Genomic DNA, 57671 nt, shown 5'->3' on the forward strand with positions numbered 1-57671 from the left:
AATCGGAATGGCCCACAGCACCACAAAAGCCAGCGGATTCGCATACCCTGGATTAGCAACAATCTGCGTGACCAGGCCAATCAGGAGTAACGTCGTAAAGACAACCCCTGCGGCGCCCGCGGCCCCGAGCAACACTCGGGATCCAATCCGACGCCGAAGCTCTCGGTCCCCGAGGTGCACCCCCAGAAATAATCCGAATGCGGCCAGCGCCGCTATAAAGGCAGAAAACCACCCGAGCGACAACACAAACTCACCCCAGGCGACCAGGTCTCCCCCGGTGAGCATCATCCCCCACACCACACCGATCACGAACCCGGCCGGCACGGCCAGGATCATCGACCAGCGATAACGACGCAACACCATACCCATGACAATAGCGGCTCGACCGCCCGCAACCGCGGATTGTCATAACAGGTCATGTTTAGTCATACTGATCGAATCCAACCGTTCGTGTTACACACCCTCTTGGCAGTCACTGCCAGCCCTGTTAGGTTCGGGGCACAGACCATCAACCCTGGAGCGAACGATGACCCCCAACAGCATCCTCCCCAGCCCCGCTACGCCGGCTCACTGGCGAGCCGTAGCCACCCGTGTGGCCGCGCAGGCACGCGGCGTGGAGCCGAGCGCCGCGCTGGATCTGCTGCGCGAGAGCGGCCTGGCCTCCCTCACCATTCCCCGTGAACACGGCGGTACCGGCGCACCCCTGCGCCTGGGCACCGAGGTTGTTCAGGTCCTGGCCGAGCACAATGACGTTCTCGCCCGCATCCTGGCCGACCACTACCGCACGCTGACCCTGCTGGTCACCACCGCGGCCTCGGGAGAGCGCTGCCCGTGGCTAACCCGAAGCGCCGCCGAGGAGTGGATCTGGGCCCTCGCCGAGCCAGCTCCCGACGCACCCATTCTGACGGTCACCGGCCCCGACACGTTCAGCCTCGAGGGCCGCGCGATGCTCGGCCCGGGGGCCGCGGCGGGCGATGTCATGCTGATTAGCGCGCGCACGGCCTCCGGGTTCCACACCATCATCCTCGAGCACGGACGCCCCGGCACCCACTACCTGGGCGACTGGGATGCCTGCGCCAGCCGCCTCACCTCGACCGGTCCGGTGCGCTTCTCCGAGGTCACCGTGGATCGCGGCGACCTGATCGGCACCACCCACTCCGACAACACCCTGGATGCGGCCGCCGAGGCCAACCCGCGCATCGACCTGCGCTGCACCCCGGCCACCTCCCCGGTGACCATTCGGCGTCAGGTGCGTGCGGCGACCCTGCACGATGTGGCCGACTACCGCAGGGTCGAGCCCGGTGCCGCGGCACCCGGAACCTCGTTCCTGCTCCCCCTCTCCACCTACATCACGAAGGACTAGCAATGACCAACGAGGTTCGCTTCAGCGCCGACGATCCCGACATCCACCAGCCCTACCGCGCCGCCGCGGACCGCTACACCCACCTCGGCTACCGACGGGTGGGTAACAGCGGGCTGCTGCTGCCTCCGATCTCCCTGGGCCTCTGGTACAACTTTGGTGACAACCGCCCGTTTGATACTCAGCGGGAGATCCTCACTCACGCGTTTGACCGCGGCATCACCCACTTCGACCTGGCGAACAACTACGGGCCTCCCGGCGGATCGGCCGAGTACAACTTCGGCCGCCTGCTGCACTCGGATTTCAAGCCGTACCGCAGCGAGCTGATCGTCTCGACCAAGGCCGGCTGGCCGCACTGGGCGGGTCCCTATGGCAACTTCGGTGGCCGCAAGTACCTGCTCAACAGCCTCGAGGAGTCCCTCGAACGCCTGCGCACCGACTACGTGGACATCTTCTACTCGCACCGTGTGGACCCCGATACCCCGGTTGAGGAGACCATCGGTGCCCTCGACACCGCCGTGCGTCAGGGCAAGGCCCTGTACGTGGGCATCTCGTCCTACTCGGCCGAGCGCACCGAGCGGGCAATCGCCGCGGCCCGCGAGCTGGGCACCCCACTGGTCATCCACCAGCCTGCCTACTCGCTGGTCAACCGCTGGGTAGAGGACGGCCTGCTGGACACCCTGAAGACCAACGGGCTCGGCTCGATCGCCTTCACCCCGCTGGCCCAGGGCCTGCTGACCGACAAGTACCTGCAGGACCCGAGTGCCGTCCCCTCGGCCGCACGCACCTCGTTCCTGGACGGCTTCCTCAGCGAGGACAACATCACCCGCCTGCGCGCCCTGAACACCATCGCCCAGCGTCGTGGACAGAGCCTGGCTCAGCTGGCGATCGCCTGGGTGCTGCGCGAGGGTGGGGCCACCAGCGCGCTGATCGGGGTTTCCTCGGTCAAGCAGCTGGACGAGAACCTCGGTGCCCTCGACAACCTGGAGTTCACCGCTCAGGAGCTCGCCGACATCGACGAGGCCGTGGGTACCGGAGACACCGGGGTGAACCTCTGGGCAACCTCCTCGAACCTCTAGCCGGTTCCCCGTGGCACTCTAACCAAGCCCTCGGCTCCTCGCCGACACTAGAACAGCCGACAACATAACAAAGGTCGCACCCAACCGGGTGCGACCTTTGTTATGTAAGGGGTCTATTTGGGGCAGTGCAGCTGGGTGCGCTCACCACTGCGGTCCACGATGTGCTGCGACATCGGATGACCACACAGGGGGCAGGCAGCCTCGGCCGTATCCGGCAGCGGCTCCTCGTTGTACGGACCCAGGGGCGGCGGCCCAATGTAGGGACGCAGCTTTCCGTTGAGCCAGTTGGTAAAGCCACCCGCGGCCCGAATCGGCCCGGGCTCACCTTTAGTTCGTGCCATAACTATTAGCGTACACCTGTTTTGTTACACTGGGAACATGTCAGAGAACATCACCACCCCAGACGACCTCCTCGCACTCGAGAACCAGGTCTGCTTCGCCCTGGCGGTGGCCTCTCGAAACGTCCTGGCGCTCTACCGCCCGATCCTCGAACCACTAGGCCTCACCCACCCCCAATACCTGGTGATGCTCGCCCTCTGGGAGTCCAGTCCCCGCTCGGTCAAGGATCTCGGGGTCGCTCTTGCCCTCGAGCCACCGACGCTCTCACCGCTGCTCAAGCGCCTGGAAAACGCCGGCCTGATCACCCGCACTCGCAGCACTCGGGACGAACGAGTGCTCGATATCGAGCTCACCGAAACCGGTCGCGACCTGCGCCAGCAGGCGACCAAGATTCCCCCGCGCATCATCGAGGCGCTGGGGATGAGTCTGCCCGAGCTCACCAACCTGCGCGAGACCCTGCACGATGTGATCCGGGCGGCAGAAATCGCCCAGACCGCGTAGGGAAAACACAAGTTCGGTGCACCGAATCCCTGGTCAGAGCCATTTACGCTACACTGGCTTGAACGAAGGGGAGTAGTTCCCACTGGCGATTTTCACAATCGCAAAGCGGTCTGTCGACATACTGGCGCAAGCCCGGCAGCCCACCCCGCACGCGGGGCGAGCGAGACCTTCGGCTACTTATTGACCGTAGCCGAAGCCGCCATCCGAGCGCTTCGGCCCAAAGCCAGGAGCCGTATCGTGACCACAACCCCCACCCCCACCGAGATCCGCCGCTGGCGCAGATACCTCGCCGACGAGCGCGCCGAGCGCGCCGTATACCAGGACCTCGCCGACGCCCGTAGTGGCGAGGAACGCGAGATCCTCACCTCACTCGCCGAGGCCGAACGCCGCCACGAACAGCACTGGCTCGACCTGCTGGGCGAGAACGCGGGCAAGCCCCGCCCGGTGGCCCTCCGCACCCGCTTCCGCTGCTTCCTTGCCCGCCACTTCGGCCCGGTCTTTGTGCTGGCCCTCATGCAGCGCACCGAGGCTCGCTCACCGTATGGTGCCGACGTTCACGCGACTGACGCGATGGCCGCCGACGAGCGCATCCACGAGGAGGTTGTCCGGGGCCTGGCGGCGCGCAGTCGCATCCAGCTCTCCGGGTCCTTCCGGGCGGCCGTCTTCGGCGCTAACGACGGCCTGGTGTCCAACCTGGCCCTGGTGCTGGGTATGGCCGCAACCGGGGTGGAGACCTCGGTGGTGCTCGCCGCGGGTGTGGCCGGGCTGCTCGCCGGCGCGCTCTCGATGGGTGCGGGCGAGTACGTATCGGTCCGCTCACAGCGCGAGCTCCTGGATGCCTCGACCCCGAACCCCGAGGCGCAGAGCGCGGTCCCCCATCTCGACATCAACGCCAACGAACTGGCCCTGGTGTACCGCGCCCGCGGCATGGAGACGGATGAATCTATCGATCACGCTCAGGAGATTCTCGCCGGGCTTCCCTGCACCCACGACGGCGCCCCGGAGGCTCCGGTAGCCGAGGAAACCGAGGCCGACCACGAATCACTGGGTACCGCCTGGGGTGCGGCAACCTCCAGCTTCCTCTTCTTCGCCTCGGGAGCCATCATCCCCGTGCTGCCCTACCTGTTCGGCCTCGGTGGATTCGCCGCCGTCCTGGTCGCCGCGGTCCTGGTGGGTGCCGCGCTCCTGGGCACCGGTGCCATCGTCGGTGTGCTGAGTGGGGCGTCGCCACTCAAGCGCGCACTGCGCCAGCTGGCCATCGGATTCGGTGCCGCCGGCGTGACCTATCTGCTCGGATTACTGTTCGGATCCGGCCCCGCATAGCAAGTGGACTCATAACATACGTCCGTGATTTTGGCCTGAAAAGTCAGGTTTCTCCTAGCGTTTTTGGGCACAAATCACAGGTAGCGTGGTTACTTTTGTGCGGCGGCGCGAACCCCTCGCGCGGTATGTCGGCACCGCACCGTTCCCGGTGTGTGCCCTCAGCGTGCTGAGGGTGTCGCATGCTCCGCCCGACTCGGGCGGCGCTTAGACGAACGGAGACTCCGTGCCTCTCCACAGCTCCCCGCAACACACCATCACCCTCACCCCCGAGCTTGCCCGCCTCGTGGCTGTGATTGCCAGCCACGTACCCGGGCAAGCCGATGAGCCCCGCACGGTTCTGCACCGAGTGGGGCTCATCCAGTTGGACTCACTGACCCGCGTCGATCGGGCGCACCGGCTCACCTGCCTCGCGCGACTGCCGCGTGCCGCCCGATCACGCGAGATTGATGGTCAACTCTGGTCCCGCGGCGAGGCAATCTCCTTCGAAACATACACACACGCGTCCGCACTGATCCCGATCGAGGACTGGCCACTCTTCCGGCTCAATCGACTGTCCGCGGCGCTGCGCCGCGACTCCCCCGGCAACACCGAGCTCTCCGGGGTCACCGCGCTCATCCGCGCGAGTGATCACGGCCTCACCCTCGCCCGCATCGAGGAGACGGCCCCGCGGGCGGGAGGCGGCTGGGACTGGTCCGAGAGCAAACGCATTACCGAGCACCTGGTCTGGCGCGGCGAGGTGGTCAGCACCGACCGCCGGCTCAACCGCCGCGTCTACGATGTGCCCGAACGCCGCATTCCCACAGAGCTGCGCGATAGCGTTCCCTCCCGCGCACAGATCCTGGTGGGGCTCGCCAACCGCGCCATCCGCTCGCTGGGGGTGGCCACCACCGCGGATGTGGCGCGGCACTACAACCTGGTCCCCGCCGACGCGGGCTTTGGGCTGGAGCACGGCGATGCGCTGCCCGCCCGGGTCGAGGGATGGGGCACTCCGGCCTGGCTGAGTCCCGATCCCGCCACCACCGCGGCCGTCGATTCCCCCGGCACCGTTCCCGAGGATCCCCGCTTCATCGGTCCGTTCGATCCGCTGATCCGCGACCGTGACCGCAGCCGCCGCGTCTTCAACTTCGACTACACGTTCGAGGCGTATAAGCCGGCGTCCAAGCGGGTCTATGGCCACTATGTCCTCGGCGTCCTGGTGGGGACCAGGTTCATGGGGCGCGTCGATGTGCGCCGAGACGGCAAAGTGCTCGCCGTGGACGGGATCTTTCCCGAACCCGGGGGCAACCTCGCCCAGTTCCGCGATGCGGTGGGTACCGCCGCCGAAACGCTCGCGGAGCAGATGGGTCTCATCCTGGAGATCAGAAATCCCACGAACACGCTCTCCACAGATTGTGGATAACTCTGTTGAAACCTGTGGAAACCGGTGTGCAAAACGCCGGAGGGGGTGTGGACAGCATGTGGAGAGAAACCGACTCGCCCTCATGCCGAAACGACAAAAACCCCGGCACTCGCTCTCACTGAGCGGATGCCGGGGCTTTTATTTGTGGCGGAGACGGCGGGATTTGAACCCGCGGTCCCCTTAGGGGGACTCCACCTTAGCAGGGTGGTGCACTAGGCCACTATGCGACGTCTCCTTACCTCGCGAGCGAGGTACGTTGCAAGCATATCGGAACCTTGCCGCCGCGCCGAATCCACGCGCGAAAAAGGCCGGGAAATTTTCCGAATGCCCCGCCGGAAGCCGCTAGCGGCGCTTATTTCCGGCCGAACAGGTCTGCTCACCGGCGCTCTGCCCGGTCACCGACGAGGGCAGCTCCACCACGGCGGGGGGTGCCGATGGGTCGGTCGGGGTTGTGGAGGACCCACCCGCGGGCGGCGCCACGGGAGTCTGGGTGCCACCGGTCGGAGGCGTGGCCGGAGTTTGGGTTCCACCGGCAGGCGGGGTCGCGGGAGTCTCCGTTTCCCCAGCGGGAGGCTCCACCACCGAACCGAGGCCGGTGCCGCCGGTGAGACTGATGTGCTGGTCGGCCTTGATCGCGTCAAACAGCGTCTTGGCCGGCCCCGGCAGCGGTTCCACACCGTTATGCCCGGGCTTATCAACGATTGCGTTGGGGTACTGCACAAACACAATCTGGTCCAGCGGGATGTTCTTCAACGCCAGGGCAATCTGGACCATCGTATTGACGTCGTTCAGGCTCGTGGAGAGGGTCATATTACTCACCGCGGCCTTGGCGATCGAGAAGAGCTTGGTCGGATCGGACAGCGTGTTGCTGGACTGCAGGGTACGAACCAGCGAGGACAGGAAGACCTGCTGGTTACTGATCCGACCGAGGTCGGAACCGTCACCCACACCGTGCCGGGTGCGCAGGAACTGCAGCGCTGCCAGGCCCTGCAGGTTGTGGTTACCCGCATCCAGGTAGGTTCCGGTGTAGGGGTCGGCAATGCCCTTGGCGACACACACCTCGACACCGCCCACGGCGTTGGACAGCTCAATCACGCCGCTGAACTGTACCTCGGCGGCATAGGGGATATCGAGTCCGGTGAGTGCTTCGACGGTCTTCACCGTGCAGGGCAGCCCGCCATAGCCCAGGGTTGTGTTGATCTTCTGCGAGGACATTGCCGGGTAGTTTCCGCCCTCGGGCTTGGGGCATGCGGGGATCGGTACAAACATGTCCCGCGGGAAACTGACCACGGTTGCCGCGCTGTGGTCCTCGGAGATGTGCAGCAGCATCGTCACATCGTTGAGCACACCGGTCTCCTTGGTGGGGTCACCAAAGAGGTTGGGGTCCTGCCCCTGACGCGAGTCGCTGCCCACCAGGAGGAGGTTCACGCCACCCTCGATCGAGTCGATCGACTTGGGCGGGGGTGACTCCTTACCGAGGTCCACCGAGGGCTTAATCGAGGACACGACGTCCCACACCGCATAGGCCCCCACGCTGGCACCGCTCACCAAAACCACGGCGAGCGCACCGGCCACGATCTTGGCCGCGGAGATCCACGGGGTCGATCGACGCAACTGACCGTGCCTGACTGCGGGCACGCGGGAGGGGCGTTGACGGGAGCTACTCAATGCGCGCCTTTCGGGAGGGCTGGGATGACAATAAAACGAGTTCGAGGATTCCGAATGTCGGGCACCGGGGCCCGCGCGAATGTACCCGCATCGAGAACCCACGACACTGCGGCACGTAAGAATCACATCATGCTGCCAGGTTTCTTTGTACATTCACTGGGAGAAAACCCCCGAAAGACCGCACGGACGGATGGGGAAACCCCGTCCGCCCGTGCGTCGTTGCCTGGCTAGGCCGCGTTCGAGAATCGTTCGCGACGTGCCAACCAGATTACCGCGGCACCCGCCAACAGCAGCAGCAACGTGCCGCCCAGGATCCCTCGAAGATCGGATCCGGTATTCGGCAGGCCCGGAATCACGGTGTTGTCACCGCTCGGCGGGGTGTTTGGGTTACCCGGAACCACGGTCACGCTGACACAGGATGCGTTCTTGTCCGCACCCGGGTTGTGCACGACGGTATCCGACCACGGACCGCTCGGCTTGACCAGGCTGGCACAGTTCTCAAATGTGCCGGGCTGGGCGAACGCGACGGTCACGCTCAGGCTCACGCTCTCCCCCGGTGCCAGCTTCTCCAGGTTCCAGCGCACCTCGCCATTGGCGAAGGTGCCCTTCGGCGCCTTCAGGAAGGTAGCCCCGGTCGGCAGAACATCGGTCACCGGGACGTCGGTGGCCTCGATCTCACCGGTGTTGGTGACATCGATCGTGTAGGTCACCTCGCCGTTGGTCACCGCCAGCGGTGCCTGCACGCTCTTACGAATCTCCAGGGAGCCGGTGGTGAACGTGTTGGTGATGGTTACCCGCGCGGTGTCCTGCGTGGATTCGGGATCGGTGATGGTCACCGTTCCATCCTCGGGAGCGTAGGACACGGCGGTTGCCAGACCGGCGTCGGTCTCGGTCACGGTGCAGTGGGCACCGATCAGGATTCCGGTGAGCTCGGCGCGGTAGTTGTTGTCCGGGCCGAGGGTCACAATGCCACCGTTCGCCAGCGGGGCGGTGAGGGTGTCACCGTCGCGCTGCCAGGTGCAGACCACCGCGGCGGTGTAGGTTCCCTGACCGAAGGCGTCCACACCGCTGCCGGTGCGCTCCTTCACGATCTCCAGGGACCCCACGTCGAAGTGGTTGGTGATGTCCGCGGTGACCGCGCTGCCGGTGATGATGACCGAACCGGCTTCCGGGTTGTCCGTGTGGGTTGCCCCACCGGTGTTCACCTCGGTGATTTCGCACGCGGTTCCCAGCGGGAAGTCACGCTCAATCTCCGTGGCCTCGCCCGCGGTAATCGCAACCGTGTCCTGGAACAGGGTCTGCACCGGGCTGGTGCCGTAGGTGCAGGTGACCGCGGCGGTGAGGTGGGTACCCTCGGCCTGACCGTAGGTGTCCTGACCGGCACCGGCGAGGGCCTTGAAGATCGAGAGCCTTCCGGTGTCGAAGCGGTTGGTTACCTCAATGTTGTTGGCAACCTCGAACTCCTTCAGCGGATCCGCGGCGGCCGCGGTGAACACGGCACTCGGGGTGGCCTTCGGCTCGGTTGGTGCCGTGGCATCGGTCTCAGAGATCGTCTGACCGTTCAGCGAAATGGTGGTGTGCTGGGAACCCCGAGTATCGGTCTCGGTCAGCTCACACGTGGCACCCACCGGGATTCCGGTCACCTCGTGAGAAAGCTCGGCGTTCTCCCCATCACCCGGGGTGAGCGAGAACTTCAGCACCTCTTCGCCATCCCAGGTCACCGGGATTTTGCTCACGGCCGCGGTGCAGCTGAGCGCAAAGTCGAACGAGAAGTTGGTGAAGATCGCCGGATCGGCCAGGGTGTCAACCTTCTTGGTCACCTTCAGACTGGTCATGTCGTAGCGGTTTTCCAGTGCCACGGTCGGCAGCACCGAGGCGGCACCGGCGACGATCTGAATGTTCTTCACGCCACCCGAACGATCGGTCTCACCGAAGAGACCACGGTCGCCGGATTCGCTCACGTCACACAGGGCACCCAGCGGCAGCCCGGTGAAGACGGTGGCGAAAAGGTTGGTTTTGGTGAAGAGAACCTTGCCGGTGTCGGCAAGCTTCAGCGGCATCAGCTGGGCACGACCGGTGGCATCGTTACGCCCACTGGGAACCCGGCAGGACACATCCGCCGAGGCCAGACCGGGCGCATACTTCGCCGCATCACCGGTGAAGTTCTTCGCCAGCGGCAGCACGCCGGTGGCGATTCGAACACCCACCGACTTGGATGCACGCGACTGGGTCTGACCACCCGCGAAGACACCGTAGGCGGCCGGCTGGTTGATGGCCACGTCGGCCACGCGGCTCGCGCCGCTCAGGTCCACATGGGCGCCGCCCACGTGGTCGGCGGAGTCGGGCACGTTGATCGTCTGGAAGTTCACGCCGGCCTCCTTACCGGGGGCAAGCCCACCGGTAACGCCGGAGAAGTCCAGGGTCACCCGGATCGCCGACACCGCGGTAGCCTCGGCATCGGTGAGGACCGTCCCCGGAGCAATCACCCGCCAGTTCGCCGACTTACAGGTGGGATCATCCTTCCACCCGGTTCCATCTCCCACACACACGCGGGCACGCGGATCGGTCGTGACCTCCCAGCGCATCGTGGTGCCCGCGGGGGCACCCTCGCGCAGCTTGACCCCGAAGTCTCCGTCAAACATCGGACGGTAGGTCGAGCCGCGGCTGTCGCCGGCAACGAGGTTCTTGTCCCCGGCAAACGGCAGCACATCCAGGATGGTCGCCGTGGTCAGCGAGGTGTCACCGGTGTTGACCATCCGCAGCTTCCAGCCGTCGGTGGCACCCACCACGGTGTTGGCCACACAGTCGGCACCGTAGTAGCCCTCGGCATCCGGGGCGCACACGCGGTCGGCGGACACCCGGTTGGTGGCACCGGAGGTCAGCTTCTTGGCGGGGTCGGCCAGCTCACCCTTGACGCTCTTGCTGATCTGAAACAGCGCACCCGCCTGCTGCTTGACGAAGTTGGTGGTGCCGCACTGGTTGGGTGCCAGCCCATCAACGGTGCCCTGGTTGGTGCCGCGCGAGCAGGAATCCAGGTCCTGAACGGTGGTGACCACGAGGGCGTTGGTGGCCTGACCACCCTGCGGAAGTCCCGCCTGCAGGGCAAGGTTCAGCGTGATCGTGAACTTCTCCCCCGGGGCCATCCGGTTTTTATCGCTCGGCCAGGTGAAGGTGATCTTGCGCGTCTCGGGATCAAACGCGGTCTTCACCTGGGTCGAGAGCAGACCGTTGGCCGAGGTGGCGAAGGTCGGGTTCTCCTCGTCCCACTTGAGGAACTCAGGCAGCCGATCCTCCACCTGGGTGATGTTGAGGAACGAGTCGTTCGAGTTGGTGAAACTCAGCGTCCAGAGGTTCGCATCGTCCACCCGCACAATCTGCTGGGCCGGGGTCTTGCTCAGGCTCAGCGAGTGACGTCCCGGTCCGGTTTCGATCGGGGCCTGGGCCCTGTCGGTGGCCGGCGCGTACACCACGGGCGTACCCGGGGCGTAGTTGTAGCTGGACTCGACGGTTGCCGTGTTGGTGATGGTGTTCTTCTTGGCGAAGTCGATCGCCTGACCATCCAGCGTCTGGGTCCGCAGGGCGAGGTTCAGCACCGCGCTCGCGTTCCAGGTCGCCGGCGGTGCGGTGGTTGAGAAGGACCGACCGGTGGAGTTGGTGAAGGTGAATCGGATACCCGATGCCGTCTGCGGATCGCTCACATCGGCGGGCAGCGCGGCGGCCGCGGCCGGGGTGCCCAGGTGCCAGACGGCATCCGCCCCGAGACCGGTTCGAATGTCCACCTGCACGCGGTCGGCCCCGTTGGGCTTCATGATCTGGTTCGGGACCAGGCGCTGCAGCGCATAGGCGTTCCAGAACGCGTCCGTGGTGTCCTCAATCACAACCTTGCGGCTGGACACGGTCGACTCGACGCCGGCCTTGTCCTTCGAGGCGGCACCCAGGGTCAGGGTCACCGGGTCACCCTTCTTCACCTCGGTCAGCGCGGCCGGAGCGATCTTCTTGGTGGCACTCACCCGAAGCTCACCATCCAGCAGCTTGACCTCAGCCGAGGCCGAATCGGTTCCAGCCTGGCTCGGGTAGAGCACCGGATCGTAGCTCTGCGCGGTGCTGGTGTTGGCCACCACCGAACGCTCCACCGACGCCGGGGTTACCAGCGCACCGGTGCTGCGGTCGTGGGCACGAACCTGGGTTTCCACGCTCATCAGCAGCACGTTCTTGGACCCGGGAATGTTCTTGGGGTCCAGGGTTCCGGTGAGCAGCGAACCACCGTCCTGCTTGGGGTTGGTCCCCTGGTAGAGCACGCTCACACCGACCACGTCGGCCAGCGCGGCGGCGCTCAGCGCACTCGCCTGGGCCACACTCACGGTCTCAAAGCTCAGCGTGCCGGCCGCATCCCGCTTCCACAGCTGGACGGTCGAAGCGTTGATGTCCACCTGCCCGGCGGGCAGCGTGAAGGTGAGCTTACGCAGGTTCATCAGCTCAAACGGGTTGGTCGCCGGATCGTAGTCCGATGCCTTCGTGCCAAACATCACCGAGTCCGGTCGCTGGGAATCGGTAATGCAGTTGTCCAGCGCACACATCGTGGGGTCGGTGACCCGGATGAAGGACGCGGCGGCGGTGGAGTTGTTGATCGCCGCCACCCGGTAGGTCACCACGGGGAACTTGCCCTCGGGCACCTCGGCAAGGTTCGGCAGGACCACGTTGGCGACGCTGGCGTCCTTGAAGACCTTGACTCCCGGCGGCTGGTTCGCCAGCGAGATATCGGCGAAGGCCGAGCCGGAGATGTTCCGGCCGTCGTACACCCCGGTCACGCCGAGGGTGTTGCGGATCGATCCGGTCGCGGGCAGGTTGAACAGGGCCCGCTGATCCACCCAGCGCTTGTCCGGGTTGTCGGCGGGAATCACCCGCAGCACGTTGCGCAGCTTCCACTCGACCGGAATGATCCGGCTCGCGGTAACGCCGCCCGAGGTCGTGATGCCGCTGTTCACCGGCGGGGCCAGCGGATCGGTGCTCGTGGTCCGGGCCTCCACATCCGGCACCACGGTGATCCGCAGACCGGTGGTGCTGGCTCGCTCGGCATCGCTCAGCTGATAGCCGATGAAACCGGTCGCGTTCATCCAGTTGTTACCGGCCGGCTTCACCTCGGTCCAGGCGGTCCCGTTGAACAGCTCAACCTTGCTCACGCGGTCCCAGCGCAGGGCCGGGTCGGTGGCACGCGAGACGGCTCCGATCCCCACCAGGTCAAACGCCTGGAAAACCGTGGATTCCGGGGTGTTTTCCCCACCATTGGGCTCGTTCAGGGTGACCGAGCTAAATCCGGTGCGGGTCACGCCCCAGCCCAGCTTGGTCAGCACGTGGTCCGAGGACTGTGCGTTCAGGATGCCAACCTTGTTATTGGTCTTGGTAACGTCGAACCACCCCTTGCTCACCAGCGGTCCGGGAACACCCGAGCCGTCATCGGTGCGAATCTGGATCTGGGCGGTCGCCTGCGACTTCTTGGTATCGCTGGTGATCGTCGGCAGCCCGGGACGCTCGGCGGTGGCCTTCGTGGTTGCGGTGTTGGTGTAGGTGCTGGGCTTGGGGTTCGTGGCCGGCACCGCGGTGGGCGTGTTTTCGGTACCGCGCAGGGTCGCGCGCGCCTCAAACGTGGTGAACGGCTTCAGGATGACACCCTGGGCAAACCCGTCGGGGTTGGTGAACGTGTAGCGAACGCCCACGGCATCCCTGGGCAGATCGGCGCTGAAGTTGCCGGCCTTGGGTACGCTGGCGGTCGGCGTCCCATCCAGGACGTGCCAGACACCCGAGGCATCCTTATACTCCGCGGTGAGCGACGTGTTCGCCGGGATCACCGTCGGGGCCACCCGAACCGGGTTGTGTGCCTCCCAGAAGTTGGTGGTCTTGTCTCCCGTGGTCCACTCGTCGGTGATGACGATCTTGGTGGACGGCACCAGCTCGGTGCCGGTCCGAGTGGTGGCCTCAAGCGCGGTGGTCACCAGCGCACCCGGCTCAACCGGGTAGCCCGGAGTCACGGTCTTCTTCAGGTCCAGATCGACCTTGGGGAAGTGAATGTCCAGTGGTGCCGAAGCGTTCTGGCTGGCCTCCCCGGCGGCGTTCTTTCCGGTGACCTTCAGATTGTTCTTGGTCGAGACCTTGCCGGTCTCGGCGTTGACATAGTCCACGGCCGGCTTGATCAGGTAGTCGGCGGCGGTCTGCGCGTCCTTGGCGATGGCACCGGTGAAGGTGAGGATAAAGCCGGTCACGACCTTACCTGCGGGGACGGCCGGGGTCGCACCCGAGGCAAAGGGAACCACCTCGGTGCTCTTGTCGTCATAGACCCAGGTCACGGTTCCGGCCGTCGCACCCTGCGGATAGGTGATGCCCTCGCTAAAGCCGCCAAAGGCCAGGCTCTGCGAGAAGTAGTCGAGGTCGCTCAGCACCAGGGTGCTCAGCGGACCGTTGGACGTGTTTGCGCCGGTCACGTGCGCACGGGCGGTGCCGCCCGCGGGAATCTTGCTCGGATCGATGGTTTTCCCGGCACCCACGCTGACGTTGAGGCCGCCGATTTCAAACGGCGCGGTCGCGGTGGTGGTGACCGGATCCAGGTCCGGGTAGGTCACGGTTCCCGCAGCCTTGTTAGTGAGCTTGGCCCCACCCACCAGGCTGGTGGGGGTTGCCGTGCGCGTGGTCTCGCGCTGGGCAACCTGAAGCGCGATCGTTCCGGCGGACCCACCCGCCACGATCGAACCGTCGGCACCGATCTGGCGGATCCGAATTCCGCCCACATCCGACGCGCTCACGCCCGAGGGCAGCGCGATGGCCGATGCCGGACCGGGGACACCGGTCACCCACTTCCAGCTGGTGCCATCGAACACGTAGGCGTCCACGGCGACCTGGGTGGCACCCTGCGCGAGGGTGACCGGGCCAAAGCCCTGGAAGTCCACAATCGAGAACGGGTTGTCCGCGGCCAGCGCCGGGGCACCGTCCACGGCACCACTCGGGTCCTGCAGGGTCAGCTGGTTCGCCCCGACATTGCCGGTATTGCCCGCACCCAGGGTGATCGTTGAGGTGTCACCGGGCTTGAACTGCTGGTTCGCCGGAGCCCACGTCTTGGTGGTGGCGATCCCGGTCTTCTTCTCGATGCCCACGGTAATACTCGCGCTGCTGTTCACATCGCGCGCGGTGGTCGAGGTGGCACGCGCGGTGTTCTGAATCGCGGTGCCGTTGAATGCCCAGTCGGGGCTGAGGTTTGCGGGAACCTTGAGCTTCAGCGAGATGATCACGCTGCCCTGATCGGGCAGGCCCGTGCCGCCCGCGGGAATCGGGAAGCCAAAGGTTCCGGTGAGGGTCTCGGCCGTACCGAGAACCTGGCCCGGCTTCACGCCGGTCAGCGCCACCTTCGCATCGGTCGCGCCCACCTCGAGCACCTCAAAACCGGCGAGACCCGCCGGGAGGTTGTCGGTGAGGACCGCATCGGTGCAGTCACCCTCATCACAGGTCACCCGAATCTGGTAGGTGAACTCATCCCCGGGCTTCAGGCTGACCGACTTTTGGTCACCGGCACCGGCGTTGACGCTCTTTTCCACACCCAGATACTGGGGCTTCTGATCACCGGCAGCGAGGGCCGGGAGGGTACCGAGCGAACCGGCTACCAGCAGTGCGCTGACTCCGGTGGCCACGATAGCCATGGTGCGAGACCAGGGGGTAAAGCCTCGCGATTGAACGGTTTTGTGGCGCGCCAAATAGCGGCGTTTTCTGCCGAGCATGAAATTATTCTCCGTACTGAGTTCGGGTCACAGTGTGAGGCCGCCGCGGTGTTCCGTTGGGTATGGCGCTGGGTAGGCGCACGCGGAACTATGCAACGTGTTGTCTGCGGCAGGGTAACCAACAAGCAACGTTCCCACGCTACCTGGTGACACGCCCGGTGTCTTCGAAGACGCGTTATTTGACCCCCAAACTGGGGGTCCTTCGGGGGTACTAAAAAACTCCCCCGGGTAATCCCGGGGGAGTCATGGCGGAGAGTGTGGGATTCGAACCCACGAGACATTTCTGCCCACTGGTTTTCAAGACCAGCTCCATCGGCCGCTCGGACAACCCTCCAGTTCACGGGTTTCCCCACGAACGTTCCCAGTCTAGCGGACGCTCAGCGCCCCACTAGGACCGAAGAAAACTACGGCAACGAATTGAGAACCCGGACCAGACCGTCTTCGGCCACACCCGCGGTAATCTCGCCCGCAGCCGCCAGCACGGCCTCGGGTGCCTGTCCCATCGCCACCGCGCGACCGTGCTCGCGCGCCCACTCAAACATCTCCACATCGTTGCGGCCATCGCCGGCAACCAGGATCCGCTCGGGTGCCGCATTCAGGTGTTCCCGCACAATCTCCAGCGCGGTGGACTTATTGACCCCGAGCGGGGCGATATCCATCCACGCGGTCCAACCGATGGCATACGCCACCTGGTGCAGCCCCATCTCGGACACCACCTGGCTGAACTCGGCCTCATCATGTTCGGGAGAAACCACCACCACACGAATCACCGGGGTGCCCAGCAGCTCCTCAAACTCCACCTGTTCGGCGTTGTTGAGGTCCCACTCGTACATGCCCTCGGTATAGCGACGGAAGCCGCCGGGATACTCGATCAGGTAGCGGCCGTCGCTGAGGTGCGGACGGATCGTTTTCAGCACGTCGTCGGGGAGGAAGGTCTCCACGTGATCGATGACGTAGCCCTGTGGGTCCGCATCCGGTGAAGCTGGTTCGCGGCGCATGATCATCGCACCGTTGGCGCACACCACGTACTTCGGCGTGATCCCCAGCTCGGACATGATGGTGTGCGTGGCACCCCAGCTGCGACCGGTCGCCAGCATCACCTCGTGCCCGCGCGCAACGGCGGCTCGCACGGCATCACGCACGTCGGGAGAAATCCTGCCGCTTTCGTGCGCGACGGTTCCGTCGATGTCGAGGGCAACCAGCCACCGCTCGGTGTTTTCCACCGGGAGTCCCGCAGCCATCTCGGCAACCTGTTCGCTCACACCACTCCTCGTACTACAGCCGCTGACCCACGCTCGGAAAAACCCGATTACGCGGTAATAACTTCCAAACCACCCAGGTAAGGGCGCAGCGCCTCGGGCACCACAACCGAACCGTCGGCCTGCTGATGGGTCTCCAGAATGGCGACGATCCAGCGGGTGGTGGCCAGGGTGCCGTTCAGGGTTGCGACCGGGGCGGTCTTGCCCGAACCATCACGGTAACGGGTGCCCAGACGGCGTGCCTGATAGGTGGTGCAGTTGGAGGTGGAGGTCAGCTCGCGGTACGCGTCCTGGGTGGGAACCCACGCCTCAACGTCGTACTTACGGGCGGCGCTGGAACCCAGGTCGCCGGCCGCGGTGTCGATCACGCGGTAGCTGAGACCGAGGTCCTGCAGCATTCCCTCCTGCATGGCCAGCAGACGCAGGTGCTCCGCCTCGGCCTCCTCGGGGGTGGTGTAAACAAACATTTCCAGCTTGTTGAACTGGTGCACACGGATGATGCCGCGGGTGTCCTTCCCGTGCGAACCGGCCTCGCGGCGGTAGCAGGTGGACCAGCCGGCGTAGCGCATGGCGCCCGCTTCGAGGTCGAGGATCTCATCCGAGTGGTATCCGGCCAGGGCCACCTCGCTGGTGCCGGTGAGGTACAGGTCATCGGCGGGCAGGTGGTAGATCTCATCGGCGTGGGCACCGAGGAAGCCGGTACCGGCCATGATCTCGGGCTTCACCAGGGTCGGGGTGATCAGCGGCACAAAACCGGCCTCGAGGGCGCGGTCCAGGGCCAGGTTCATCAGGGCGATTTCCAGGCGCGCACCGATGCCACGCAGGAAGTAGAAACGAGCACCGCTGACCTTGGCACCACGGGCCATGTCGATTGCGCCGAGGATCTCACCCAGGGCCAGGTGGTCGCGCGGTTCAAAGTCGAAGGTGGGCTTCTCGCCAACCTCGCGCAGCGTCACGAAGTCCTTTTCGCCACCCTCGGGCACGCCGTCGATCACGATGTTCTCGATCGCGCGAACCGCGGCCTGGTAGGTCTCCTCGGCCTGGTTGGCAACCTGCTGCGCGTTCTTCACGGCGGCGGCAAGTTCCTGAGCCTGGGCAACCAGGGCCGCCTTGTCCTCCTTGGCCGCGCGAGCCACGGTCTTACCGAAGGCGTTCTGCTCGGCGCGGAGCTCCTCAAACGCGGTGATCGTCGAGCGACGCTCAGCATCGGCCTCGAGGGCACTGTCTACTAGCTCGACCGAGGACCCTCGGGCAGCCTGGGAGGCACGGACACGGTCGGGGTTTTCACGCAGAAGTACGGGATCAATCACCCACCCAGTCTAGGCCGTGTCGCGGCCAAACGTGCCGTATCCGAGCAAAACCGCGCTATCGTCGGAACATGAATCCGCTTAGCCCCGATCACTCCCGGCCGCGCGCAGCCGTGGTGTACAACCCGGTGAAGGTCAAACTGCCCGAGCTCAAGGCCGCGATCAACACCGCCGCCGAGAATGAGGGATGGGCACGGACCCTCTGGTACGAGACCAGTGAGGCCGACCCGGGCGGTGGAATCACCCGCACCGCACTCGCCGATGGTGCCAGCCTGATTTTTGCCGCCGGCGGCGACGGGACGGTCCGCGCGGTCGCCGACGCACTGCGCGGTGCCGAGGTTCCGCTTGCCCTGATCCCCAGTGGCACCGGCAACCTGCTGGCACGCAACCTCTCCCTCCCGCTGAGCGATCTGGACACCGCCGCCCACATCGGCTTCGCCGGCCGCTCGCGGCCCATCGACATGGGCATTATGAACGTGATCGACGAGAAGGGCCGGGGCTCCGAGCACTCGTTCCTGGTGATGGCCGGCATAGGCCTGGACGCCACGGTTATGGCCAACACCAATCCGACGCTGAAAAAAGCCGTGGGCTGGCTCGCCTATGTGGACGCAGGTATGCGTGCCCTGCCCAACGCGCACCCCTTCCGTCTGCGCTATCAGCTGGCCGGACGCTCCGAGCACAGCGTCAGCGTCTCCACGATCCTGTTTGGCAACTGTGGCAGCCTGCCCGGGGGCCTGGAACTGATGCCGGATGCGGCCATCGATGACGGCCAGCTGGACCTCGCCGTGCTGCAGCCCGCGGGCCTGTTTGGCTGGCTTAAGGTGTGGCGCAAGCTGCGCTGGGAGAATGGCTCGCTGCGCAAGAGCCGCATCGGCCAGCGCATCATTACCGTGACCCGCGGCCGCAAGGGCACCAAAACCATCAGCTACCTGCGCACCGCCGAGGTCAACGTGCGCCTGGACGAACCGCAGTCCTTCGAAATCGACGGCGACGAGCTGGGCCGCATCATCAGCGCCCGCGTGGGCACCGAGCCGAGCACCCTACTGGTGCGAGTGCCGCTGGTGGAGCTGACCTCGTAGAAGCGGATCAGCCGGGAGGGCCGGGAGCTTCAGCCTCGGCTGCCGCGTCACGCATGATCCTCCATGCCTGTTCCAGCTCCTCCTCATCGGTGATGTAGCGGCCGGTCCACGGATCTAACAGGAGTCCCAGTACGCGGTATCGCCCGCCGCCTAAGTCCTGCAGGTATGTTCGGGAATTTGTCATGTCGCTCTCCTTTCATAATGTGAATCTCCTCATGCGCGTCGATGCACCGCACATATTTTGGTGGTCACACGTTAAGCCGGGCGGGTGGATACCACATGGGAGAGGCGGTCGCCCCACCCGGTTTCCAATCCATTGATCCCCAGCGCGTTAATTTCGAGGGCGGCACGCATCTGGCCAATTGGTGCCAAAAAATCAATGACATGCACCGCGGTTACGGCGGGCGGTAGTTCCCGGATTTGGGTCCAGACTGGGATGGCTAGCGAGCAGCCCCACTGGTGAGCAGAATGCGCTGTCGGTTCTTCCCAGAGCGGTGCCTCGGCGGAAAGAGCTCGCCCGGCAAGGACCGAACTTTCTTGCCCCGTGGGCACGGACGTTAGCACGTCCGGAGACCGATATATACGATCGCTTACGGCCCATCTCACCAGGTAGCCGTTACCATCCGCGATCCATAAACCCGTTCGGACGTTGGTACCGTGCAGCATGTGACAAAGGTCGTGTGCTTCGGACTCTAGCCGACGCGCGTATGAGTCCTGATACTCGTTGAACCTCGCCGTATGACCGTCCCAAATAAGCCGGGTACGCTCCTGCGGGGACAGATATCCCGGACGATGAATGTGAGCGAGCTCCTGAACAATCTGCACCGCATCGGAAAAATCTGAAGTGATCACGGGCTCAAGGCCAATCGCCTTCCATTGACTAGCAAGGGCAGGAAGAATCTCGTCAAAATCGTCACGGCCCAGCCGAAATGATTCGCGGACGAGCAGGACAATCGCCGAGTGATTTCTCGGGTGATCTCGCATCACATGGTGAAACCATTTCCTGACGTCTGGGTCCCGGTATGACGTACCAACCAGGATGAGCGCACCCCGACGCAATGATTGGATCAGGAGAACCTGCTGCCAGGGCATCCCGGCGCTGAGGATCTCGTTGTAATCGGAAAGAGCGAGAACCAGATTCTTAGTGCTGGTGGGGCCGACAACTCCGTGAAGGTGGTGGACTCGAGCCTGCAGTCGAGGGAGGAGCTCCACACCAGGCTCAGGTCCAGACACGAATTGACTAGCAGATTTCTCCGCGCGGCTTCTCGGCCTCGTGGATAGCAGCAGAACCGCCTGTTCAAGCAGGGTGTCAAAATTCAATGTGATGAGGGTGGTCTTTCCGGGATCTTCATCCACATAATGCCGGGCAATGGCAAAGTGTAGTGTCGAGGGCCCGGGCCCCTGCAAGTCGCCATAGAGGGCCTGCCGCACGCTCGCCTCCCACTCGGTGCCCAGGCTCTGCTTGGCTGCCTCGGCGACCAGGAGGGGGTCCTGCTCGCGGACCAGGAGTTCGGCGAGACGGCGCTCGCGCACCGCACCACTGCGCAGCAGCAGACGCACGGCGAGTTCGTTCCAGTCGGGCAGGCCCGAGGCAACGGATGCACCCGCGCCGAGCAGGAGCGTCAGGTGTTTGTCCGCACCGGACGCCGCAAACTGGGCCATGATGGCCGGGGTAAGGTCGGGAGCGCTCATGTTCGAAGCGTGTCATGGGCAGCATCCGGGGGTGCTTGAGGTGCGGGATCTGTGGAAAAACAGTGGAATTGCGTGCCTGTGGAGGAAGTCGATGGACGGCCGCCTGATGCCCGTCCGATGCTCCCGCCTGCCATACATGTAACACGGCGGAAACGCGCGCGCAATCGCGCCCGAACACGGCATCCCTACTGTTGGGGACAACCGCTTCGGCGTTAATCCCGCACCACGGGTGTCCCCAACACCACCGTCTCATCGCCATTCCCCTTCGTCGCACCCGGCCGCCACCACCGATGGCAGCGGGGGTTCGCGGCGGGCGCTAGGTCCGGTGTCCCCACAGCAGTAAGGACCCTGCACCATGCCCATTCCCGTACCCAAAACACGGCCGCAGCCCGACTTTGCGGCCGTCAAGACAGCACCCGGTTTTTCCCGGCTTCGCCGCCTTCAGGCATCCCTCCTGATCGGCACCCTCGCCCTCGTGGGCGCTCTCGGCCTGGCCAGCCCCGCGGTTGCAGCACCCGCGAGCCCAACCGTGACCATTACCGCGCCGGCGAGTGTCACGGCCGGCGAGGCGGTGCCGGTCACCCTGCACCTCACCGGCGTCAGCGACACCTTCGCGCTGCAGGCCACCCTCGCCGCCGACCCCACGCTCCTGCGCTACACCGAGTCCAGCGTGAGCGGCCCCGAGGGCGGTTTCACCTCGGCCACGCCGTCCGCGACCGGCATCGATATCGTGCACACCCGACTGGGCGGATCCCCCGCACTGAACGGAGAAATTACCCTGACCCTGAGCTTTACCGCGACCGGATCGGGTACCACCGCCCTGGCGCTGACCGCGCTCAGCCTGGTCGACGGGGCCGGTGCCGAGACCGCCGGAACGAGCCTGCCTCAGACCACGATCCGGGTGATCGCGGCCGCCGAACCGACCGGAAGCCCCAGCCCAAGCGCATCCGCCGATCCCGGCTCGAGCCCCTCCCCGAGCGCATCCGCCACTCCGGGATCCCCCAGCTCCGCCGCACCGATTTCCTCGGCCTCGGCGTCCCCGACCGCCGGTGCCGGGAGCACCGGCGGCCTGCCCGGCACCGGTGCCACGATCGGGCTCTCCCTCCTGGGAGCCCTCGTTGCACTCGGTGCCGGGTTGGTCCTCCTGCGGAGCCGAAAGGCGGCCCGTCGATGAGTACCACACCCACCCGTTTTGGAAAGGCCTTCCCGATGACCGCCCCCAGCCCGCGCACCCTGCGCACTGCCGCCGCACTCGGCACCGCCCTGATCATCACCGGCACGGTCGCGATCGTCGCCCCCGCGGCGAGCGCCGAACCCGCCCCGGTTCCCGGCGGGCTGCTGCTCGCGCCGTACTACACCGAGCTTGATTTGACCGGCGATCACCAGGTCACCACCGCGGACCTGACCCTGCTCACCACCCACCTGGGTGCCCGCACCGGCGACGCCGACTGGGCCAAGGTGGCCAAGGCGGACACCGACGGCGACGGCGTCATCACGGTGCACGATGTGGCCGCGCTGTCCCAGCGGATGGTCTACAACGACGGCCCGTTCTCCCTGGTTGAGGCCTCGGTGCTCGACATGCAGGCGGCAATGAATGCGGGGGTGACATCCTCGGTCAAGATCACCCAGGAGTACCTGGACCGCATCGCCGCCTACGACCGCACCCTGGTGGATCAGGGCGCGGGTGGGCGTCCGCTCAACTCGGTCATCAACACCAATAAGACCGCCCTCGCCGCCGCGGCCACCGCCGATGCCGACCGTAAGGCCCACGGCATGACCGGCCCGCTGCTCGGCGTACCGATCGTGGTCAAGGACAACTACGACACCAGGGACATGCCCACCACCGGCGGCTGCGGCTGCTGGGACAACAACCAGACCAGCACCGATGCGGCGATGGTCACCGGGATGCGCAAGGCCGGGGCGATCATCCTCGCCAAGGCCAGCCTGGACGAGTTCGCGTTCGGGTTTGTCTCCGAGTTCTCGGCCGGTCAGCCCGCCGGGTCCTCGCTCCTGGTTGCCAGCCCGTACAACACCACCCAGTCGGCCGGTGGATCCAGCGGCGGTACCGGCGCGGCGGTCTCGGCAAACCTCGCCGGACTCGGCTTCGGCACCGACACCGGTGGATCGATCCGGATCCCCTCGACCTACAACCAGCTGGTTGGCATCCGTCCCACGGTGGGCCTGGCCAGCCGCGACGGCATCATCCCGCTGGCCCTCAGCCAGGACACCGGCGGTCCGATCGCCCGCAGCGTGACCGATGCGGCGATCGCTCTGGATACCGTTCCGGGGATCGACCCGGCCGACCCGGTCACCCAGAGCCAGGCCGGCAAGGTGCCCACCTCCTACACCGCATCGCTGAACAAGGACGCACTGAAGGGTAAGCGGATCGGCGTGGTCACCTCGATGATCGGCACCAACGCCACCACCGTGCGCCTGTTTGCCCAGGCCCGGGCCACCCTGGAAGCCCAGGGCGCGACCGTGGTGGACATCGCCCCGACCGCGGACTTCAACCGGGTGCTCGCCGAGGGTAGTGGCAGCACCAACGAGCTCAATCACGACCTCAACAACTACGCGGCCGCGCACCTCGCCCCCGAGGTGGCCGCGCGCTCACTCACCCAGATTGTGGACTCGGGCAAGTTTGTTCCCTCGCGTCGCAGCACCTACGTGCAGCGAGCCGCCATCACCGAGGACACCTACCAGGCATGGGCGGGACCGCAGGGTTCGCACACCCTGCAGCTGGCCGCCGGCAAGACCCTGGTCACCGGGATGATGAACGACCAGAACCTCGACGCCCTGGTCTACCCCTCGGGCAACCCGTATGCGAGCCTGGGCACCAACATGCGCCTGAGCCCGAACACCGGAATGCCGGCGATCACGGTGCCGATGGGTCAGTCCATCGCCGCCGATGGCGGACCGGTCGGGGCCGGGGTCAACCTGGAATTCCTCGGCCGCGACTTCGCCGAGGGTCCGCTGATCGGGCTTGCCTACTCGTTTGAGCAGGCGACCCACTACCGCACCACCCCGGCGCTGTACCCGGCGCTGGCTAAGTAAGCGATAGAGAGGAACCGCCCGGTTAACTCAGATCCCGGCAAAACAAAACCAAAAACAAATTTTGTTTTGTTTGCGAATCGAGAGAATAAAACGCCGCGGCCCGGCACCCACGAGGGGTGCCGGGCCGCGGTGTTATGACAGCAGAAACTAGATGACGCCCTGGGCAAGCATCGCATCGGCCACGCGCACAAAACCGGCGGCGTTGGCACCCAGCACGTAGTTACCCGGCTGGCCGTAACGCTCGGCGGCCTCGTAGGAGGCCTTGTGTACACCGGACATGATCGAGTGCAGGCGCAGCTCCGAGTCGGCGAAGCTCCAGTGCTGACGGGCGGCGTTCTGGCTCATCTCCAGCGCCGAGGTGGCCACGCCACCGGCGTTGGCGGCCTTACCCGGTCCAAACAGGACGCCGGCGGCCTGGAAGGCCTCGACGGCCTCCGGGACACAGGGCATGTTTGCGCCTTCGGCAACCGCCTGGACACCGTTCTTGATCAGGGTGGCTGCGGCCTCGGCGCTCAGCTCGTTCTGGGTGGCACAGGGCAGGGCGATCTGGCCGGGAACATCCCAGACGCTGCCGCCGGAAACGAAGCGAGCCGAGGGACGACGCTCGGCGTACACCGAGATGCGCAGGCGCTCAACCTCCTTGATCTGCTTGAGCAGATCCAGGTCGATGCCGGCCTCGTCCACGACGTAACCCGAGGAGTCCGAAGCGGTGATGGCCTTGCCACCCAGCTGCGAGATCTTCTGGATCGCGTAGATCGCCACGTTGCCCGAACCGGACACGATCGCGGTCTTGCCCTCGATCTCCTCGCCACGGGTGGCGAGCATCTCCTGGGTGAAGAACACGGCGCCGTAACCGGTGGCCTCGGTGCGCACCTGCGCGCCGCCCCAGCCCAGGCCCTTACCGGTGAGCACACCGGACTCGTGGCGGTTGGTCAGGCGACGATACTGTCCGAAGAGGTAGCCGATCTCGCGGCCACCCACACCGATGTCACCGGCGGGAACGTCGGTGTACTCGCCGATGTGACGGTGCAGCTCGGTCATGAAGGACTGGCAGAAACGCATGACCTCGCCCTCGGACTTGCCGTGCGGGTCGAAGTCGGATCCACCCTTACCGCCGCCGATGCCCTGACCGGTCAGAGCGTTCTTGAAGATCTGCTCGAAACCGAGGAACTTGATGATCGACGCGTTCACCGAGGAGTGGAAACGCAGTCCACCCTTATACGGGCCGAGGGCCGAGTTGAACTGGATGCGGTAACCGCGGTTGACCCGCACGGCACCGGAGTCATCCACCCACGGCACGCGGAAGAAGATCTGACGCTCGGGCTCAACCAGACGCTCCAGGATGCCGGCCTCGACATACTCGGGGTGCTCGGCGAGCACCGGTGCCAGCGATTCCAGCACCTCGTGCAGGGCCTGGTGGAATTCGGGCTCTCCGGCGTTGCGAGCAACGGCGGCTTCAAAGACGGGGCGAACGGTGTCGGATGTTGCAAAGGGGATAGACACGAAGGAAACTCTCTCGGAACGGGGGGAACGCTGCGGTCTTCAGGGCCGACAGCGTGCGCCGACCACTCCTAGTGGAGAACGCAACGTTGCGGTTCGCGGCCCTTATGGGGCCAAGAGTTAGTTTCACTTGTCCGGCGGCATCACGTCAATCCGAGATTCGTCCCAGGCAACCTTTTTTCCGTTCTAGGGAACCCTCTCGCACCTGAAATTCGGCGGAATTCCGCGGAAACTCGCGGTAAATCCGCTCGTTCGCAATTTTGAGCAATTTCTTGCACATCCGCCGCCCAAACCGCGCGAATCGGACCCCGCAGATCGCGAGTGCTATCCGCGCGAATCGGCACCCAGGATCTGACGCAGCCACTCACGGGCCTCCAGGAAGACCGAATCGGAGAAACGCGAATCCACGGTGATGGCCGAGCGATCGGCGGCCGGATAGGAACCGAGGAAGGTGAGCCGGGCCAGGCTGCGACGCAGACCCAGCAGGGCCTCGGCCATCCGCTCATCCAGGATGTGGCCCTCGGCGTCGATGATGAACCGGTAGCGTCCCATCTCGTCCCCGACCGGACGCGACTCGATCATCGACATGTTGACCCCGCGGGTGGAGAACTGCTCCAGCATGGTCAGCAGGGCACCGGACTCGTTGCCCGGCAGCTCGGCGATCAGGCTGGTTTTATCGGCTCCGGTGCGCGGCGGAATCGCCTGGGTGGTGCTCACCAGGAGGAAGCGGGTGACCGCGTTTTTGTTGCTGCCGATATCGGTCAGCAAAACCTCGAGGTCGTAGTGGTCGGTGATGCCCGGCGGGGCCACGGCCGCGTCGGCATGCGGGGTGTCCAGCAGATCGGCGGCGGCGGCCACATTGCTGGCGGCGGGAATGTGGCCGTGCCCGGGCAGGCGTGCATCCAGCAACTCGCGGCTCTGCGCATAGGCCACCGGGTGAGCGTTGATCACCCGGATATCCTCCAGCGTGGTGCCGCGGCGGGCAACCAGGTCAAAGCTCACCGGCACCAGGTATTCGCCGATCACGCGCAGGCCCGGCACGGTGGCCAGGGCGTCCTGGGCGACCGAGACGCCCCCGTCGATCGAGTTCTCAATCGCGATCATCGCCGCATCGCTGCGTCCGGTGATCACATCGTCCAGCGCCTCACCCAGGTTCTGCACCGGACGCCAGGTCTGCCCCTGAGCCTCGGGCACCTGAGCCAGGGCCCGCTCGGTAAACGTGCCCCGCGGACCCAGGTAGCTATAGGTACGGGTTGGCGCGGATACGGGCGAGTCAGACATGGTACGAGCATAGTGCCCGTCTTGGCGGAAGCGCGGGCTTCCGCGGTATTCGATGGGGAACCTGGCAGAATGGGGATATGAGCGACCGCGCCGGCACCCGTGCCATCGAATCCGATCTGATCAACGTTGACGAGTTGATCGCCGCCTACTACGAGCTGACCCCGGATGTTGCCATCCCCGAACAGCGCGTGGTCTTTGGAACCAGCGGGCACCGTGGCTCCTCGCTGCGCACCGGATTCAACGAGACCCACATCCTGGCGATCACCCAGGCGATCGTGGAATACCGCACCCAGCACGGACTGACCGGCCCGCTGTTTCTCGGGGCCGATACCCACGCGCTGAGCGCCCCGGCCCTCGCCACCGCGCTGCGCGTGCTGGTGGCCGCGGGCATCCGCGTGCTGATCGACACCCACGATGAGGCGGTCCCGACGCCGGCGTTGAGCCTGGCGATCATCGACTACAACCGCACCCGCACCGGGGCCGAGCGCGCCGACGGCATCATCGTCACCCCGAGCCACAATCCGCCCGCCGACGGCGGATTCAAGTACAACCCCGAGCACGGGGGTCCCGCCGACAGCGACGCCACCAACTGGATCGCCGACCGCGCCAACGAGCTCATCGCCGCGGGCCTGGAGGGTGTGCAGAGCGTCGCCGAGATCAACCCGGCCGAGCCGCCCGCACTGGTCGAGCGTTATGACTTCCGTGGGGCCTACGTCGAGGCGCTGGCCGAGATCATCAACTTTGATGCGATCCGCGATGCGGGCATCCGCATCGGTGCCGACCCGCTCGGCGGTGCCAGCGTGACCTACTGGCAGGCCATCGCCGACCGCTACCGGATCGACCTGACCGTGGTGAACCCCACGGTCGACCCGCGCTGGGCGTTTATGACCCTGGACTGGGACGGCAAGATCCGCATGGATCCCTCCAGCGCCAATGCGATGGCCTCGGTTCTGGAGCACCGCGCCGACTATGACATCCTCACGGGTAACGACGCCGACGCCGACCGGCACGGCATCGTGACCCCGGATGCGGGTCTGATGAACCCCAACCACTTCCTGGCCGTCTCGATCGACTACCTCTTCAGCACCCGCACCAACTGGCGTGCGGATGCACGGGTGGGCAAGACCCTGGTGTCCAGCTCGATGATCGACCGGGTCACCGCCCGCATCGGCCGCGAGCTGTGGGAGGTCCCGGTGGGCTTCAAGTGGTTTGTGCCCGGCCTGATCGACGGATCCGTGGGCTTCGGCGGCGAGGAGAGCGCCGGTGCCTCCTTCCTGCGCTTTGACGGTTCGGTGTGGACCACCGATAAGGACGGCATCCTGCTGGCGCTACTCGCCAGCGAGATCCGCGCGGTCACCGGCAAGAGCCCCTCCGAGCTGTACCGCGCCCTGACCGAGGAGTTCGGGGATCCCGCCTATGAGCGCGTGGATGCCCCGGCCACCCCGGCGCAGAAGGCCGCCCTGGGCAAGCTGGACCCGGCCGCGGTGACCGCGACCGAGCTGGCCGGCGAGACCATCACCGCGGCGCTCAGCCACGCCCCCGGCAATGATGCGGCCCTCGGCGGCCTCAAGGTGGTCACCGAGAACGCCTGGTTTGCCGCCCGTCCCAGCGGCACCGAGGACGTCTACAAGATCTATGCCGAGTCCTTCCGCGGTGCCGAACACCTGGCACTGGTGCAGGAGGAGGCCCGCGCGATCGTGGCGGCCGCCCTGGGCAACGCCTAAGCTCCGACAACACAAACGGCCCCTCCCGAATCTAGGATTCGGGAGGGGCCGCCGTGTTGAACGCTAGTCCTGCGTGGCCCGGCGACGACGCAGCAGGAAGACTCCCGCTCCGGCGATCAGGGTGAGCAGTCCGAGGCCCGCGATCAGGGCGCTCGACTCGGGGGCACCGGTGGTGGCGATACCGCCGCCCGGCTTGGTGATCGGCTTCCCGGTTACCGGGTCCACCGAGCCGGGGCCACCGTTGCCGGTTCCCCCGTCTCCCGGGACCTGGGCGGGCAGGATCTCAAACGCCATCCGTGCATCCACGGCCGAGGTTGCACCGGTCACCACGATCTCGTGCTGACCCACCTCCGCGCCCTTCGGCACGGTGAAGGAGAACACCAGTCCGCCGCGCGGGTCCGCGGTGGCGGTGCCCAGCGTGATCGGGTCGGAGTGCAGCACCACGGTGATCTTCTCTCCCGGAGCGAAGCCCTCACCGGTGATCTCCACCAGGTCACCCACGCGGGCGTTCTGGGCGTTGGAGCGCACCTGCGGGGTGTAGACCGGCGTGGTGGTGTTCTCCAGCACGGTCAGGGTTCCGCTGGCCGGGACAACCGAGGTCTCCCCCACCGCGGTGACTCCGAGCGCGCCCGCGGACGTGTTCTTCGGCACGGTCACGGTGAGCGAAATCTCGCCCTCCGCGTTGGCGGTGGTCTCCTGGGTGATGGCGGGGTCGGTGGCCACGCTCACGCTGACCTTCTCATTCGGCGCGAAGCCCGCACCGGTGATGGTCGCCTCGCCGCCGGCGCGAACGCCGCCGGCCGGGGCTACCGTGATGGTCGGCGAGTACGGCACCTTGACCGGTGTCACCTCGGCGCTCAGGCGCAGCTGCTGGGTACCCGAGGTGCCGTACACGGTCACCACAACCGGGTAGGTGCCCGGCTCGGTGAACGTGTGCTCGGCGGTGATGGTCGCACTGCCGTCGGTGAAGGCACCCAGTTCCACATCCTGGATGTCCGATCCGTCACCCCACTGAACGCGGGCCTTCGGGGCGACGGCACCGGCGGCCTGGGTCACCGTGGCGAGGTCGGCGGAGAACTTCTCCCCGGCAACCACGGCGATGTCCTTGCCCGCGGTCGCGGTGAAGGCGGTGTCCGCGGCGACGCCGTTGCTGGCGATCGCGAACACGTGCACACGACCCTCGACACCCGGCTGTCCAGGCTGGACCGGCAGGGTGATCGTCTCCACGGTCTTTCCCGCGGGGATCGAATACGGCACCGTGGAGAAGAAGAACGAGGGCACGTTGGACGGGTTGGGCCCGGCCAGACGATAGCTCGACTTCACCACCTCGATGTTGCCGTACAGCGGGGTCGCCTGCGAGTTTCCACCCTTGGTCCAGTCCGAAAGCTGCAGCGGAATGGTCTCGGTGGATCCGTCGGTGAAGGTGACCAGGGCGGTGGTGTCCTGGTTCTTCTCGGTAGCGGCACCGATGAAGGACAGCTTGGTCGCGTCCTCGCCCAGGTTCGGGCGGATGACCTGACCGGCACCGGTGGCGTTGTCCGGAGCGCCCGCGGGGATCACCGGGATGGTGAAGCGCAGGTCGGTGCCCGGGACGCCGTGTTCCACACCCTGGGTCAGGCCACCATCGGCGAGACCCTTGCGCGGGAACGAGATGCCCTTGGCGTCACAGTTGGCACCCACACCGTCATCGGCGATGCACTGGCTGTCGAAGGCTGCCCGCAGGCTGCCCGGCTCCAGGTAGTCCACCGTGATCGGGAGGATCGCCGAGGCGGTGGACGCCCCGTCGGTGACGGTCACGGTGACCCGGTACTCACCGGGCTCGGCATAGGTGTGCGAACCGGAAACCGGGTAGACCCCGAGCGTCGGCGATCCCAGGGTGGCGGTGCCGGCGGCACTGCCATCGCCCCAGTTCACGCTGACCGTGTAACCCTTCGCGTCGCCACCGCTGATACCACCGAGGTTCAGCGTCTCGGCCACACCGGAGCGGGCACCCAGTGCCTGTGCCGGGGAAACCGTCAGCTGCGATCCCGACGCATCCGAGGCGTGAGCGAGCAGTTCCAGCTCGCCCAGGGCCACGCTGTCACCACCCGAGGTCACGTTCAGACGGAACTGTGCAAAGCTGCCCGGCTGGGCAATCTTGAACGGCCGAGTCTGCAGTGCGGAGTCGAACTTCTGGTTCTGACGGGTATCCACCACGCTCCAGGTTTTGCCGTCGTTGCTGCCCTCCAGGGTCCACCCGGTCGGGGCGGTGGCCGTGGAGGTACCCGAGGTCAGCGTGTAGAAGGTCGGCGACTGGGCCGGCCCCTGGTAGGCCACGGTGATCTGTGGGGTCTTCGAGGCGAAGGACATCTGGCTGGCGGCATTGTTGTCCACCAGGTTGGCGGTGTTCTCCCCGTCGCGGCTGGTGACGCGGGCGATCTTGGGATCGGCCGAGTCCAGCAGCGGCGAAGCCGGGTGTTCTCCGGTGCTCAGCGAGGGCGGAGCGTCCGCCTCAGCGGTGCCCCAGGCCGAAGGCTTGGAACCCATCACGAAGTCCAGCGTGCCGCCCTGGGCGAGCAGGTTGGAGTCGATCGAGGTGCTCGAGTACGCCTTCCCATTTACCCTGAGCGACTGAACGTAGATGTTCTCATCGGAGTTGTTCGGCGCGTTGATGACCAGGGTCTTGTCGCCGAGCTTGACGGTCGCCTTGGTGTAGAGCGGCGAGCCGATGGTCAGTTCGCTCGATCCCACCTGCAGCGGGTAGAGACCCAGGGCGCTGAAGAGGTACCAGGTCGACATTTCGCCGTTGTCCTCGTCCCCGGGGTAGCCCTGACCGATTTCCGAACCGGCGAAGCTGCGCTTGATCGCCTCGCGGGTGATCGCCTGAGCCTTGGCCGGCGCACCCACCGCGTTGTAGAGGAACGGAATGTGGTGCGAGACCTGGTTGGAGATGCCCCACTGACCGAAGCGGGCATCGCGTGCCTCGATCTCTTCGTGGATCGGTCCGGCCGAGGTCTCGGGGATCGAGAAGAAGTCATCCAGCTTCTTTTCCAGTCCCGCACGGCCACCGTAGAGGGCGGCGAGCCCGGCCGGGTCCTGCGGCGCGTGGAACGCGAAGTTCCAGCCGTTGGTCTCGGTGTAGGGGCCCCACCAGGTGGTGGGGTCGTAGTTCTCCGGTGCCACCTGGAAGCTGCCATCGGCGTTGCGCGCCTGGAAGAAGTTGATGGCCGGGTCAAACATGTTGACGTAGGTGGTGGCGCGGTCGGTGAAGTACTCGGCCTCCTCGCGCAGCTGGGCGCGACGCTCCTCCGGGGTGGCGGGATCTTCGGCCAGGGCGGCGGCCATGTTGCCGATGCCATAGTCGTTGATCATGCCCTCAAGACCCCAGGAAACACTCTCGTGCTCGCTGGCCGGGGTGTATCCCAGGAAGGTCGAGGTACCGATGGACTTACGTCCGGTCGCATTGGAGCTCGTGGAGACCACGGTCGCGTTCTTGACCGCGGCGTCGTAGGTGCCCAGCGGATCATCCAGCTTGACCCCGCGCAGGTAGGCGTCGGCAAACGCGACGTCCGAGCTGGTGCCGGTCATGATGTCCGCGTATCCGGGCGAGGACCAGCGGGCAACCCAGCCGCCGGCACGGTACTGCTCCACGAATCCGTCCACGAGGTCCGCGGCCACATCCGGGTAGAGCATCGCATAGGCGGGCCATACGGTGCGATAGGTGTCCCAGAAGCCGTTGTTCACGTACATCTTGCCGTCGCGGATCTGCGCGTCGGTTTTGGTGTCGGTGGCGGTGCCGGTCTTGGTGTTGACCGGGCTCGCGTACTTGTATACGGGCTGATCGGCGGTGCCGGTGTTCTCGTGCTGCACGTTGGGGTACACGTTCAGGCGGTAGAGGTTCGAGTACAGCGAAACCAGTTCGGTCTCCGAGGCACCCTCAACGGTGATCGCGCTCAGGCGGTCGTTCCAGATCTTCTGAGCCGAGGCACGCACCTGGTCGAAGGACTGGTTGCCAATCTCCAGGCCGAGGTTCTTGGTGGCCTGGTCGAGGCTGATCAGCGAGGTTGCCATGCGCAGGGTCACGGTCTTGGCCTGGGAGGTGTCGAAGGCCGCGAACATCGTGGACCCCTGGGCGCCCGCCGGGGTTCCCAGGCTGCGCGGGGTCTGGTCAAACTTGCCCGAGATGAACATGCGCGACTGGCCGACCCGGAAACCCGAGCCGTTATCCACCCATCCGGTGACGGTGCCATCGGCGGCGATGGTGAACTTCTGCTCGGCCTTGGGCGAGTCAAACACCACGTTGCCGTCGTTGCCATCGAAGGTGAAGCGCATGACCATGCCGTGATCGGACGGGGTCATTTCGGCGGAAACCTTATTGTCGAGTTTCACGCCGTAGTAGTCGGGCTGAGCCGTCTCGTTCTCGTGCTTGAGGGTGGTCGAGCGCTGGCCCGGGTTGCCGCTGGGGGCACCCGCACCGGGCACCGGCATGACCGAGAACTGGTTGCGGTCACCCATCCACGGGCTCGGCTGATGCGAGATCGCCAGGCCCTGGAACGGGGTGCGGTTCTGCGCGTCGTTGCCCTGCTGGTACTGGTAGGTGCGCGAGGTTGCCCGCGCGTTGGTCACCGGAACCAGGAAGTTGAAGCCGTTGGGCACCGAGGTGATGGCCTCGTTGGATCCACGCGAGAAGCTGCCCGAGGAGTTGGTACCCCGACGGGTGTCCACGTAGTGGGTGAGGCTGCTGCCGTCGATGGCGGCCGGGGTGGCCTCGATCTTCAGGTCATCCAGCCAGCCCGAGAACGCGGTGCTCGCGGTGGCTCCGGGGTTGTCATAGGAGAGCAGGAAGCGGTCGATGGTTTTGCCCTGGGCCACCCGGCCGAGGGCCACCCGGACCGAGTTCCACTGCTTGGGGTAAAGAATGTTGCCGGTGCCCTGGCCCTGCGCGGTGGCCGCATATCCGTACTGGTCCTTGGCGGACAGGTCGGACAGGTAGGTGCCATCGGTGAAGTGCAGGTCGACCGCGGTGTGGGTCGAGGGGTACTGCAGGTCGCCACCGGTGAGTTCGGGGAAGAGCAGGTAACTCAGTCGGCTGGTGTCGGTGACCGGGATCGAGACATCCTTATAGATCACGTTGGACGCATAGCCGCGTCCCTCCGCCGTGTGGGCACCCGAGTACTTGAGCGCGCGCACGCCGGTGAAGCCGACGCGGGCCTTGATGTTGAACCCGTCCGAGGGGCCCGAGCCTACCTCGGTGTTAATCGGGGTCGCGACTGGGTTTTCCGGGATCGCCCCGGCCAGCAGGAAGTCGGCCAGCTGGATCAGCCCGCCGCTCTGGTTCGAGGCGATGTCGAGGCGGTACTTGCTGAAGGCCCCGGTGGTCTTGAGGGTGAACTCCTTGGCGACGCCGCGCTCGGAGGACTTCCAGGACTGGTCGGTCTGGGAATCCAGCTCGGTCCAGTCGGTGCCGTTATTGGATCCGAGGATGCGCCAGGTGCGCGGATCGCGCTCGGGGGCATCGTTGCCGGAGACCAGCTTGTAGGTCACCGCGGTCTGCGCGGTGGTGAAGGTGTAGTCCAGGGTGGCGGCGGTGGTGAAGGTCAGCCACTTGGTGCCCGCGTCGCCGTCGGCGGCGAAACGTGCGGCCTCGTTGGGGACGTTTTCGGCGCTCGCTGAAACCGAGCCCAGGGCCTTCATCAGGTCGGGGAGGCCGACACCCTGCACGTTTTGCTGCCAGGGCTTGCCGTCGCGCTGCTCGACGGTGTTGGCGAGTGCTGCCGGATCGGTGGCCTCAAACGAGCTGGCGAAGTTGGCTTCGGCGGGGGCCGCGCTGGCGGGGGCCGCGAAGAGCACCGGCGAGAATCCGCCCAGTACCAGCGCGGTGCCTACCCCCAGCGCGCCAAGGCGGCGCAGGGGGCGGGGGCGTGCGGATCGTTCCGCACCGAGGGGGTGACTAACATGACCTCGATCGGGCGCGGGGGTGCGCCCGTGCGCCGGAGGCGCGAGGGGATGGGACTGCTCCGACATGCTTGCCTTTCGTCATTGAAGGACCGGTTGGGAGGAACCCGCATCATGCGCACTGCATCATTGCGTGGCACGGGTTGCGCCGAATCTATCGCGTCGGCCCAAAAAATGTCAACGTTGTCTTTTGGGGGACCCGGCGAAAATCCCCGTGATTACGAGGTATTAATTCCCCGACTCGGGGATTAATCTTGGGATACCACCGGAATTTGCCGGACTGTGTTGCTAGGATCTGACATCGTTGACACAGCGTCGCGGATTCCGCGACCGACCCCCGAGGACATCCATGACGCCGCTCCCCCGCAGCACCCGCCCCACAATGAACGACGTGGCCAAACTGGCGGATGTGAGCCTGAAAACCGTGTCTCGCGTGGTCAACGGAACCGAGAGTGTGAGCGCGGCCAAGGCGGTACGCGTCGAGGCGGCCATCCGGGAACTCGGGTTCCGTCGAAACGAACAGGCACGGCAACTCCGCCAGGGCACCACGGCCACGATTGGGCTGATCATCGAGGACCTCGCGGACCCGTTCTACTCCACACTTGCCCGCGCCGTCGAGGAGGTGGCCCACGCGCACCATCACGCGCTGCTGGTGTCCTCCTCCGCCGAGGACCCGCGCCGGGCCGAGGAGCTGGTGCGCTCGCTCAGCGGACGCGGGATCGACGGGCTGATCATCACCCCCGCCGAGGGCATGGATCCGCGCGTGCTGGCGGCCGAGGGTGAAGCCGGCTGCTCGCTGGTGTTTGTGGACCGGCCGAGCGTGGATGTGGACGCCGATACGGTCCTGGTGGATAACCGCGGTGGGACCGCCGCCGGGGTCCGCCACCTGCTCGCCGGGGGTCACCGCCGGATCGCGTTTGTCGGTGACACCGCGAGCCTCTACACCGCCCAGGAGCGCCGGATCGGCTATCTGGAAGCGTTGGAAACCGCCGGGATCGAGCGCGATGACAACCTGGTACTGATGGCCAATCCCGCGGCCCCCGAGTCCGGGGAGGCGTTTTTGGCACTGCTGGATCAGGCCGATCCCCCCACCGCGATCCTCGCCGGAAACAACCGGTGGAGCGTCCGCGTGGTGCGCCTGCTGCGCCAGCGCGGCATCTCGATCGCCCTGGTTGGGTTCGACGACTTCGAGCTTGCCGACGCCCTGGAACCACCGGTCAGCGTGGTCGCGCAGGACCCGGCGGCGGTGGGCCGGCTGGCGGCCGAGCTGCTCTTTAGCCGGCTCGCCGGGGACACCGGACCGCGTCAGCACATTCAGCTCGGTGCCACCCTGATCCCGCGCGGCAGCGGGGAGCGCGCCCCGCGCTAGAACACAGAATGGCCGGGCCCCGAGGGGCCCGGCCACCGTGCGTGTGCGAACGTAATCTAAATGCGCTCGGCGATGTAGGTGCGCAGGAAGTCGGCGTCGAAGGGGATCTCCTCGACCCGCTGCGGGGCCTCCATCAGCGCCTTCGTCTCGGCCGACTGCTCGGGGGCAGAGCCCAGCGCCTCGGCCACGATCTCGGGGAACTTGCGCGGCTTGGCGGTCTCCAGCACAAGCATCGGGATGCCGTCCTCGACGTGCGGCAGCGCAACCTTCGCGCCATCGGCGGTGTGCGGATCCAGGGTGATGCCCGAAGACTCGGCAAACAAGCGGATGGTGTCGATCCGGTCGGCGTGGGTCGAGGTGCCACTCACGAAACCATATTCGGCCTCGAAGCGGGCCTGCTCGCCGCTGAGGTCGAAGAATCCGTTGGCGGCGAGGTCCTTCCACGCACCGGCGGTGCGCTCGGGGTCGCGACCGAAGAAGTCGAAGATGAAGCGCTCCAGGTTGGAGGCCTTAGAGACATCCATCGAGGGGCTCGAGGTGGCCAGGGTTTCGGCCGAGGTGCGCGGGCGGTAGATGCCGGTGCGGAAGAAGTCATCCAGCACGTTGTTCTCGTTCGAGGCGAGCACCAGCTTGCGGATCGGCACGCCGAGCAGCTTGGCGTAGTAGCCCGAGAGGATGTTGCCGAAGTTGCCCGAGGGCACCGCTACCGACACCTCGAAGCCCGCACGCTGGTCGGCCTCCACGGCGTCGGTGGCGCGCAGCCAGGCCCACACGTAGTAGACGATTTGGGCGGAAATTCGACCAAAGTTGATCGAGTTGACCGCGCCGAGGTTGTGGGCACGCTTGAAGTCGAGATCCTCGGAGAGGGTCTTCACAAGGTGCTGGCAGTCATCAAAAACGCCCGCCACGGCGAGGTTGTGCACGTTGGCATCCTGCAGCGAGTACATCTGCGCACGCTGGAAGGCGCTCATTCGGCCGAGCGGAGAGAGCATGAAGATTGAGATGCGCTCACGCCCGCGGAATGCGTATTCGGCGGCGGAGCCGGTGTCGCCCGAGGTAGCCCCGAGGATGTTCAGGCTGCTGGTGGTCTTGGCCAGCACATATTCCATGGCCTCGCCGAGGAACTGCATCGCCATGTCCTTGAAGGCCAGCGTCGGCCCCTCGGACAGGCCCACCAGCGTCATGCCGCGGCCCAGGTCGGTCAGCGGGACGATCTCGGCGGCCTCAAACTTATCGGCGGCATAGGCCGCGTGGGTCAGCCGGGACAGGTCCTCGCGGGGAATGTCGGTCGCGAACAGCCCGATCACCTCGGTGGCCAGGTCGGCGTAGCCGAGGCCGCGCCAGCTCTCCAGCGTCTCGGGAGAAACGGTGGGCACGGTTTCGGGGACGGCGAGGCCGCCATCCGGGGCCAGGCCCTCAACCAGAACGTCGGAATACTGGCCAATGACGTGGCCGCGCGTCGAGATGTACTGCAATTCCGCGCCTTTCTCCTCGGGGATCATGAGAAATCCAGCCTACCGGGCGCGCCGGTGAGAAAAACACAGCATCCCGTGCACATTGGTGCGCCCACAATATTCAAGCAGGTGCGCACCAGCTCTTACTTTATGAGTTTGAGAGGGTTAGAGTTTCAGCCACGATCATGAACGATCTATAGCACTCTTGCCCGGGATGAGAAGTTCCCATCTTGAACCTCGCAGTCCGATAAGGAGTCTAAAACTCATCAGATAAATCAGTAGCCCCGGCGATGTGCTCAATCTTTCAGAGCAGGGATCGTTCCGGGGCTTTCACAACGATCATACGCGAAGACCATGGGGGAGTCTAGATGTCATATGCGCCTGATGAAGCACTGTTGGAGCGGTGGATTAGTCCCGAACGGCTAACCCGATATCGCTCGGCACGTGAGGACACGCTCTCGCTCTATCTGTGGAATGCAAGCGTCTCCGCCCTACTCTTTGAGCTGACAGGGCACGTCGAAGTCTTGTTACGAAATGCAATCCACACCAAGCTTGCGCCCCACTCACCCGACCAGCGGTGGTACATAGATAGCTATTACAACTTCGCATCACAAGCAAGGCGAAGCGTTACCGTAGCGCAGGACCACGCGACTCAAGGAAACCGGCCAGAATCTCCCGGAAAAGTCGTCGCTGAACTCACATTTGGGTTCTGGCGATTCTTGCTCAGCTCTCGGTATCAAGCCACAATCTGGCCGCGTGCGCAGTCGGCATTTACAGGTGTTCCGAGGCATTTGCGCGATCGGGCCGAGTTGGAAACGGTTGTAATCCGCCTCCACCATTTACGTAACCGGGTGGCGCACCATGAGCCGATCTTTCACCAATCGTTGCACCAGCACGTTGCCGATCTACTGTTTGTTGCGGGGTACATCGATGACCGCGCAGCCCGGATGATTGCAGATCAAACCGCCATCATTGAGCTGCTCTCTCGCCGCCCACCAATTGTTTAGGATCGGATTTCACACGCACCCAGGCCGGTCGTGAGTCTTCGTTTCAGAACTTACCTAGTTCGCTATAAGTTCACCGAGGTTACGCCTTGGCGTCGGGAATGCGCAGATACCGACCAGGCTGGCCGGGGTTACGCCTGAGCGTCGGGAATGCGCAGATGCCGACCTGTTGGACGAGGTTACGCCTTAGCGTCGGGAATCGAGTAGAACCAGGCCTGCATCTCCTGGCCGGGCTTGTTGGCGGCGTTCTTGTCCTTGATCAGCTGGTCCAGGTCGCGGTAGTCGCCGTCGAGGTTGTGCGAAACAAACGCGACCTCGGTGTGGCCGTTCACCTTCTTGACGCTGGACACGGTCATCACGTGGTCGGGACGGCCCTCGCCGGTCCACAGGAACACGCCGATGTCGCCGACCTTGAGCTTGTCGCGGTCGGCGAGGGTCAGCTTGGTGAGGCCCAGGGTCGAGGCGTCGTTGGTGAGCCACTTGTCCATGGTGGGCACGAAGCGCCAGGACTCGGTTGAGGAGGCCACGTTCACGCCGGGGCTGTTCCACTGCGGGTTCTGCTTCCAGCCGCGGGCGATCAGGCCCTGGCTGGTGAAGTTGGCGCAGTCTCCACCGCCGGCGTTCATGTCGCCCCACTGCGCGGTGTTGTAGTTGTTCCAGTGCTTGAAGAGGTAGGCCATCTGGCGGTCCACGTCGGTCTTCACCGCGTACGTGTACTCGGCGCTGCCGGCGGCAGGGGTCTGCCCAATAAGCGCGGTGACCGGAACCTGGCCCTCTACATAGTTGAACGAGGAGGGCACGGTGACCTCGATGGTGGTGTCGTTTTTGACGGTGATGTCGCCGGCGTCCACGGTACCGAAGTGCACGTTGGTGACGCCCTTGAGGTTTTCACCGGTCAGGGTCAGGGTGGTGCCACCGGAGAGACCACCCTCGGTGCTGGAGAGCTTGGTCAGCGCGGGCTTACCGGTGCCGGCATCGGCGCTGGTGTTGCTGCTGGGGGCGGCAGATCCGCCGGTGGAGGGTTCCGATGCGGCGCACCCGGCGAGGGTGGCGGCGAGCAGGCCGCTCAGGACGAGGGCGGGGAGACGAGTGCGCACGGGGACCTTCCAAAACACAAATACAGACAATATGTCGAGACCTCATCCTAAGCGCGTGTGCCTGGGAAATCGGCACAAAAATCGGCGGGCCGGGATCGCAGGTTACGGCGCGATGACCCCGCCGGGTAGCCCGGGCGGCACACACGCGAGAGAATGGGGGCGTGGGGAATTCCGTTTCCCCGTTTGCTGTTGATCCTTCACAGCACACCCCGTACGACAAGTGCCCGTTTTGGGCAGAGGAAGCCGTATCCCATGACCCTGAACCACCCGATCGACGATGCCGAGGCCGCCCGCCTCGCTGCCGACTTCCCGGCCCTGGATCAGGAGGTGAACGGTCACCGCCTGGCGTATCTGGACTCCGGCGCGACCTCGCAAAAACCCACCGCGGTACTCGATGTCGAGCGCGACTTCTACGAGCATCACAACGCCGCCGTGCACCGCGGCGCCCACACCCTGGCCGCCCTGGCGACCGAGCGGTTCGAGGATGCGCGGGCCAAGGTTGCCGGATTTATCGGGGCCGATATCGACGAGGTGGTGTGGACCAGCGGTGCCACCGAGGCGCTGAACCTGATCGCCTACGGCATCTCCAACGCCAGCGCGGGTCTCGGCGGCGAGGCCGCAAAGCGCTTCGCGATCGGAGCCGGAGACGTGATCGTCACCACCGAGGGCGAGCACCACGCCAACCTCATTCCCTGGCAGGAGCTGGCCGCCCGCACCGGCGCGACGCTGCGCGTCATCCCGATCCTCGATGATGCCACCCTCGACATGGAGGCGGCAGCCGCGCTGATCACCCCCGAGGTCAAGCTGGTTGCGTTCACCCACGTGTCCAACGTGTCTGCGGTGATCAACCCGGTTTCCGAGCTGGTCGCCCTGGCCCGCGCGGCGGATGCCCTGGTGGTACTGGATGCCTGCCAGTCGGTGCCGCACATGGGGGTGAACGTCCGCGAGCTGGACGTGGACTTTGCCGCGTTCTCGGGCCACAAGATGCTGGGCCCCACCGGCATCGGTGTGCTCTATGGTCGCTCCGAGCTGCTGAACGCCCTGCCGCCGTTCCTCACCGGCGGCTCGATGATCACCACCGTAACCCTGGAGAAGGCCGAGTATCTGCCCGCCCCGCAGCGGTTTGAGGCGGGAACTCAGCAGGTCGCGCAGGCGATCGGGCTGGCTGCCGCGATCGAGTATCTGGATGCCGTGGGCCTGGACCGGATCCACGAGCGCGAGGCCGAGCTGGGCGCACGCATGTACCGCGGGGCCGCGGCAATCCCGGGCATCCGGGTCCTCGGCCCGAGCGAGGCCGCGCTGCGTTCGGGCGTGGTCGCGCTGGATGTCGAGGGGGTGCACGCGCACGATGTCGGCCAGTATCTGGATGATCGCGGCATCGCGATCCGCGTGGGCCACCACTGCGCCCAGCCGCTGCACCGCCGTCTAGGCGTGACCGCCTCGACCCGGATCAGCCCGTACTTCTACAACACCACCGCCGAGATTGACGCGGTGATCGAGGCTCTGGGCGAGGTCCGCGCCTACTTCGGCCTCGCCGACTAATCCCGCTTTAATCCCCACTCAGATTTAGAAACTGGAGCTGCCATCATGGGCTCACCCGAACTCGCCTCCCTCTACCAGCAGGTCATCCTGGAGGCGTCCAAGCAGAAGCACGGCTTCGGCCTGCGCCCCGAGGATCACCCCAGCAACCACCAGCTGAACCCTACCTGTGGGGATGAAATCACCCTGCAGTTGGTCACCGACGCCTCGGGGGAAACCGTGGAGAAGCTCGCCTGGGAGGGTCAGGGCTGCTCGATTTCGATGGCCTCGGCCTCGCTGCTGACCGACCTGACCGCGGGTCTGCCGGTGGCCGAACTGCCCGAGCGGATCGGCCTGTTCCGCGAGCTGATGCAGTCCAAGGGTGCCGGGATCGAGGATGACGAACCCCTCGGGGACGCCGCCGCCCTCGAGGGTGTCTCGCGCTATATCGCCCGGGTGAAGTGCGCGATGCTCGCCTGGACCGCGCTCGAGGGCGCGATGATGGAGAGCGCCGCCAAGTAGGCGGAGTGCGCGTCCGGCGGTCCGCGGCGGCTGACACCTGAGCCTCTGAACGTCTAGACCGCTGGGCCGCTGGGCCGCTGGGCCGCGCAGATGCCTAACGCAGGTGGTTTCGACCTGGCAATGCCCTGGGAGGCGTGCGGCATTGCCCCCATCCGGACCCAATCCCGGAAATAGTTGTAGCGACAATCTATTTCCGATCGAAGGAGCCCGTTTTGACCCCGTCGACCACCTCGTCCCTTGGCCTGGCACTACTGCGCGTTGCGCTCGGTGTCGTCTTTTTCGCCCACGGCTGGCAGAAACTCACCGAGTTCACCCTCGCCGGCACCACCGAAGCGTTCCGCGGCATGGGGGTACCGCTGCCCGAGCTGGTGGGCCCGGCCGTGGCGATCCTGGAGATTGTTGGGGGTGCCGCGCTGATCCTCGGCCTGGCGACCCGGATTGTCGCCGGGCTGCTGGTGCTCGACATGCTCGGCGCCCTGTTCCTGGTGCACGCCTCGGCGGGCATCTTCGTGGACGCGGGCGGCTTTGAGCTGGTCCTCGCCCTCGCCGCCGGTGCCGCCGCCCTGGCCCTGACCGGCCCCGGCACCTTCTCGGCCGACCACCTGGTGCGTGGCCTGCGTCGCGGCCGCTCATCCGCCGCGACGGCCTAGTCGCACCCACTCGTCGCCCTCGATGCCCACACGGGCATCGAGGGCGACTTCTTAAGACGGCACCCGAGTAGAGTGGTGGGGTTCGTCGCGGCCAGGCCGCCGCATTCCCCGCTTCACGTTTCGGAGACCAACGATGTCCTCTCCCCTTACCCGCCCGAACCCGATTCCGCGTCGCCCGCTGCGTTTAGGCGTCCTGGGTGCCGCACGGATCGCCTCCCGCTCGCTGATTCCGGCCGCACAGACCGCCGGCGATGTGCTGGTCGCCGTGGCCGCCCGCGATCCCCGGCGTGCCCGCGACTATGCGACCGAACACGGGTTCCTCCGCGCCGAAAACGACTATGCGGCGCTGCTACGCTCCCCGGACATCGAGGCCATCTACGTCCCGCTGGTGAACTCCGAGCACGCCGAGTGGGCGGCCCGGGCCCTCGACGCGGGCAAGCACGTGCTGGTGGAGAAGCCGATCGCCGCCAACTCCGCCCAGCTGGAATCCCTCGCCGCGCGGGCGTCCGGATCGGGCCTGGTGCTGGCCGAGGCGTTCCACTATGCGATGCACCCGCTCTGGCTGCGGGTGCACGAGGTGCTGGCCTCGGGCGAACTGGGCCGGATTCAGAGCGTCACGATCCGCTCGGAGATCCCCGCCCCCGACGATGCGGACCCGCGCTGGAGTCTGGACCTCGCCGGCGGCAGCGTCATGGACGTGGGCTGCTACGCCCTGCACGCCGCCGAAAACCTGGGTTCACACTTTGGTGGTTCCCCGCGCCTGATCGCTGCGACCGCGCTGGGCCGCCCCGAGGATGCCGAGGTGGATCGCTCGCTCACCGCCAACCTCGCCTTCCCTGACGGCACCCCGGTGCGCATCACCTCCTCCATGGACGCCGCGGACATGGAGTTCTCGCTGCGCATCGTCGGCAGCGCCGGGGTCCTGGAGGCCCCCGATTTTGTGCTGCCGCAGCTGGATGATCGTCTGCTGATCGGCCCTCTGGATGCCCCGCGCACCGAGCACCTGGGCACTGTCCCCTCCTTCGACTATCAGCTGGATGCCTTCCGGGCGGCCGTGCGCGGGCACGCGGCCTTCCCGGTGAGCGTCGCCGAATCCGTGCGTACCCTCGCCCTGATCGACGCCGCCTACCGCGCGGCCGGACTCGCCCCGCGCCCGGGCGACCCCGTGGGCGCGCGGGTCTAACCCGGCGGGCTTGCGACCTAGCCGCACCTAGCCGCGGGCGACCTCTCCGGCGAAGCCGTGCTCCAGCCCGGTGGGGAACCCCACGGTCACGCGCGCCTCGGGCACGCCCGGGGCCACGCAGCACACCCCGGATTCGGGCAGGATCAGCTCGACCCGGGCGGCTGCCTCATGATCACCCGCGATCGCCGCGACCACCGAACGCACCTGCTCATAGCCGGTGGCCAGCAGGAAGGTCGGCGCGCGACCGTAGCTCTTCATCCCCACGATGTAGACCCCGGTTTCGGGCTGCGCCAGAATCTCCGCGCCGTGTGGCTCGACGGTCCCACACGAGTGGTGGTTCGGGTCGATGAGTGGCGCGAGCCGCGCAGGGGCCTCGACCACCGGATCCAGGTCCAGCCGCACCTCGCGCAGCATGTCGAGGTCGGGACGGAACCCGGTGGCCGCGGCGATCGCGTCCACCACGATCTCGGTGGATCCGCCCGCCTTGACCTTCACCCGGCCTGCGGGGGTCGCCCCCAGCGAGTGAATCGCGAAGTCGCGCAGCAGCGTGATTCGTCCGGAATCCACTGCCGCGCGCAGCCGGGTGCCCAGTGCGCCCCGGGCGGGCAGTTCATCGGCGTCCCCGCCGCCGTAGAGGCGGTGCGGGGAGTGTCCGCGAATCGCCCAGAAAATCTCTGTGCCCGGCACCGATTCGGCGAGCTCCACCAGTGCCAGCAGGGTATTGGCGGCCGAGTGGCCGAGCCCCACCACGAGGGTGGATCGCCCGGCGAAACGGGCACGGTCACGGCCCAGCACGTCGGGCAGCGCCCCCACCAGCCACGGCGCGCACACAGCTTCCCCGGCCGCCGGGTATCCGCTGGCACCCAGCGGATTGGGGGTGGACCAGGTGCCCGAGGCGTCGATGATCGCGGCCGCCTCCACCTCCTCGATCCCACCCGAGGTTTCGACCCGCACGAGCAGCGGATGACGCTCGCGCCCCACCGTCCGGGTCTTATCGATCCCCCGACGACCTACCCCAACCACGCGGGCACCATAACGAATATGCGGGGAGATTTCCGGGGCGGCGGCCAGCGGCTGAATGTACTCACGAACGAGCTCGGCGCCCGTGGGCACGCGCTCGGGATCCGGGGCCACCCATCCGCGCGGCTCCAGCAGGGCCCGCGCCGCCGCATCGGTGTTGAATCCCCAGGGGGAGAACAGCGAGACGTGCCCCCACTCGCGAATCGCGGCCCCGGCAAAGGCCCCGGCCTCCAGCACCAGTGGGCGGAGTCCGCGGGTTACCAGGTGGGCGGCGGCAGCCAGGCCGATCGGCCCGGCACCGATCACGATAACGGGCAGCTTGGGATCGGAAGAGGGAGTGGACATGGCAATTCCTTTCATGCAGGTTGACAGGTGTTAACAGTAAAGACTGTTAATAGAAGTCGCAACATGTAATACTGGATTCATGTCCCTCACGCCCCTGGAGCTCCAGCCGCTGCCCCGTGAATCCGGGGAAGACCCCGCTACCCGCGCCCACGCCCTCGCGCCGCTCATGCGTGCCCTGGGCGACCCCAACCGGCTGCACCTGGTGCTCCTCCTGGCCGACGGCCCGCTGACCGTCCGCGAACTCACCGATGCCTCCGGCCTCAGCCAGACGCTCGTCAGCCACCACCTCGCGCCGCTGCGGGAGCTCGACCTGGTCACCGTCACCCCGCGCGGCCGCGCCAATGTCTATGAGCTGTGCTGTGAGGCCCTGGCCACCCCGGTGCGCCTGCTGGCGAACATCGCCGCCTCAACGCCCGAGGGGCGCGAAGCCTGCTGCGCGGTGGATACCGCGAGCTAGCCGCACGCCCCTCGAATTCGAGTTTTCCCGCGCTACTTCACCGCGCCCGAGGTGAGCCCGGCCACCAGGCCGCGCTGCAGGAACACCGCGGCGGCAAAGACCGGCGCGACCCCCACCAGGGAGGCGGCGGCGAGCTGCCCGAAGTCCTGCACCTTATCGCCGAGCAGCAGCGAGAGGATCACCGGAACCGTCTGCGAATCCGGCCCCTGGGTGAGGAACAGGGCCAGCAGGAACTCGTTGTAGTTGAGCACCGCGACCACCACTCCCACGGCGATCAGCGCCGGGGTCAGCAGCGGCAGAACGACACGGAACAGGATGCGCAGCGTGCCCGCCCCATCCAGCGCCGCGGCCTCCTCAATCTCCAGCGGAACCCGCTTCACAAACCCCTGCAACAGGAAGACCGCCAGGCCCGTATTGGCCAGCGCATAAACGAACGCCAGCCCCACCAGCGTGTTGTTGAGCCCGAGGATGCGCAGCAGCGTGAACAGCGGAATCACCGCCACGATCGGCGGCAGCAGCCAGGGTGCCAGGATGCTCGCGGTCAGGGTTTTTCCGCCGGTCTGGTGCCGCACCATCGCCCAGGCCGCCGGCAGCGCGAACGCCAGCGTGATCAGTGCACCAAAGCCCGCGGCAATGATCGAGTTGAGGATCGCCCGCGGCAGCCCCGACGTCGTGAGTGCGGCCTCCCAGTTACCCCAGGCCGGGGTTGCCGGGAGCAGGTGCCCGGCGGCCACCTCGGCCCGTCCCATAAAGGAGAGTGACAGCAGGTAGAGCAGCGGGATCAGGGTCAGCGCGAGGCTGATGCCCAGCACGATTTTCGCGACCGGGACCCCGCGGCGAGGTGTGCGACGTCGAGCGGTGGCACCCGAGGAAACGGGCCTGGGTACGCGGGTGAGTGTCGCGCTAGTCATTACCAAACCTCCGGGAAATCAGGATGATCGGGGTCGTGATCACGGTGATGACCACGGCCAGGATCAGCGTCAGGGCGGCCGCCTGGCCCACATCCGCGTGCTGCAGAGCGGCCTGGTAAATCTGGTACGCGGGCATCGTGGTGGCCTGGCCGGGCCCACCCGAGGTCATCACATAGATCAGGTCAAAGACCTTGAAGGCCAGCACCAGGCGCACCAGGAAGGCGGCCGCGATGGTTCCCGCAATCGCCGGCAGGGTGATCTCCCGAAACAGCCGCCAGCCGTGGGCCCCATCGAGGGCCGCGGCCTCGGACACCTCGGGATCCCGACCGAGCAGCGCGGCGAAAACCAGCAGCGCGATCAGCGGCGTCCACTCCCAGATGTCCGCGATGCCCACCCCGGCGAGCGCCAGATCGGGATTGGCGAGGATCGAGAGCGGTTCACCCCGGTAGCCGAAGGTGCGCAGCAGCGTATCGATCAGGCCGCCCGAGGGACTAAAGATCAGCTTCCAGAGGATGCCCACCACCACCGGCGGGGTGATCAGCGGCAGGAGCAGCAGGGTGCGCACCAGCGATCCGGCGCGCACGGCACCGGCGAGCGCCAGGGCCACGATCACCCCAAACACCACGCTCAGCACCGCGACGGCCAGCGCATAGCCGACCGAGCGGATCAGCGAGCCGATCACATCGTCATTGGTCAGAGCCTCGACCACGTTATCGCCGCCGACAAACTCCTGGAACGGACGCCCGAGCGAGGAGCGGCTGAAGGCCGCGAGCAGGATAAATACCAGCGGAAACGCGCCCAGCACGATGACCGCAAGACTCGCCGGGGCCACCAGCCCCGCCCGCACCAGGCGGGTTCGAGTACCCTCGCCGGGCAGGCGCGGGCGGGCGGATGCCTTCTTCGGCACCGAGCCGTGGCGGCCGGAACCACCCGCAAGACGCGCGGGCTGCACGCCCGAGCTGGCGGCGACCGGCAAGGTCTCCGCGGCATCAACGGCGGAAGCCGCCGACCCGGTTTCCGGGTCGACGGCGTCCAGCGTGGGGGCGTTACTTCCCAAGGAGGGACTCCCACTTGGTCTGCACCCGGTCAAGGGTTTCCTTGGCGGTGCCCCCGGTGCCGGCAAGCAGCTTGGCCAGCTCATCGGTCAGGGTCTGGGCAAGCTCGGTGGCCTTGGGACCGGTGGGCCAGGCGAGAGCACCGTCGAGGGTCGCGCGGTTGACGCGCTGGATCTCCGGGTACTTCTCGCCGTAGGTGGCATCCTCGAGCGAGGACTTGCGGTTGGGGTCGATCCCGGTGGTGGGGATCGCGGTCAGCAGCGCGGCGTTGACCTTCTCCGAGGAGGCCCAGATGATGAAGTCCTCGGCGAGCTTGGTCTTCTTGGTGTTGGCGGCCACGACCCAGCTGAAGCCGGCCACCAGCGAGGCGCGCGACTTCTCGCCAGCCTTCTCGGTGGGCAGGAAGGTCACGCCCCACTTGCCGGCAACCTTGGAGTCTCCGGCGGTGTTTTCCGAGTTCACACCGGTATCGGTCCAGTTTTCGATGAAGCCCACCTTGCCCGAGTACCAGGCGTTGTTGCCGGCACCAAAGTCGGTTTCGGCCGGGGTCGGCAGGGCGAAGTTGTTGACATCCACCAGGGCCTGGGCCGCCTTGACGGCTTCAGGCGAGTTGATGACTGGCTTGCCATCCTTGTCCAGGAACTCCCCACCGAAGCCGGCGAGACGGTTGGCGAAGCTGGCACCGAGGATCAGCGGTGACTTCTGACCGAACACCGCGGCCCCGTAGGTGCCCGACTTGCCCTCGTTGGCGGTGATGGTCTTCACGTCTTCGAGGTACTCATCCCAGGTGGCGGGAGGCTCGGTGATGTTGTTCCGGGCCAGGATCTCCTTGTTGTAGAAGAGCACGTGGGTGTCGCCATCAAAGGGCAGACCGTAGCGCTTGCCATCCACCAGGGAGTACGGGTCATAGATCGAGGGGATGAAGTCGTCGGGCTTGATCTCGTCGGCGCGGTCCTTAATCACGCCGGTGAGGTCCTTGATCGCCCCGTCCTGGGCGAGCGAGCCCAGCGAGACGTACCAGGGGGCGGCGGCGTCGATCGTGTTGGCCCCCGACTGCTGATCGAGCGCAAGCTTGGACCCGATCTCGTCATAGGGCACGATGACGGGGTTGATCTTGACCCCGGTCTCCTTCTGATACTCGGTCTTCAGCCATTCGGCGGCACCCTTGTGCGAGGAGATCAGCAGGACCGTGAGCGACTTATCGCCGGCCTGCGAGTTGTCGTCGGCGTCGGCACTGGCCGAGCACCCGCTCAGCGCGAGGGCGGCGATACTCAGACCGGCCACGGCACCGGCAAGGCGGCGGCGCGGAGTGGAAAAGATTGACATGGGGTTCCTTTGGGCGAGATGGCGGGGATTTTGGCAACCCGATTCGGGGCCTCTGAGTTGCGTTGCGTCACGCTAGCACCGGACCTCCGGGGCATGCACCCGGTCCCGTCATGATCCGTCGCGGCCGGTAACACGGCGTTATCTTTGCGACGCGCGTCGCGGATATCCGCGCGCGCGGGCGCGCGGTCACCCGGGCGAATGTCCCCGTGTTACGAAAGCCGGGCGCCCACCCGTGCCGCGCTGTTAGCGTTCCCCCACGGCAGTTTTTCTCCCCACCGATCAAAGGATCCACCGTGTCCAAGCGCATCATCCTCAACGCCTTCGATATGGGCTGTGTCACACACCAGGCCCCGGGCCTCTGGCGCCACCCGGACAACCGGGCCGACACCTACAACACCCTGGAATACTGGACCAACCTCGCCCGGCTCCTGGAGCGCGGCAAGTTCGACGCGGTCTTCCTGGCCGATGTGCTGGGCGTCTATGACGTCTACCGCGACTCGGTCGCCCCCGCCCTGATCGACGCGGCGCAGGTGCCGATGATCAACCCGGTGCTGCCGATCACCGCGATGGCCGCGGTCACCACCCACCTGGGTTTTGGGGTCACCGTGGCGCTCACCTATGAGCAGCCCTACAGCCTGGCCCGCACCTTCTCCTCGCTGGATCACCTGACCGGGGGCCGGATCGGCTGGAACGTGGTCACCAGCTACCTCAACTCCGCGGCGACCAACCTGGGCCTGGAAAAGCAGCTCAGCCACGATCAGCGCTATCAGCTGGCCGAGGAGTTCCTCGACGTGACCTACAAGCTGTGGGAGGGGTCCTGGGAGGATGGCGCGGTGGTGCGCGACCGCGAATCCGGCGTCTTCACCGACCCCACCAGGGTGCACCCGATCGATCACCGCGGCGAGCACTTCTCGGTGCCGGGCATCCACCTGGCCGAGCCCTCGCCGCAGCGCAGCCCGGTGATCTTCCAGGCCGGCACCTCCAAGAGCGGAAAGTCCTTCTCCGCCCGGCACGCCGAGGCCGTGTTCCTCAACGGGGTGCGGCCCGAGATTACCCGCAAAAACGTCGACGATATTCGCGACCAGACCGAGGCCGCCGGACGCGACCGCAACGAGGTCAAGATCATCGTGCTGGCCACGATCATCACCGCCGAAACCGATGAGCTCGCCCAGGCGAAGTATGACGAGTACCGCTCGTTCACCAGCGTCGAGGGCGCCCTGGCGCTCTACGGCGGCTGGTCGGGCCTCGACCTCTCGGGCTATGACCCGGACGTGCCGCTGGAATACGTGGACACCGATGCCGCCCGCTCGGCCCTGGCGATCTTCACCATCACCGATCCCGAGCGCCGGTGGACCCCGCGCGACATCGCCGAATACCTGGGCATCGGCGGCATCGGTCCGGTGATCGTGGGCTCGCCCACGACCGTGGCCGACGAGCTGGAGCGCTGGATCGAGGTGGCCGATGTGGACGGATTCAACCTCGCCTATGCGGTCACCCCGGGCAGCTTCGAGGACATCGTGGACCTGATCGTCCCCGAGCTGCAAAAGCGCGGCCGAGTCTGGAACGAGTACCCCGAGGGCACCCTGCGCGAACGCCTCGGCGGCGCCGGACCCCACCTTCCCAGCACCCACCCGGGTGCCGCCTACCGTGGTGCCTTCACCGGTACCCGGTCCGCCGCCGATGGCGACGCCTCGCGGGTCATCCCGCATATCGATTCGATCCGCGATACCCCGAAGGACGCAGCATGACCACCACCGCAGAATCACCCGAAACCACAACCGCGGCCGCCGCACTCTCGCCCTGGCACGGCGTTGCCGATGCCGCCGAGCGCGCCCATTGGGAGGCCGTCGCCGCCGAGGTCGGCGCACGCCTGGGAACCGACGCTCTCGAACGCGACCGGGCCAACCTCGACCCGCACGCCGAGCTGAACCTGCTGCGCGAGGCCGGACTGATCAACCTGCTGCACCCGGCCGAGTTCGGCGGCGGCGGGGCGCACTGGTCCACCGCGCTGCACGTGGTGCGGGTGCTGGCGCGCACCGACGCCTCGGTCGCCCAGGTGCTCGCCTACCACTACATCAACGCCTCGAACATCGTGTTTTCCGCCGCCCCCGAGGCCCAGGAAGCCTGGTTCCGGGCGAGCATCGAGGGCAACTGGGTATGGGGCGACTCGGTCAACCCGGTGGATCCGGCCCTCGAGGTGGTTCGCGAGGGCGACGGCTATCGCCTGAACGGGCTCAAGCGCTTCTCGACCGGTGCCAGCGTCGGCGATGTGGTCCTGCTCAACGCCCGGATCACCGGTGGCGAGGACGCCGACCGGTTCCTCTACGCGGTCCTGGATCACGACCGCGAGGGCGTGGAATACCTGGGCGACTGGAACGCGCTCGGCCAGCGGCTGTCCGCCAGCGGGTCGGTGCGCTTTAACAACGTCCGGGTCGAGGCGGCCGACGTTCTGGGGCTGGACTCCCCCGAACCCTTCGCCAGTCTGCTGACCCCGGGCATCCAGCTCGCGTTCGGCAACCTGTACCTGGGCATCGCCGAGGGCGCGCTGGCTCAGGGCACGCAGATCCTGCGTAACCGTCCCAACGCCTGGTTCCTCTCCGGGGCCGACACCTACCGTCACGACCCGTTTGTGCAGCGTACGGTGGGCGAGTTTGTGGCACAGATCGAGGCGGCCGACGCCCTCGCCGAGCGGGTGGGCATCCACTTTGACCGGGCGGCCGATCGCGGCGGCGACCTCACCTGGGAGGAGCGCGGGGAACTGGCGATCGCCGTGGCCAAGCTCAAGGTCGTGACCGATGCCGTGGCGCTCGAGGTGACCCACCGGATCTTCGAAGTGACCGGGTCCTCCTCGGCCAACCAGCGGGTGGGACTCGACCTGCACTGGCGCAACGTGCGCACGCACTCGCTGCACGATCCGGTGGACTACAAGAAGCTTGAGGTGGGTGCACACCACATTAACGGTGAGTTCCAGCCGGTCTCGCTCTACACGTAGACCACCCGGCAATATCGGCCCTCGTCCTCGGGTTTTTCCCGAGGACGAGGGCTTTTTGCTGTGCCCGGGCGCGGAATTCGGGGAATTTGTCCCCCGGATGCGGGTTTCCACTCGGTACAGACCACATCAATACCACTCTTGCCAAGTTAGAAACCACAGGCTATTGTTGGGGCCAACGGTTCGGCCCCCAACCCGACCGTTCGATTTACGGCAGCACCGCCGTAACCGTCAGGAAGGATCCACCGATGCATCGCTTCAGACAAGCAGGACTCGCCGTTCTCGTCACCACCGGCCTCGCGCTCACCGCCTGCTCCAGCGGCGGCGCCTCCGCCGGGGGCGGCGACGCCGACAGCATTACCCTGCAGACCATTTGGACCAGTGGTAATAGCCAGGGCACCGCCCTGCGCGACGCCATCAAGGAGTTCACCGCCGAGAGTGGGATCAAGGTCAAGATCCTGGAAAACGGCGAGGACCTCAACCAGGTTTACGAAACCTCCCTGCTCGCCGGCGATGAGGCCGACGTACTGCTGGTGGGACTCCTGGAAAAGCAGCTCGACTGGGCCAAGAACGGCGCGGTCATCCCGGTCAACGACTACCTCAAGGACTGGGATCTCGGCGACGCGATCCCCAAAGCCGCGGTCGAGGCCTGGACCGACGATGAGGACAACGTTCGCGGGTTCCCCTACACCGGCTTTACCTGGCCCTGGTGGTACAACACCGACCTGCTGAAAAAGGCCGGCACCGAGGTCCCCAAGACCATCGACGAGCTCAAGTCCGCGGCCGCCGCACTGCGGGCCAGCGGAGTGGGTCCGGTGGCTACCGGTGGTAATGACTGGTCCGGTCAGAAGATCTTCCTGCAGATCCTGCAGACCTATATGGATGAGAAGGAGACCGTCCAGGTCTTCGAAAAGGGTGGACTGTGCAAGTCCCCCAACGCGATGAAGGGTGTCGAGCTGTTCGCCGAACTGCGCGATGCCGGCGTCTTCGTGGACGGCGTCGAGGGCCTCACCGCCGACCAGGCCCAGGCGCTCTACATGTCCGGCAAGGCCGCCATCGGGCCGATGGGCAGCTGGGCGTACCTGCACGCCGAGGAGCCCGTCGCCTCGGCCACCGAGCTCGGCGGTTTCCCGGTCGCCTCGGGCGGCACCTTCACCAAGCCGAACGCCTACCGCGGCGACACCTCGGCCGGCTGGTGGGTCACCCCCAACGGCCAGAAGAAGGAGGCCTCGCTGAAGAAGCTGGTCGAGTTCATGTACAAGCCCTCGACCATTCAGATCATGGCCGATGCCGGCATCGTGATGGCCACCAGCACCAAGGTGGACACCTCCCACATCGACTCCCCGATCATCGCCCAGGCCAACGGCCCGCTGCTGGACTCGGTGGACTGGGCGGTTATGCCCGATGGGCACGTGCCCGGGGATGTCTCCAACCCCATGTATCGCGCCACCTCGGTGGCCTACACCAAGGGCAACGACGCCCAGGCCATCTGCGCGGCCGTCGATAACGTCTACGCCGCCGCGGGCTAAGCCGCACACCGGTGGCGTCGGGAAATCCGGCGCCACCGGTTCTTGCCCCCAACAACGATTCAACCCTCAACGTTCGGAGCCACCATGGCTGTCATTGACGCGGCGCCCACCGAGGTGAGCAGCGCCGCACACCCCGCCTCACCCCGGCCCCAGACCCCGCGCCGCCGCTCGGTCTGGAAGCGCAACGCCGGGCTGACCTTCGCCCTTCCCGCACTGGTCTGGTTCCTGGTCTTCACGATCGGGCCCCTGTTCAGCCTGTTCTACTTCTCGATGACCAACTGGCGCGGCCTGATCGCCCCGCGCACCTTCGTGGGTCTCGACAACTTCACCAAGCTCTTCGCCGACCCGGTCCTGCACCAGGCGGCCCTGAACACGCTGATCCAGCTGGTCATCACCGTCCCGATCGTGGTGTGTGGCGCGTTCATGACCGCGTACTACGTGAACCTGCGTCCGCGCGGTCACCGCTTTATCCGCGCCGTCCTCTTTACCCCGGTGCTGCTCTCGGCCCCCGCACTCGCGCTGGTGTTCCTCGGGGTGTTTGCCCCCACCGGTCTGGTCAACGGATTCCTCGACACCATCGGGCTCGGCCATATCGCCAAGCCCTGGCTCGCCAACGGCGACAGTGCCTTCATCGCGATCATCATCGTGATCCTCTGGGCTTCGGTCTCGGTGTCCGCGGTGATGCTGGCCTCGGCCATGAACTCGCTGCCCACCGAGGTGTTTGAGGCCGCCGAGCTCGACGGCTGCGGACACTGGCGACGCATGTGGCTGATCGCGTTCCCGATGGCCAAGGGATTTGTGGGTGTCATCACGACCCTGCAGTTCCTCTGGACCCTGTTCACCTCCGCCGCCGTGGTGCTGCTGCTGACCCGCGGCGGACCCGGCACCTCGACGATCAACCTGTCCTTCCTGGTCTACGACTACGCGTTTAATAAGTCGAAGGTGGGCTATGCCCAGGCGATCGCCGTCATCCTGTTTGTGCTCGGAGTGCTCGGCCTGATCGGCATCCGACGACTGTTCCGGAGCAAGCCATGACCACCACCGCATCCCCACTCAAGACCCGCGCCCAGGCTGCGCCGGTTCGCGCGTCCTCCTCCCGCGGTTCGCGCGGCATCTCCGCCTTCCTGACCTATCTGTCGCACGGCGCGATTTGGCTCTACGTGCTCCTGCTGCTGGTCCCGATCTACTACCTGGTGATCTCGGCCTTCAAGACCAATACCGCGATCCTCAACGAGCCCTTCAACCCGTTTGCCGGCCTGGTGCTGGACAACTTCGGCAAGGCCTGGGAGCAGGCGACGCTGGGTCCGGCACTGTTGAATCAGGCGTACCTGACGGTGGGCGCGAGCGTGCTCACGCTGCTGCTGGCGATCCCCGCCTCCTACGCGCTGGCCCGCTCCAAGGGCAAGCTCGGCGGCATCGTGGAGCGCATCTTCCAGGTGGGCTTCCTGGTGCCGGCCTTTGCCGCGCTGGTGCCCACGGTGATGCTCGCCATCTCGATGAACCTGTTCCACACCCGCGAGTTCCTGATCCTCTTCCTCCCCGCCGGCGCGATGCCGCTCTCGGTGATTCTGCTGACCCAGGCGATGCGCACGGTGCCGGCGGAGCTCGAGGAATCGGCGGTGCTGGACGGTGCCAGTCAGATGCGGGTGCTGTGGGCGGTGTTCCTTCCGGTCACGATGCCCACCACGATCACGGTCATCATCCTGAACTTCCTGGGCTTCTGGAACGAGTACTTCTTCTCGCTGGTGATCATCGGTCCCGACCCCGCACTGCGCACCGCCCAGGTCGCGCTGCCCACGCTGTCGATGACCAATGCGGCGCAGTACGGCGTGCTGGCCGCGGGCATCGTCATCACCCTGATCCCCGTCTACATCGTGTACGCGATCTTCGCCGAAAAGATGGAGGGTGCCGTGCTTGCCGGTGCCCTCAAGGGCTAGTTTTTCCACCTTCACCCTTAAGAGAGGCTTTTCCATGCCGGTCGAGATTCCCCGTCCCGCCACCGCGTTTTCGGTCGGGCAGGCCGAGGCTGTTCCCGCCACATCCCAGGTCATCATCAATCACATCGGATACGATCCCGGATCCCCATCCGCCGCGGTCCTCGGGCTGCCGGATGGGTTGCCGCCGCGCTCGGTCACAATCCGCGAGGTTCTGGCCGATGCGTCCCTCGGCGAACCGCGCGAACTCACCGCGGGCCCGGTCGAGCGGGTCGCCCGCTGGCACATCGGCCCGTTCGCCCGGGTGCCGCTGCCCGTGCTGGCCACCGGCACCTATGTGATCGAGTGCGTCGATGCCTCGGGCGCGCTGGTGTCTTCGCCGGCGTTTGTGGTGGAGCCGGACCTGCTGCAGCGCTCGGTGCTGCCGGATCTGCTGTCCTATTTCCGGGCGCAGCGTTCAAGCGGGGAGATCGACCGCAAGGATGCCGCCGCCGCACTCTACGGAGATGATTCGGGCTTCACCGTGGACGCCCGCGGTGCCTGGTTGGATGCAAGCGGCGACTTCAGCAAGTTCATGAGCCACCTCACCTATACCCGGATGATGAGCCCGCAGCAGATTCCGCTGTGCGCCTGGGCGTTCTTCGCCGCACGGGACGAGATTGTGCGCCGGCACCCCGAGGTTGCCGATATGTTCACCGCGCATCTGCGCGATGAGGGCCTGTTCGGTGCCGATTTCCTGGTGCGCTTCCGCTCCCCCGAGGGCTACTTCTATACCGGGATCTTCGATGCGCTGACCAAGGATCTGAACGAGCGGGTCATCAACGCCCCACTGCCCGAGTCCGTGCGGACCGACCGCTATCAGGCGGCATATCGGCACGGCGGCGGCCTGGCGATTGCCGCGCTCGCCCGCGCCTCCACGCAGGATGCGGCCGGGGAGTTCGATTCCGCGACCTATCTGCGGGCGGCCACCGAGGGGTTCTGGCACCTCGAGGAGCACAACACCGAGTACCTGTTTGACGGGATCGAATCGGTCCTGGATGACTACTGCGCTCTGCTCGCCGCGGCCGAGCTGGTGGCGGCCGGAGAGCCCTCGGCCGAGCCCGCGGCTCGTGCCCGGGCGGCGTCGCTGATCGGTCGCTATGTCACCACCGACGGGGGTTACCTGGTGGGCGACTTCGAGGGGCGTCCCTTCTTCAGCGCCGCCGAGGCCGGGCTCCCGGTCATTGCGCTGCTGCGCTTTGCCGAGGCACTGCCCGAGGGGCCGGATGCCGAGGCTGCGCGCTCGTGTGCGGCGCGGATCCTGCTGGATCTGATGGCCCGCGCCGACGCGGTCCCCAATCCGTTCGGCTATCCGCGGCACCGCGTGCAGGCGGTCGGCGGGGAGGCGCGCGAGTCCTTCTTCTTCCCACACGAAAACGAGACCGGCTACTGGTGGCAGGGCGAAAACGCCAGCGTCGCCTCGCTCTCCACCGCGGCCAGCCTGGCCCTGAGCGCGGGGATCATCCCGGCCGAACACACGGAGCGCGTCGCCCGCTTCGCCGCCGACCAGATCGCCTGGGTCCTCGGCCGCAATCCGTTCGATGCCTGCATGGTCACCGGCCGCGGCCGCAACAACCCCTTCTACCGGGTTGAGTGGCCCAACCTGCTGGGCGGCGTGGTCAACGGCATCACCGGCGGCATCGACGACGAGGAAGACCTCGCCCTGCTCCCCGGCAACGCCGAGGAGGGCCGCACCTGGCGCTGGGGCGAACAGTGGATCCCGCACGCGGGCTGGCTCACCCTGGCCCTGGCGGCCGCGCGGTAGCGAGCCGAACGGCTGTGGCCGCGAGCATACCGCTCGCGGCCACAGCCGTTTTCTGTACGCTCGTCTGTTTCACTGCGCAATCCATCTCTCTGCGCCCTCCCGCAAACTCGGGGGTCGAATTCTCTTATAATCATCGCCCCGGTCCTATACCGTGAGGAGAAGGAGCACAGCCGGCTCGGGCACGGAAGGGAGACGTCGATGACCGTTCGAATTCCCGTCGCGCCCGAGATCTTGACCTGGGCCCTCGAACGCGCCGGCCTCAGCGAGCACACGGCCCACGCTCGTTTCCCCAAGATCCAGGAGTGGATCGACGGAGAATCACTGCCCACGTACAAGCAGATTGAGCATTTTGCTCAGTCCACACACGTGCCGCTCGGGTATCTGTTTCTTGAAGAACCACCGGTTGAGCCGGTGCCCCTGCCGGATTTCCGGACGCGTGGAAATACACGGCTGTCCTCATTTTCCGCCGAGCTGCGCGAGACGATCTACGACTGCGAAATCAAACAGGAGTGGTATCGGACCTATGCCATTCGCTCCGGCGCGGAACCACTGCGTTTTGTTGGCTCCGTGAGCCATGCAGCGGATCCTCGGACCGTCGCCGCCCAGATACGGCTGGCAATCGGGCTCACTCCGGAAAAGCGGCGTTCGTTCAGCAACTCCGAGGAGATGCTGCGCGGGCTCATCGACATGATCGAGGCCACCGGGGTACTGGTCCCAATCAGCAGCGTGGTGAAGGGGAACAATAACCGCCCGCTCGACCCGGACGAGTTTGGCGGCTTTGCGATGTCCGACACCTTCGCACCCCTGATTTTTGTTAACGCCGCGGACACTCGGGCCGCGCAGATTTTTACCATCATTCATGAGCTCGCCCACATCTGGGCCGGCGAGAGCGCCCTCTCCGATCCGCTTAGGGCTCAGCGATCCACCAACCGCAACGAGCTGTGGTGCAACCAGGTGGCCGGTGAGGTCCTCGTTCCCGAGGCCGAACTCAGGGATGCGTTCCAGGGCGATCATTCCCGGGAAGCGTTAGAACGCATCGCTCGCATTTTCAGGGTCAGCACCCTCGTCCTGATCAAACGTCTCCACGAGACCGGGGCACTCGAATGGGAGGAGTACCGCGAGATCTATGCGGACGAAGAGTCCCGGGTCATCGAATTCGCGGTGCGAGCGCGCGAGAAAAGGTCGTCCGGAGGTTCGTTCTACCTCACCCAACCGATCCGCCTGAGCCGCCGTTTTGCGACGGCCGTG

At 66.1% G+C, this 57671-nt stretch carries 40 protein-coding genes and 2 tRNA genes (2 of these 42 cut by a window edge); 23 read left to right on the plus strand and 19 right to left on the minus strand.

Features of this window, described 5'->3' with window-relative positions:
• Positions 1-363 carry the 5' portion of a hypothetical protein gene (locus M2390_RS08435; RefSeq protein WP_259178002.1) on the minus strand. 81 nt of this gene lie to the left of the window's left edge, so the window shows 363 of its 444 coding nt (coding positions 1-363); its start codon is at positions 361-363; its stop codon lies beyond the left edge, outside the window.
• A 163-nt stretch (positions 364-526) separates the two neighbouring features.
• On the opposite strand from M2390_RS08435, the gene M2390_RS08440 reads away from it, so the two are divergent.
• Positions 527-1363, plus strand: coding sequence for a hypothetical protein (locus tag M2390_RS08440; protein ID WP_259178003.1), 837 nt, complete (start codon positions 527-529; stop codon positions 1361-1363).
• Between the two features lie 2 nt (positions 1364-1365).
• Positions 1366-2439, plus strand: coding sequence for an aldo/keto reductase (locus M2390_RS08445; protein ID WP_259178004.1), 1074 nt, complete (start codon positions 1366-1368; stop codon positions 2437-2439).
• A gap of 113 nt (positions 2440-2552) precedes the next feature.
• Here the strand turns inward: M2390_RS08445 and M2390_RS08450 are convergent, their stop codons facing one another.
• Entirely contained in the window at positions 2553-2780 is a 228-nt protein-coding gene (locus M2390_RS08450; RefSeq protein WP_081864149.1) for a hypothetical protein, read from the minus strand.
• 37 nt (positions 2781-2817) lie between these two features.
• Between M2390_RS08450 and M2390_RS08455 the strand changes: the two genes are divergently transcribed.
• The 3 genes from M2390_RS08455 to M2390_RS08465 all read left to right on the plus strand — a co-directional run bounded on the left by M2390_RS08455 (position 2818) and on the right by M2390_RS08465 (position 6001).
• Complete coding sequence (locus tag M2390_RS08455; RefSeq protein WP_121689522.1) at positions 2818-3279, plus strand: MarR family winged helix-turn-helix transcriptional regulator; 462 nt, start codon at positions 2818-2820, stop codon at positions 3277-3279.
• 234 nt (positions 3280-3513) lie between these two features.
• Positions 3514-4602, plus strand: coding sequence for a VIT1/CCC1 transporter family protein (locus M2390_RS08460; RefSeq protein WP_259178073.1), 1089 nt, complete (start codon positions 3514-3516; stop codon positions 4600-4602).
• A gap of 223 nt (positions 4603-4825) precedes the next feature.
• The gene (locus tag M2390_RS08465; RefSeq protein ID WP_259178005.1) at positions 4826-6001 is read left to right on the plus strand and encodes a DNA glycosylase AlkZ-like family protein; all 1176 of its coding nucleotides are present in this window, start codon (positions 4826-4828) and stop codon (positions 5999-6001) included.
• Between the two features lie 145 nt (positions 6002-6146).
• Here M2390_RS08465 and M2390_RS08470 read toward each other — a convergent pair.
• From M2390_RS08470 to serS, 6 genes are all read right to left on the minus strand, one after another.
• Positions 6147-6236: transfer RNA gene (locus tag M2390_RS08470), tRNA-Ser, on the minus strand.
• Between the two features lie 107 nt (positions 6237-6343).
• Complete coding sequence (locus M2390_RS08475) at positions 6344-7669, minus strand: LCP family protein (RefSeq protein WP_259178006.1); 1326 nt, start codon at positions 7667-7669, stop codon at positions 6344-6346.
• A gap of 227 nt (positions 7670-7896) precedes the next feature.
• Positions 7897-15351: a DUF11 domain-containing protein gene (locus M2390_RS08480; protein WP_259178007.1), complete on the minus strand. Its 7455-nt coding sequence runs from the start codon at positions 15349-15351 to the stop codon at positions 7897-7899.
• A 324-nt stretch (positions 15352-15675) separates the two neighbouring features.
• A tRNA-Ser gene (locus M2390_RS08485) sits at positions 15676-15763 on the minus strand.
• Positions 15764-15833: 70 nt separating this feature from the next.
• On the minus strand, positions 15834-16691 hold the full coding sequence (locus M2390_RS08490) for an HAD family hydrolase (RefSeq protein WP_259178008.1): 858 nt from the start codon (positions 16689-16691) through the stop codon (positions 15834-15836).
• Positions 16692-16738: 47 nt separating this feature from the next.
• Positions 16739-17998, minus strand: a complete 1260-nt coding sequence (gene serS / locus M2390_RS08495) for a serine--tRNA ligase (RefSeq protein ID WP_259178009.1) — start codon at positions 17996-17998, stop codon at positions 16739-16741.
• A gap of 68 nt (positions 17999-18066) precedes the next feature.
• Here serS and M2390_RS08500 point away from each other — a divergent pair, with 68 nt between their 5' ends.
• A complete protein-coding gene (locus tag M2390_RS08500; protein ID WP_259178010.1) occupies positions 18067-19074 on the plus strand; it encodes a diacylglycerol kinase family protein in 1008 nt (335 codons plus the stop codon).
• 7 nt (positions 19075-19081) lie between these two features.
• Here M2390_RS08500 and M2390_RS08505 read toward each other — a convergent pair whose 3' ends face one another.
• Together M2390_RS08505 and M2390_RS08510 are read right to left on the minus strand one after the other, a co-directional pair.
• Entirely contained in the window at positions 19082-19258 is a 177-nt protein-coding gene (locus M2390_RS08505; RefSeq protein WP_183092014.1) for a hypothetical protein, read from the minus strand.
• A 71-nt stretch (positions 19259-19329) separates the two neighbouring features.
• A complete protein-coding gene (locus M2390_RS08510) occupies positions 19330-20766 on the minus strand; it encodes an SIR2 family protein (protein WP_259178011.1) in 1437 nt (478 codons plus the stop codon).
• A 355-nt stretch (positions 20767-21121) separates the two neighbouring features.
• Here M2390_RS08510 and M2390_RS08515 point away from each other — a divergent pair, with 355 nt between their 5' ends.
• Entirely contained in the window at positions 21122-21940 is an 819-nt protein-coding gene (locus M2390_RS08515; RefSeq protein ID WP_259178012.1) for a cohesin domain-containing protein, read from the plus strand.
• Positions 21937-23817, plus strand: a complete 1881-nt coding sequence (locus M2390_RS08520; RefSeq protein WP_259178013.1) for an amidase family protein — start codon at positions 21937-21939, stop codon at positions 23815-23817. Before M2390_RS08515 ends, M2390_RS08520 begins: the two co-directional genes overlap by 4 nt.
• Before the next feature lie 147 nt (positions 23818-23964).
• Here M2390_RS08520 and gdhA read toward each other — a convergent pair whose 3' ends face one another.
• Positions 23965-25314, minus strand: coding sequence for an NADP-specific glutamate dehydrogenase (gene gdhA / locus M2390_RS08525; protein ID WP_259178074.1), 1350 nt, complete (start codon positions 25312-25314; stop codon positions 23965-23967).
• Positions 25315-25641: 327 nt separating this feature from the next.
• Positions 25642-26598: a prephenate dehydratase gene (gene pheA / locus M2390_RS08530; protein WP_121689530.1), complete on the minus strand. Its 957-nt coding sequence runs from the start codon at positions 26596-26598 to the stop codon at positions 25642-25644.
• 77 nt (positions 26599-26675) lie between these two features.
• Between pheA and pgm the strand changes: the two genes are divergently transcribed.
• Positions 26676-28322 carry a phosphoglucomutase (alpha-D-glucose-1,6-bisphosphate-dependent) gene (gene pgm, locus M2390_RS08535; RefSeq protein WP_259178014.1) on the plus strand — a complete coding sequence of 549 codons (1647 nt, stop codon included), beginning with the start codon at positions 26676-26678 and terminating at the stop codon, positions 28320-28322.
• 63 nt (positions 28323-28385) lie between these two features.
• Here pgm and M2390_RS08540 read toward each other — a convergent pair whose 3' ends face one another.
• Positions 28386-34325, minus strand: a complete 5940-nt coding sequence (locus tag M2390_RS08540) for a GH92 family glycosyl hydrolase (protein ID WP_259178015.1) — start codon at positions 34323-34325, stop codon at positions 28386-28388.
• Positions 34326-34605: 280 nt separating this feature from the next.
• Here M2390_RS08540 and M2390_RS08545 point away from each other — a divergent pair, with 280 nt between their 5' ends.
• Positions 34606-35625 (plus strand): LacI family DNA-binding transcriptional regulator, encoded by a 1020-nt coding sequence (locus M2390_RS08545; RefSeq protein WP_259178016.1) that lies wholly within the window; start codon positions 34606-34608, stop codon positions 35623-35625.
• A 56-nt stretch (positions 35626-35681) separates the two neighbouring features.
• On the opposite strand, the gene thrC is transcribed toward M2390_RS08545, so the two are convergent.
• Positions 35682-37100, minus strand: coding sequence for a threonine synthase (gene thrC / locus M2390_RS08550; protein ID WP_259178075.1), 1419 nt, complete (start codon positions 37098-37100; stop codon positions 35682-35684).
• Between the two features lie 347 nt (positions 37101-37447).
• Between thrC and M2390_RS08555 the strand changes: the two genes are divergently transcribed.
• Positions 37448-38086 carry an Abi family protein gene (locus M2390_RS08555; protein ID WP_259178017.1) on the plus strand — a complete coding sequence of 213 codons (639 nt, stop codon included), beginning with the start codon at positions 37448-37450 and terminating at the stop codon, positions 38084-38086.
• 176 nt (positions 38087-38262) lie between these two features.
• Here the strand turns inward: M2390_RS08555 and M2390_RS08560 are convergent, their stop codons facing one another.
• The gene (locus M2390_RS08560; protein ID WP_259178018.1) at positions 38263-39180 is read right to left on the minus strand and encodes an amidase domain-containing protein; all 918 of its coding nucleotides are present in this window, start codon (positions 39178-39180) and stop codon (positions 38263-38265) included.
• Between the two features lie 252 nt (positions 39181-39432).
• Here M2390_RS08560 and M2390_RS08565 point away from each other — a divergent pair, with 252 nt between their 5' ends.
• From M2390_RS08565 to M2390_RS08580, 4 genes are all read left to right on the plus strand, one after another.
• Entirely contained in the window at positions 39433-40722 is a 1290-nt protein-coding gene (locus M2390_RS08565; RefSeq protein ID WP_259178019.1) for an aminotransferase class V-fold PLP-dependent enzyme, read from the plus strand.
• A 45-nt stretch (positions 40723-40767) separates the two neighbouring features.
• Positions 40768-41220, plus strand: coding sequence for a Fe-S cluster assembly sulfur transfer protein SufU (gene sufU / locus M2390_RS08570; RefSeq protein WP_030149378.1), 453 nt, complete (start codon positions 40768-40770; stop codon positions 41218-41220).
• Positions 41221-41432: 212 nt separating this feature from the next.
• Positions 41433-41870, plus strand: a complete 438-nt coding sequence (locus tag M2390_RS08575; protein ID WP_043322355.1) for a DoxX family protein — start codon at positions 41433-41435, stop codon at positions 41868-41870.
• Positions 41871-42003: 133 nt separating this feature from the next.
• Complete coding sequence (locus M2390_RS08580) at positions 42004-43053, plus strand: Gfo/Idh/MocA family protein (protein ID WP_259178020.1); 1050 nt, start codon at positions 42004-42006, stop codon at positions 43051-43053.
• Between the two features lie 27 nt (positions 43054-43080).
• Here M2390_RS08580 and M2390_RS08585 read toward each other — a convergent pair whose 3' ends face one another.
• Complete coding sequence (locus M2390_RS08585; protein ID WP_259178021.1) at positions 43081-44418, minus strand: FAD-dependent oxidoreductase; 1338 nt, start codon at positions 44416-44418, stop codon at positions 43081-43083.
• A gap of 79 nt (positions 44419-44497) precedes the next feature.
• Between M2390_RS08585 and M2390_RS08590 the strand changes: the two genes are divergently transcribed.
• Positions 44498-44875 (plus strand): helix-turn-helix transcriptional regulator, encoded by a 378-nt coding sequence (locus M2390_RS08590; protein ID WP_259178022.1) that lies wholly within the window; start codon positions 44498-44500, stop codon positions 44873-44875.
• Between the two features lie 32 nt (positions 44876-44907).
• On the opposite strand, the gene M2390_RS08595 is transcribed toward M2390_RS08590, so the two are convergent.
• The 3 genes from M2390_RS08595 to M2390_RS08605 are packed head-to-tail and all read right to left on the minus strand — an operon-like array spanning position 44908 to position 48167.
• Positions 44908-45786 carry a carbohydrate ABC transporter permease gene (locus M2390_RS08595; protein ID WP_259178023.1) on the minus strand — a complete coding sequence of 293 codons (879 nt, stop codon included), beginning with the start codon at positions 45784-45786 and terminating at the stop codon, positions 44908-44910.
• Complete coding sequence (locus tag M2390_RS08600; protein WP_259178024.1) at positions 45779-46843, minus strand: carbohydrate ABC transporter permease; 1065 nt, start codon at positions 46841-46843, stop codon at positions 45779-45781. The genes M2390_RS08595 and M2390_RS08600 overlap by 8 nt, the downstream gene beginning before the upstream one ends.
• The gene (locus M2390_RS08605; protein ID WP_259178025.1) at positions 46833-48167 is read right to left on the minus strand and encodes an ABC transporter substrate-binding protein; all 1335 of its coding nucleotides are present in this window, start codon (positions 48165-48167) and stop codon (positions 46833-46835) included. Before M2390_RS08605 ends, M2390_RS08600 begins: the two co-directional genes overlap by 11 nt.
• Before the next feature lie 293 nt (positions 48168-48460).
• Here M2390_RS08605 and M2390_RS08610 point away from each other — a divergent pair, with 293 nt between their 5' ends.
• The 7 genes from M2390_RS08610 to M2390_RS08640 all read left to right on the plus strand — a co-directional run.
• Entirely contained in the window at positions 48461-49915 is a 1455-nt protein-coding gene (locus tag M2390_RS08610; RefSeq protein WP_259178026.1) for an LLM class flavin-dependent oxidoreductase, read from the plus strand.
• Positions 49912-51159 carry an acyl-CoA dehydrogenase family protein gene (locus M2390_RS08615; RefSeq protein ID WP_259178027.1) on the plus strand — a complete coding sequence of 416 codons (1248 nt, stop codon included), beginning with the start codon at positions 49912-49914 and terminating at the stop codon, positions 51157-51159. The genes M2390_RS08610 and M2390_RS08615 overlap by 4 nt, the downstream gene beginning before the upstream one ends.
• Positions 51160-51404: 245 nt before the next feature.
• On the plus strand, positions 51405-52685 hold the full coding sequence (locus M2390_RS08620; protein WP_259178028.1) for an ABC transporter substrate-binding protein: 1281 nt from the start codon (positions 51405-51407) through the stop codon (positions 52683-52685).
• 84 nt (positions 52686-52769) lie between these two features.
• The gene (locus M2390_RS08625; RefSeq protein ID WP_259178029.1) at positions 52770-53720 is read left to right on the plus strand and encodes a carbohydrate ABC transporter permease; all 951 of its coding nucleotides are present in this window, start codon (positions 52770-52772) and stop codon (positions 53718-53720) included.
• Positions 53717-54622, plus strand: coding sequence for a carbohydrate ABC transporter permease (locus tag M2390_RS08630; protein WP_121689545.1), 906 nt, complete (start codon positions 53717-53719; stop codon positions 54620-54622). Before M2390_RS08625 ends, M2390_RS08630 begins: the two co-directional genes overlap by 4 nt.
• A 34-nt stretch (positions 54623-54656) precedes the next feature.
• Entirely contained in the window at positions 54657-56423 is a 1767-nt protein-coding gene (locus M2390_RS08635) for a glycoside hydrolase family 9 protein (RefSeq protein ID WP_259178030.1), read from the plus strand.
• 198 nt (positions 56424-56621) lie between these two features.
• Positions 56622-57671, plus strand: the 5' portion of a protein-coding gene (locus tag M2390_RS08640) for an ImmA/IrrE family metallo-endopeptidase (RefSeq protein ID WP_259178031.1). It continues 111 nt past the right edge of the window; 1050 of the gene's 1161 nt are visible here — the first part of the coding sequence; its start codon is at positions 56622-56624; its stop codon lies beyond the right edge, outside the window.

Source organism: Mycetocola sp. BIGb0189, assembly GCF_024810155.1.
GTDB classification, from domain to species: Bacteria; Actinomycetota; Actinomycetes; order Actinomycetales; family Microbacteriaceae; genus Mycetocola; species Mycetocola lacteus.

Coding starts and splice junctions, on each gene's coding strand:
- M2390_RS08520 (WP_259178013.1), top strand. CDS start 21,937: ATGAGTACCACACCCACCCGTTTTGGAAAGGCCTTCCCGATGACCGCC.
- M2390_RS08595 (WP_259178023.1), bottom strand. CDS start 45,786: ATGACTAGCGCGACACTCACCCGCGTACCCAGGCCCGTTTCCTCGGGT.
- sufU (WP_030149378.1), top strand. CDS start 40,768: ATGGGCTCACCCGAACTCGCCTCCCTCTACCAGCAGGTCATCCTGGAG.
- M2390_RS08505 (WP_183092014.1), bottom strand. CDS start 19,258: ATGACAAATTCCCGAACATACCTGCAGGACTTAGGCGGCGGGCGATAC.
- M2390_RS08545 (WP_259178016.1), top strand. CDS start 34,606: ATGACGCCGCTCCCCCGCAGCACCCGCCCCACAATGAACGACGTGGCC.
- pheA (WP_121689530.1), bottom strand. CDS start 26,598: ATGTCTGACTCGCCCGTATCCGCGCCAACCCGTACCTATAGCTACCTG.
- M2390_RS08630 (WP_121689545.1), top strand. CDS start 53,717: ATGACCACCACCGCATCCCCACTCAAGACCCGCGCCCAGGCTGCGCCG.
- M2390_RS08625 (WP_259178029.1), top strand. CDS start 52,770: ATGGCTGTCATTGACGCGGCGCCCACCGAGGTGAGCAGCGCCGCACAC.
- M2390_RS08615 (WP_259178027.1), top strand. CDS start 49,912: ATGACCACCACCGCAGAATCACCCGAAACCACAACCGCGGCCGCCGCA.
- M2390_RS08515 (WP_259178012.1), top strand. CDS start 21,122: ATGCCCATTCCCGTACCCAAAACACGGCCGCAGCCCGACTTTGCGGCC.
- M2390_RS08565 (WP_259178019.1), top strand. CDS start 39,433: ATGACCCTGAACCACCCGATCGACGATGCCGAGGCCGCCCGCCTCGCT.
- M2390_RS08510 (WP_259178011.1), bottom strand. CDS start 20,766: ATGAGCGCTCCCGACCTTACCCCGGCCATCATGGCCCAGTTTGCGGCG.
- M2390_RS08480 (WP_259178007.1), bottom strand. CDS start 15,351: ATGGCTATCGTGGCCACCGGAGTCAGCGCACTGCTGGTAGCCGGTTCG.
- M2390_RS08620 (WP_259178028.1), top strand. CDS start 51,405: ATGCATCGCTTCAGACAAGCAGGACTCGCCGTTCTCGTCACCACCGGC.
- pgm (WP_259178014.1), top strand. CDS start 26,676: ATGAGCGACCGCGCCGGCACCCGTGCCATCGAATCCGATCTGATCAAC.
- M2390_RS08555 (WP_259178017.1), top strand. CDS start 37,448: ATGTCATATGCGCCTGATGAAGCACTGTTGGAGCGGTGGATTAGTCCC.
- M2390_RS08450 (WP_081864149.1), bottom strand. CDS start 2,780: ATGGCACGAACTAAAGGTGAGCCCGGGCCGATTCGGGCCGCGGGTGGC.
- M2390_RS08635 (WP_259178030.1), top strand. CDS start 54,657: ATGCCGGTCGAGATTCCCCGTCCCGCCACCGCGTTTTCGGTCGGGCAG.
- M2390_RS08590 (WP_259178022.1), top strand. CDS start 44,498: ATGTCCCTCACGCCCCTGGAGCTCCAGCCGCTGCCCCGTGAATCCGGG.
- M2390_RS08445 (WP_259178004.1), top strand. CDS start 1,366: ATGACCAACGAGGTTCGCTTCAGCGCCGACGATCCCGACATCCACCAG.
- M2390_RS08585 (WP_259178021.1), bottom strand. CDS start 44,418: ATGTCCACTCCCTCTTCCGATCCCAAGCTGCCCGTTATCGTGATCGGT.
- M2390_RS08500 (WP_259178010.1), top strand. CDS start 18,067: ATGAATCCGCTTAGCCCCGATCACTCCCGGCCGCGCGCAGCCGTGGTG.
- M2390_RS08580 (WP_259178020.1), top strand. CDS start 42,004: ATGTCCTCTCCCCTTACCCGCCCGAACCCGATTCCGCGTCGCCCGCTG.
- M2390_RS08440 (WP_259178003.1), top strand. CDS start 527: ATGACCCCCAACAGCATCCTCCCCAGCCCCGCTACGCCGGCTCACTGG.
- M2390_RS08605 (WP_259178025.1), bottom strand. CDS start 48,167: ATGTCAATCTTTTCCACTCCGCGCCGCCGCCTTGCCGGTGCCGTGGCC.
- M2390_RS08455 (WP_121689522.1), top strand. CDS start 2,818: ATGTCAGAGAACATCACCACCCCAGACGACCTCCTCGCACTCGAGAAC.
- M2390_RS08540 (WP_259178015.1), bottom strand. CDS start 34,325: ATGTCGGAGCAGTCCCATCCCCTCGCGCCTCCGGCGCACGGGCGCACC.